Genomic DNA, 55,565 nt, shown 5'->3' with positions numbered 1-55,565 from the left:
GAGTCGGCGACTGAACCGCCTTGACGGGGTGTGATCTTCTTCTCCAAGAAAACACCCCGTATCCGGACATCTAGCCCTGGAACCGATACTCTTCGAGCAGCCTGCGACCGATGATCATTTTCTGGATCTCGGCGGTACCTTCACCGATCAGCAGCATCGGAGCCTCACGGTAGAGGCGCTCGATCTCGTACTCCTTGGAGAAGCCGTAGCCGCCGTGGATCCGGAAGGCGTCTTCCACGACCTCTTTGCAGTACTCGGAGGCGAGGTACTTCGCCATCCCTGCCTCAAGGTCGTTTCGCTCCCCGGAGTCCTTTTTGCGTGCCGCGTTGACCATCATCGCATGCGCGGCCTCGACCTTGGTAGCCATCTCGGCCAGCTTGAACTGAATCGCCTGGTGCTGAGCGATCGCCTTGCCGAAAGTGTGGCGCTGCTGGGCGTACCGGACGCCCAGTTCGAAGGCACGCTGAGCGACACCGCAGCCGCGTGCCGCCACATTGACGCGACCCACTTCCACGCCGTCCATCATTTGGTAAAAACCTCGGCCGGTGGCCCCGCCGAGCACACGATTGGCCGGAAGTCGCAGGCCATCCATGATCATCTCGGTGGTGTCGACACCCTTGTAGCCCATCTTGTCGATCTTCCCGGGGATGGTGAGGCCGGGACGGACCTCTCCGAAACCGGGCTCCTTCTCGATCAGGAAGGTCGTCATCGACTTGTGGGGTTTGGCGGCCGCTTCTTCGGGGGAGTGTCCTTCGTCACTTCGGACGAGAACGGCGACCAGAGTTGACGTACCGCCGTTCGTCAGCCACATCTTCTGACCGTTCAGGACGTACTCGTCGCCGTCCTTGACCGCCTTCGACGTGATGGCCGACACATCGGAACCGAGACCCGGCTCCGACATCGAGAAGGCGCCCCGGACGTCGCCGGCCGCCATCCGCGGCAGGAAGTGGTCCTTCTGCTCCTGCGTGCCGTGCTGCTTGAGCATGTACGCCACGATGAAGTGGGTGTTGATGATGCCGGAGACCGACATCCAGCCGCGGGCGATCTCCTCCACGCACAGCGCGTAGGTCAGGAGGGACTCGCCCAGACCGCCGTACTCCTCGGGGATCATCAGCCCGAACAGGCCCAACTCCTTGAGCCCGTCGACGATCTGCTGCGGGTACTCGTCGCGGTGCTCCAGCTCGGTCGCGACCGGGATGATCTCCTTGTCCACGAAGTCCCGGACGGTGGACAGGATCTCCTGCTGGACGTCCGTGAGGCCGTGGGTCTGGGCGAGGCGTGCCATGGGGTCAGCCCTCCTGAAGTTCCGGGCGGCCGGGCTGCTCGCCGCCGCGCTCCTTGATGTAGGTCTCGGTGGGCACCATGACCTTGCGGCGGAACACGCAGACCAGCGTGCCGTCCTGCTTGTAGCCCTTGGTCTCGACGTACACGATCCCGCGGTCGTTCTTCGACTTGGACGGCCACTTGTCGAGCACGGTCGTCTGGCCGTAGAGCGTGTCGCCGTGGAAGGTCGGCGCCACGTGCTTGAGCGACTCGATCTCCAGGTTGGCGATCGCCTTGCCGGAGACGTCCGGCACGGACATGCCGAGCAGCAGGGAGTAGATGTAGTTCCCGACCACGACGTTCTTGCCGAAGTCCGTCGTCTTCTCGGCGTAGTTGACGTCCATGTGGAGCGGGTGGTGGTTCATGGTGAGGAGGCAGAAGAGGTGGTCGTCGTACTCCGTGACCGTCTTCCCGGGCCAGTGCTTGTAGACCGCCCCGACCTCGAACTCCTCGTACGTGCGTCCGAACTGCATGCTCACGCCTCCGGGATCTCGAACTTCGACGTGCGCTGCATGCCGGCGGCCCGTCCCTTGCCGGAGATGACCAGCGCCATCTTGCGGCTGGCCTCGTCGATCATCTCGTCGCCGAGCATCGCCGAGCCCTTCCTGCCGCCCGCTTCGGACGTGTAGTAGTCGTACGCGTCCAGGATCAGCTCGGCGTGGTCGTAGTCCTCCTGGGAGGGCGAGAAGATCTCGTTGGACGCCTCGACCTGGCCCGGGTGCAGCACCCACTTGCCGTCGAAGCCGAGGGCCGCGGCACGCTGGGCGACCTCGCGGTAGCCGTCGATGTTGCGGATCTGCAGGTAGGGGCCGTCGATCGCCTGGAGGTTGTTGGCGCGGGCGGCCATCAGGATCTTCATCAGGATGTAGTGGTAGGCGTCCGCCGGGTAGCCGGGCGGCTGCTCGCCCACGACCAGCGACTTCATGTTGATCGAGGCCATGAAGTCGGCCGGGCCGAAGATGATCGTCTCGACGCGCTGGGACGCGGTCGCGATCTCGTTGACGTTGTTGAGGCCCTGCGCGTTCTCGATCTGCGCCTCGATGCCGATCTTGCCGACTTCGAAGCCCATCGTCTTCTCGATCTGGGTCAGCAGGAGGTCGAGGGCGGCGATCTGCTCGGCGCTCTGCACCTTCGGCAGCATGATGCAATCGAGGTTCTGGCCGGCCCCCTCGACGACCGTGACGACATCGCGGTACGTCCACTCGGTCGTCCAGTCGTTGACGCGCACGACCCTCGTCTTGCCCGTCCAGTCACCCTCGTTGAGGAACTTGACGATGGTGTGCCGCGCCTCGGGCTTGGCGAGCGGGGCGCACGCGTCCTCCAGGTCGAGGAAGACCTGGTCGGCGGGGAGGCCCTGCGCCTTCTCCAGGAAGCGGGGGTTGCTCCCGGGGACCGCGAGGCAGGAGCGTCGCGGACGCAGACGGTTGACGGGCGTGGTCATGCGGGGACCTCCAGGGGGTCGAGCTTGTTCGCTTTCCGGATCTCGTCGACGATGCGGCCGATGATTCCGGTGATGTCGAAGTCCTTCGGGGTGAAGACCGCGGCCACGCCGGCAGCCCTGAGCTGTTCGGCGTCTCCACTGGGGATGATCCCACCGGCGATGACCGGTACATCTGTGGCGCCTGCCACATGCAGCCGCTCCAGCACGTCCGGCACCAGTTGCGCGTGCGAGCCGGACAGGATGGACAGTCCGACCGCGTGCACGTCCTCGGCGAGGGCCGCGTCCACGATCTGCTCCGGGGTGAGCCGGATGCCCTGGTAGACCACCTCGAAGCCCGCGTCACGCGCACGCACGGCGATCTGCTCGGCCCCGTTGGAGTGCCCGTCCAGGCCCGGCTTGCCGACCAGGAAGCGCAGCTTGCCGACGCCGAGGTCCTTGGCGGTCACCTCGACCCGGCGGCGGACGTCGGCCATGGCCGAGCCCTCCTCCGCCGGCACCGCGACCGGCGCCGACGAGACGCCCGTGGGTGCCCGGAACTCGCCGAACACCTCCCGCAGGGCTCCCGCCCACTCCCCGGTCGTGACACCCGCGCGGGCGCACTCCAGGGTGGCCTCCATGAGGTTGTCGGTGCCCTTGGCGGCCTCCTTCAGCTTCTCCAGCGCCTTGCACGGGCGCGGGTGGTTGAAGGGCGGCTGGTAGCGGGTGTCGCGCCAGTGCTGGAGCGAGGCGATGACCCGGGCCTCTACGGCCGGATCGACCGTCTGGATGGCTGTGTCGAGATCCGCGGTCAGGGGATTGGGCTCGGTCGTGTTGAAGATGTTGACGCCGACGATCTTCTCTTGACCGGACTCGATACGGGCCCGCCGCTCGGCGTGCGAGGAGACGAGCTGCGACTTCAGGTAGCCCGACTCGACGGCCGCCATCGCGCCGCCCATCTCCTGGATCCGCTCGATCTCCGCGAGGGACTCCTCGACGAGCTTTTCCACCTTCGCCTCGACGACGTGCGAGCCCTCGAAGATGTCCTCATACTCCAGCAGGTCGCTCTCGTAGGCCAGCACCTGCTGCATCCGCAGCGACCACTGCTGGTCCCAGGGCCGGGGGAGCCCCAGGGCCTCGTTCCAGGCCGGCAGCTGGACGGCGCGCGCGCGTGCGTCCTTCGAAAGGGTCACCGCCAGCATCTCGAGGACGATCCGCTGAATGTTGTTCTCCGGCTGCGCCTCGGTCAGCCCGAGGGAGTTGACCTGGACGCCGTACCGGAAACGGCGGTGCTTGGGGTTCTCGATGCCGTAGCGCTCACGCGTGACCTTGTCCCAGATGCGGCCGAAGGCGCGCATCTTGCACATCTCCTCGACGAACCGGACACCCGCGTTGACGAAGAAGGAGATCCGGCCGACGACGTCGCCCATGCGCTCCTGCGGCACCTGCCCCGAGTCCCGGACGGCGTCCAGGACCGCGATCGCCGTCGACATCGCGTACGCGATCTCCTGGACCGGCGTGGCGCCCGCCTCCTGCAGGTGGTAGCTGCAGATGTTGATCGGGTTCCACTTCGGCATGTGGGAGACCGTGTACGCGATCATGTCGGTCGTCAGACGGAGGCTCGGCACCGGCGGGAAGACGTGCGTCCCGCGGGACAGGTACTCCTTGACGATGTCGTTCTGGGTCGTGCCCTGGAGCTGGGTGATGTCGGCGCCCTGCTCCTCGGCGACGACCTGGTAGAGCGCCAGCAGCCACATGGCGGTGGCGTTGATCGTCATCGAGGTGTTCATCTGCTCCAGGGGGATGTCCTGGAACAGCCGGCGCATGTCACCGAGGTGTGCGATCGGCACGCCGACCCGGCCGACCTCGCCGCGGGCGAGGATGTGGTCGGAGTCGTAGCCGGTCTGCGTCGGCAGGTCGAACGCGACCGACAGACCGGTCTGGCCCTTGGCGAGGTTGCGCCGGTACAGCTCGTTGGACGCCTCGGCCGTGGAGTGACCGGCGTAGGTCCGCATGAGCCACGGCCGGTCCTTCTCCCTTGCCCCGTCGGCGTTCTGACGCTCAGTCATCCAGCGCTCCTCAGATGTTCCGGAAGCGGTTGATGGCGTCGATGTGCTGGGCGCGCTTCTCCTGGTCGCGGACGCCCAGGCCCTCCTCGGGGGCCATGCACAGCACGCCGACCTTGCCCTGGTGGAGGTTGCGGTGCACGTCGTAGGCGGCCTGGCCGGTCTCCTCCAGGGAGTAGACCTTGGAGAGGGTGGGGTGGATCTTGCCCTTCGCGATGAGCCGGTTGGCCTCCCAGGCCTCGCGGTAGTTGGCGAAGTGCGAGCCGATGATCCGCTTCAGGGACATCCACAGGTAGCGGTTGTCGTACTCGTGCATGTAGCCCGAGGTCGAGGCGCAGGTGGTGATGGTGCCGCCCTTGCGGGTGACGAAGACACTCGCGCCGAAGGTCTCGCGGCCGGGGTGCTCGAAGACGATGTCGATGTCCTCGCCGCCGGTGAGTTCGCGGATGCGCTTGCCGAAGCGCTTCCACTCCTTGGGGTCCTGGGTGTTCTCGTCCTTCCAGAACTTGTAGCCCTCGGCGTTGCGGTCGATGATCGCCTCGGCGCCCATCGCCCGGCAGATGTCCGCCTTCTGCGGCGAGGAGACGACACAGATCGGGTTGGCGCCGCCGGCCAGCGCGAACTGCGTGGCGTAGGAGCCGAGTCCGCCGCTCGCGCCCCAGATCAGGACGTTGTCGCCCTGCTTCATGCCGGCGCCGTTGCGGGAGACCAGCTGGCGGTAGGCGGTGGAGTTCACCAGCCCCGGGGCGGCGGCCTCTTCCCAGCTCAGGTGATCCGGCTTCGGCATCAGCTGGTTCGACTTGACGAGCGCGATCTCTGCGAGACCGCCGAAGTTGGTCTCGAAGCCCCAGATGCGCTGCTCGGGGTCGAGCATGGTGTCGTTGTGGCCGTCGGAGGATTCCATCTCGACGGACAGGCAGTGCGCGACGACCTCGTCGCCGGGCTTCCAGGCGTTGACGCCGGGGCCGGTGCGCAGGACGACGCCCGCGAGGTCGGAGCCGATGATGTGGTACGGCAGGTCGTGCCGCTTGGCCAGCTCGTTGGTGCGGCCGTAGCGCTCCAGGAACCCGAAGGTCGACAGCGGCTCGAAGATCGAGGTCCACACCGAGTTGTAGTTGACACTCGATGCCATGACGGCGACCAGGGCCTCGCCCGGGCCGAGTTCGGGCAGCGGCACGTCGTCGAGGTGGATCGACTTGCGCGGGTCCTTGTCGCGGGTCTCCAGACCCGCGAACATCTCCGTCTCGTCCTTGTGCACGGTGATCGCGCGGTACGACTCGGGGAGCGGCATGGCGGCGAAGTCGGCCGGCGTCGAGTCCGGCGACTGGATCGCGTCCAGGATGTCCTTCACGGTCACGGTGTTGCCTCCGGCGAATGGCGTCTTGAGGGGAGACGCTGAGGGTTACGTCGGTGCCGTCGGTTCGGCGGTCATGCTGTTCGGCAGCGCTTTGTGGCGCGGGAGGTTGCCTGTGACGCAGGCGTCCGGGCGGGCAGGTCGATGACTTGCTGGGACAGCCGGCGTACGTATGGTCTCTGCACGCCGGCCGCCCGGACTTCCCTTAACGTAAGACACCGCGTGCCACCGTGCAAGGCACTGAGTGCCAGAACTTGCTCTCAGATGAAATCTTTACGTAACAAATGAGCGATGATCGATCAAAGCTACCGGTGAGTAGGGTGTTCGTCCCGTTTGGGTCATTCCGGCTGTGCCGTGAAGTCACGGAACAGGAACTCGGTGTTGTCGCCCCGGATGCCGACACCGCCGGGTTCGTACAGACCCCCCGGCGAGGCGTCGGTCACATCCAGCACCTGGTGGCCCGCGAGCTCCAACGTGATGCGTACCCGGCGGTCCGGGAGGTCGGTGGCGGTGGCCACGGCCTCGGTCCAGACGTCCGGCGGGAACGTGACCGACGCCGTGGCGAGGGTCACGTAGGTGCCCCCGTTGACCGGGCCACCGGGCGTCTTGCGCTTCACCACGACCTGCCCGTCCCGCCGCACCACGCTGACGGCGTAGCACTCCTGCTCGCTGTGGAACCGCAGCCACAGATGGACACCGTCGTACGGCTGTGCCGGGGTCCGCGGTGTCGTCACCAGGTCGGACAGACGCAGCCGCAGGGAGACCCGGGTGTCACCGAGGTCCCGGCGTCGCGAGGCCAGCCGGAAGACCGCCGAGTCCGTCGCCCGGGCGGACTCGGCGTCGGGACGCTCCCCGTCGGGGTGCCCCGACCAGCCCGCGCCGTCGACGCCGAACAGCGAGCCGCTGGTCATGGTCCAGTCGGGGGAGTGGTGCGCCCCGGGGGCGTCGGGGTGCCAGTACGCGAACTCGTTGGTGACCAGGCCCCGGTCGGGAAACTCGGGGCGGAACTCCGACGGCCGGCCGGTCCGGCCCACGGCGTGCAGCGTCAGTCCGCCCGCGAACGCCGACGCCAGCAGCACGGCGAGCAGGACCCCGGTGAGGAGCCCTGCCCGCCGACGCCGCACGAGCCGCCGGATCACGCCGTACGTCCGCCGGTGACCGCGCAGTCCTCGAACCCGGGCCACGGCTGGGCCGGCGACCGCCGGTAGACGCCGAGCGCGATGCCACCGGTGCCGCCCGCGGCGGGGACGGACGTGTGCACGAGCCCGGCACCGACGGTGACGTCCGTGCTCCGCGCTCCGACCGTCACCCGCACATCCCGTGCCGCGGCCTCCGGCAGCTTGCGGGAGAGCACGGTCCGCGGGTGGGCGCCGGGCCCGGAGAGCAGCGTGATCCAGCCGCGGGAGAGACGGACCGTGAGCTGCTCCGGGGCGCCTCGGCGCACCACGACCGAGCTGTGCAGCCCCTCCTCCGACAGACCCGTCAGCCGGGTGTCCAGCGTGTAGCCGGACCAGTGCGCGCTGCTGCCGGGCCGGTAGGCGGCGAAGGTCCAGCCGCGCGAGCCGATCGGCTGCACGGCACCGGCCCCGACCACCGCACGAGCCCGGTGGCCGTCCCCGTCGGCCCAGCCGGCAGGACCGTCGAACGGCCCGGCGGCGGCGGGCGGCCCGGGGAGCGGGGCTGTCTCCACGTGGCCGAACGCGGGCCAGGCGGTGTCCCCGCGGGACAGGGCCAGGGCGATCCCGCCGGTGCCGCGCACCCCGCTGCTGTTCGGCACGGTGAACCGGTGGCGGCCGTCCACCACCGCCTCGGTCCGGGCGCCGTCCACCGTCAGCCGGACCTCGTGGGACGGTCCGGGGATGAGCGCGTGCTCGGCCAGGACACGGTTCCGCGCCCGGCCACCGACCAGCTGGGCGGTGCCGTGGGAGACGCGCACCCCGACCGTGGCGTCCCCGCCGACCCGCACGAACACCGTGGCGCTGCCGCCTCCCGCGGGCAGGGCGGTCAGACCGGCGGTGACCGAGTAGTGATCCCAGTCGGCGGCGCCGTACGGGGCATAGGCGCCGTACACATAACGCCCGGCGCTCGGGCGGACGCCCTTGCCGGTCAGGGCGCCGGTGCCGCCGAGCGGCTTCCAGCTGATGCCCGTCCAGCGCTCCGGGAAGCGCAGCGGGTCACCCGACGGAGGCACCGGCGTACGGGCCGCCACCTGCGCGAGCAGGGCGTCGGGAGAGGTGTCCGCGAAGACCTCCAGACGCTGGTACTCCTGGTGGACCGCCGATCTGCGGGCCGCCGGCTCGGGACTGAACGTCTTGTCCGTCATGGCCGCGGCGAAGGTCCGCTCGATCAGGTCGCGCACGTACGACGTCTGCTGCGGGTCCGCCGACTCCGAGAAGGGGTAGGCGAACAGACTGGGCCGCGGCAGGCCGTGCCGTTCGAAGTCCGCCAGGGAGCTGGTGAAGTCCGCCCTGACCCTGCGCCGGTAGTGGTCCGTGCTCTCCAGGCGGCCGGTTGAGGCGAGGTACCTGCGGTGGGCGAGCAGTGACCCCAGCTCGCCGTGCGGGCCGATCCGGGTGCGGCTGTGCAGGTCATGGGTGTGGTCCTCGAAGTCCCAGCGGCCCGAGCGGGCCATCCGGTCGATCTCCTGCCAGGACAGGTAGTAGGGCCGGTGCCGGCCGACCCTGCCGGTGATGAGGAACGAGACGGCGTTCATGCGGTGCCGCGCGAGAACGCGGTCGCCGTAGGTCCACAGGCCGTGCGTGCCGTCGTCGAAGGTCAGCATCACCGAGCGTCGCGGCACCGGACCGCCGAGCAGGTAGGCGACGAACTCCTCGGTGGTGAGGGTGTGATAGCCCGCCGCCTGCAGGGCACTGAGCTGCCGTTCGAAGACGGCCGGGTCCACGATGTACCGACTGCCGCTGTGCGGCTTGAGGTCGTGGTACGTGAGGATCACCGGCGCCGCGCGCTCCGGGAGACCGGCTCCCACGGCCTTCCAGCGAGCGGTGGTCGCCGCATCGACGCGAGCGGCCGGCACGCTCACCTGGCGGGTGACGTTGCGCTGGTCGACGTAGACACGCCAGGCGACCACGAAGGGCACGGTGAGCGCCAGTGCGGTCAGGGCGGCCAGGGCGCCGCGCAGGGTGCCACGGCGCAGACGGGCGGTGAGGCGGGACCGCCTCCCGGTCACAGGACGGTCCACGGCTGCCAGCTCCCCCGGGTCAGCACCAGCAGATACAGGGCGATGACGACGGCCGCCGCCAGCAACGCGGCCAGACCCCGTCCGACGGCTCGTACGGCCTTCACGACAGCCTCCTCGACCAGACGCCGCGCCGGATGGTCAGCAGCGAGTACGGCAGCAGCCAGGACAGCACCAGCGACGACAGCAGGCTCATCAGCGGCCGGTACCGCCAGCGCGTGGAGCGGGGGTTGTCCGCCTTGAAGGCCAGGCCCCACACCACGCCCTTGAGGAGGACGCCCGCCAGATACAGCCCGGTCAGGAACCACAGCCCGTGGTACGGCGCCCAGACCAGGTGGCGTACGGCCATCAGCGGCGCACACAGCACCCACAGGACGTGCCCGTAGAAGAGCACCGCCGGACCGAGCCCGCGCCGCCACATGAAGGTGCCGGTGAAGAACAGATTGCGGATGAAGCTCTTCTTCCAGCGCACCTGCTGCCGCATGAAAGGCCGGAACCGAGCCGGAACGGTCGTCCAGACCTTCGCGGACTGCACATAGCCGATGCGCCACGGCAGTTCCGGATGATTCCGCTCGGTGACGAAAGGGGAATCGGCGTACTGCGCCTTGAGTTTGCGCCCCTTCCATTTCTGGCCCAGGACGTATCCGGTCAGCTGCCGGTCGGTGGCGAACCGGAATTCACCGCCGAGGAAGCGGTCGCCGGCCCAGGCGGGAAGGTAGTTGAGAATCGCGTCCCGGCGGAACACGGCGAGCGGCCCGGACACGCACGAGACGGACCCGAAGGTCGCCTCCGCGGCCTTGGCGACCCGGAACTGGCCCTCGTACCAGACGTCCTGCGCCTTGGACAGCACGCTCTCGTCGGCGTTCAGCGCCCGGGCGTGGCCGCTGACGGCGCCCAGCTCCCGGTGCCGCAGCAGCGCGGTCAGGCAGCGCCCGAGTGCGTCGGGGGCGAGGACGCAGTCGGAGTCGGTGAAGGCGATGACGTCCCCGTCCGCGAGCTCGGCGGCCCGGACCAGGGCGTGCTTCTTGCCGACGTTGCGGTCCAGGTACAGGACCCGCAGGGGCAGTTCGCGCGCCAGTCGCCGCAGCACCGCGCGGGTGCCGTCGGTGGAGGCGTCGTCGACCACCACGATCTGCAGGTTCGGGTAGTCGCTCCCGGCCATCGACCGCACACACGCCTCGATGCCGTCCTCCTCGTCCTTGACCGCCACCAGGAAGCTCACCCGAGGTCGCGCGGGCAGCTCGGGGAAACGGTCCAGGTGACGCGGGCGCCTGCGCAGCGTGCGCCGGGACGGGTCGTCGTAGCGGCTGTAGGCGATGAACAGCATGGAGATGGTCACCGTCAGGACCAGGAAGCCGTACCCGAGCACCAGGGGAGCCTGGACCAGCCGGGGCGCCTCGTGGGCCAGGATCAGCAGCAGCGGGAGCAGCACGATCACCACGAGCAGGCGGCGCGCGGCGTGCCGTACCCCCGGGTCCATGCGGTCGGTCAGCGCGGTGAGGCGGGCCCGGCCGGGCCGGGGTCCGCGCTGCCCGGGAACGAACGGGGAGGGCTCGGGCCCGCCGGGTGTGGCGGGCCGCTCGGCCTGGACGCTCATACCACCGCCCGGTGCTTGAAGTCCTGCAGCCGGTAGGTGGTGTCCAGGACCGAGATGTCGTCCCTGATCCACGACAGGTCCTGTCGCGGGTGCACGCCGTGCACCAGCACCAGGTCCCAGTCCCGCTCGCCGGGCTCCGCCTCGGACCGCAGCCGTCGCCCGCCCACGGCCACCGACGGGATGAGCGGATCGGTGTACGCCACGTCGGCGCCGGCCTCGCCGAGGGCGGCCATGATCTCCAGGGACGGCGACTCCCGCAGATCGGCCACCCCTGGTTTGTACGTCACCCCGACCACCAGCACCCGGGCCGCGCGCAGCGGCACACCCCGGTCGGCGAGGACGTCCCGGGCGCGCTGCACCACCACGTGCGGCCGGGTGGCGATCGCGGTCATCGCCGTGTCGATCAGCGGCGAGGCGACCCGCTTCTCGCGCAGCTGCCACAGCAGGTAGTGCGGGTCGCAGGGGATGCAGTGCCCGCCCACCCCGGGGCCGGGGAAGAACGGCATGAACCCGTACGGTTTGGTGGCCGCCGCCTGGATGACCTCCAGGGCCTCCAGGCCCAACTCCCCGCAGATGGTGGCGAACTCGTTGGCCAGGGCGATGTTGACCGCGCGGAAGGTGTTCTCCAGCAGCTTGGTCATCTCGGCGGCCTCGGGCGAGAGCACCTCGTGCACCTCGGCGCCGGTGCGCCGCAGTACGTCGGCGGCGCGCCGGGTGCACTCGGGACTCACTCCTCCGACCACCCGCGGAGTGGTGCTCTGGGTGTGTTCGGTGCTGCCCGGGTCGATGCGCTCCGGGGCGTAGGCGACGCTCAGGTCCTCGGGCACCCGCAGTCCGCGCTCGGCCAGCGGGCCCAGCAGCAGGTCCCGGGTGGTGCCGACGTAGCTGGTCGAGGTCAGCACGATGGTCTGCCCGGGGACCGCCTGGGCCGCGGCGGTGGCACAGGCGCCCGCCAGGGCCCGCAGGTCGGGCACGAGATGGTCGTCGACGGGGGTCGGGACGCAGATCAGCATCGCTTCGGCGGCGCGCAGGGCCGTGGGGTCCGTGGTCAGGACGAACCGGTCGGCGCCCGGGCCGTCCCCGGTGTGGACGCGCAGTCGGCGGTGGTCGTCGGGGACCAGATCGACGCGGCCTTCGCGGATGGCGTCCAGCCGGCCGGGGTCCACGTCGAGGCCTATGACGGTGAGACCCGATTCCAGCAGGGCGAGAGCCGTCGGCAGCCCGACATAGCCGAGTCCGATGATGCCGACGGCAGGCGGAGTGGAAAAGGACAAAGGAATCCCCCTGGAAAATGCCGCGCGCAGGCGGCAAAAAGGATGGTGAGGGCGCGTACCGGGCCTCATTCCCCTGTTCCCCCGAGGCCTTTTCCGGTGTCCACGCCAAGACCGCCGGCCTCCCCAGGCCGACGGATTTCTTTCCTACGGGCCGAAAGCCTGCCATGCCGTCGGACCGTGAGAGGGATCTTGGGTGCAGATCGCGGAGGAGCTGGATCAGCCTTGGCGAAGAGTTCGAAGAGAAACTTTTCTTCGAACGCGAAAAAGGACCGGTACCGGGCTGTCCCGGTACCGGTCCCTTGACATGTACGTCAGGAATGCTCCTTGAGCGCCTGCTCGATGGTGCGCATGACCTCGTCCAGCGGGGCGTCGGTGCGGGCGAGCGCGACCAGCACCTCGCCCTGGGTGGATACGGTCGCGGCGGCCGGCGGCTGAGAGGTCGTGGTGCGTCCCGCCCCGATCCCCGTCCCGAAGGTCTTGCGCACGATCGCGAAGGCGTGGTCCAGCTGTGCCTCGACATCCCCCTGCCCCCCGGCCCGGAGCCACCGCCGCAGCACATGGTTGTGCGCGGTGACCACGGCCGACGCGGCCACCTCCGCCAGCAGCGGATCGTCGTTCGCGTCGTCGTCGTGCGCGTGCTCGTCGAAGTGCCCGAGCAGATACCGCGTGAACAGCCGCTCATAGCGGGCCACCGAGGCGATCTCCGCCTCCCGCAGCGTCGGCACCTCGCGCGTCAGCTTGTAGCGGGCGACCGAGATCTCCGGCCGGCCCGCGTACATCTTCATGACTTCCTTGATGCCGCGGCACACCGTGTCGAGCGGGTGCTCGTGCGCGGGGGCCGCGTTCAGCACGGCCTCCGCCCGGACCAGGGTGTCGTCGTGGTCAGGGAAGATCGCCTCTTCCTTGGAGCGGAAGTGGCGGAAGAAGGTGCGGCGGGCGACCCCGGCCGCGGCCGCGATCTCGTCGACGGTCGTCGCCTCGTACCCCTTGGTGGAGAACAGCTCCATCGCGGCGGCGGCCAGTTCTCGGCGCATCTTGAGCCGCTGGGCGGCCGCGCGACTTCCTGCGGCACTCTCCGGCACGTCGGACGTGGCTGGTGTACGGGACGACTTGGCGGGCTGGGACATGACCCGAACGTACTGCATGTGCGCAGGTTGGTGCGCGTGTCCGGGGTTTGTCCCGCCCCGGACCGGAGAGGTGCCGCCGGGGCCGGGGGGCAGCGGCGGACTGCCCGGGTCGAGCAGTCCGCCCCAGTCCTCGCCGTCCGTGAACCAGTCGCCGACGTGCTCAGCGGCGGGCATATTCGCGGAAGCCACGGCCGGTCTTGCGGCCGAGGCAGCCCGCGGCCACCAGGTGCTCCAGGAGCGGGGCCGGAGCCAGGCCCGGGTCGCGGAACTCGCGGTGCAGGACCTTCTCGATCGCGAGCGAGACGTCCAGGCCGACGACGTCCAGGAGCTCGAAGGGGCCCATCGGGTAGCCGCCGCCCAGCTTCATCGCCGCGTCGATGTCGTCGAGGGACGCGTAGTGCTCCTGCACCATCTTGATCGCGTTGTTGAGGTACGGGAAGAGCAGGGCGTTCACGATGAAGCCCGCGCGGTCGCCGCAGTCGACCGCGTGCTTCCTGATCCTGCCGCAGACCTCGCGGACCGTCGCGTGGACGTCCTCGGCCGTGAGGACCGTGCGGACGACCTCGACCAGCTTCATCGCGGGCGCCGGGTTGAAGAAGTGCATGCCGATCACGTCCTGCGGACGCGAGGTGGCACGGGCACAGGCGACGACGGGCAGCGAGGAGGTCGTGGTGGCCAGGACAGCGCCCGGCTTGCAGACCTTGTCCAGCGCCTGGAACAGCTGCCGCTTGATCTCCAGGTCCTCGGCGACGGCCTCGACGGCCAGGTCGACGTCCGCGAACGCCTCGTAGGAGCCCGCCGCGGTGATCCGGTCCAGGGTCTGCGCGGCCGCCTCGGCGGTCATGCGGCCCTTGTCGACAGAGCGGGAAAGGGACTTGCCGATACGGGACTTCGCCGTCTGCGCCTTCTCCTCGCTGCGGGCGGCGAGCACGACCTCGTACCCGGCCTTGGCGAAGACCTCCGCGATCCCGGACGCCATGGTCCCGGAGCCCGCGACACCGACGGAGCGGACCTCACGGCCGGGGACCTGCGCGGAGCTCTCCGAGGGCGTGAGCACGTCCCGCACGACGGTCGCGCTGCCCGGAGCCTCGTAGGTGTAGAAGCCGCGTCCCGACTTGCGGCCCGTCAGGCCCGCCTCGCTGAGCTGCTTGAGGATCGGGGCGGGGGCGTGCAGCCGGTCGTGGGACTCGGCGTACATGGCCTCAAGGACCGTGCGCGCGGTGTCGACGCCGATCAGGTCGAGCAGGGCGAGCGGGCCCATGGGCAGGCCGCAGCCGAGCCGCATCGCCGCGTCGATGTCCTCGCGGGAGGCGTACTTCGCCTCGTACATCGCGGCCGCCTGGTTGAGGTAGCCGAACAGCAGCCCGTCGGCGACGAAGCCGGGCCGGTCGCCGACCGCGACGGGCTCCTTGCCGAGGTCGAGGGCGAGGTTGGTGACCGCGGTGACGGCCGTCGGCGCGGTGAGCACCGAGGAGACCACCTCGACCAGCTTCATGGCGGGAGCGGGGTTGAAGAAGTGCAGACCGATCACGCGCTCCGGGCGGGCCGAGTCGGCGGCCAGCCGCGTCACCGACAGGGCGTTGGTGCCGGTCGCCAGGATCGTCTCGGGCCGCACGATCCCGTCGAGTTCGCGGAAGATCTGGTGCTTGATCTCGTACGACTCCGGAGCCACCTCGATGACGAGGTCGGCGTCGGCCGCCGCGCGCAGGTCGGTGGAGGTGCGGATGCGGGCGAGGAGGTCGGCGCGCTCCTGCCCGGTGAGCCGGCCACGCTCGACGGCGCGGGCGGTCGCGGCCTCCAGGGCGGCGACGGCCTTGGCGGCCTGCGCCTCGCTGATGTCGATGCCGACGACCTCGCGGCCGGCCCTGGCGAGGACCTCGGCGATACCGGTGCCCATGGTGCCGAGGCCGACGACGGCGATCGTCCTGAGCGGGGACAGAGAGGGGTCGGACAGGGGAGTGGCCATCGCGGAACTCCAGGAATGAGGGTGACGACTGGGAGCGCGACCCGGTACGCCGAGGGGCGCACCGGGTGCGGGAAAAACTGCTGAATGCGGGTGTTACGGGCTGCGAGCGCACACGCCCGGGCCGTCGTCGCGGGCCCTGCACAGGCCCGGGAAACGGTGGATCCGACCGGCCCTGTCCCAGGCCGGGTCGTACTGGTGGTACCCGAGGTACCGAACCGACTGCTCTCGCGGCGGCTGCGTCACCAGGCCACCGCAAGGAGTTCCACGAGTGGGTAACTCGCTCGTCTGAGCTTAACCGGTGGGTAACGAGCGCGCCAGCCCCCGGATTTGTGATGTACGTCCCGCACCCCCGACGGGCCGCCTAACCTCGGGTTCATGGACGAAGAGTTGCGATCACTCACGGAGCGCTTACGGCAGGAGTCGGGAGCGTCGGCCGCCTTCGACCGTCTGGTGGCGACCGAGGACCCGGATGAGCTGGCCGGCGTCCTCACCGAGCCCGGACAGCCGTTGTGGGCCCGGGAGCTGGCCGCGTTCCGGCTGGGCCTCGCAGGGGACCGCCGGGCCTTCGAGTCCCTCGTCCTGCTGCTCAACCACCGCGATCCCCCGCGCTGCGCCGCCGCCGCGTACGCCCTCGCCCGGCTCGACGACCCGCGCACGGCCCGCGCGGCCGCCGCCCTCGCCACCAACGAACTGCGCATTGCCTACGCTCTGCACCCGGTCCGGCTGCTGGCCGAACTGCGTGCCCCCGAGTCCGTACCCGCCCTCATCACCACCCTGGAACGCCGGCTGCGCCCGCACGACCCCTACCGCCGCGTGGCGCTCGCCTGCGTGGAGGGCCTGGGCACCCTGGAAGACGCCCGCGCCAGACCCGTACTGAACGAGGCCCTCGCGCATCCGTCGCTGGCGGAGGCGGCGGTGCGGGCGCTGGCGCGCATCCCCAAGCAGCGGTGAGTCGACGGGCGGTGTGCGGGGGCTGTGGGGTGTCGGGCGCAAAGGAGGCGTGGCGGACGGCGAGCGAGCTGTCGGGCGTCGGGTTCGGCCGCCGGTCGGCGGGGACACGGACGGGCAGCTCACGGCGGGGGACTGAGCCGGGGCGCCGGAGGGACGTGCGCGGGCGAGGGTGCCGGAGATGTGGAGGCGGGCGAGGGCGTTCGTGCGGTCGCGCCCCGTCGGTCGGCCGCGCTCCATCGCGCGGGTGGCGGGCGGTCAGGTGTCGAGTGTTCGCGCGTACCGCACCTCCGGCACCAGGACGCCGTCCGCCTCGAAGGGCTCCTCGGTGCCGTCGGCCTCGAAGCCCGCGCGTTCGTAGAAGCGGCGGGCGCGGCTGTTGCCCTTGAGGACCCACAGGTACATGCGGTCGTGGCCCACGGCGGTGCGGTTCCGCAAGGCCTCCAGCAGCAGGGCGTGTCCGATGCCGGTGCCGTAGCGCCGCGGGTCCACGTACACGGCGTACAACTCGGCGTCGGCGGTGCGGACTTCGCCGTCCCGGTACGGACCGTGACAGGCCCAGCCCAGGACCTCGCCGTCCCACTCGGCCACGAGGTTCACCACGCTGCCGTCCCCCTGGCCGAAGCGGGTGCGGTGCCGCTCGGCGTCCCGCGCCACGCTCATGGCGTCGAGGTACGACTGCGGGATCAGGCCCCGGTAGGCGCTCTGCCAGCCGCGGACACGGATCTCGGCCACACGGTCGCAGTCGGCGAGGGCCATCGGGCGGATGAGGAGGCGGTCGTCGTCCATGGCGGCACCCTAGGCAGCCTCCATCCGCTCAGGCCTCCGAATTATCCGCCGGTCACCGCGAACGCCTCGATCTCCACCAGGAACTCCGGCCGCACCAGCGCCGCCACCTGCACGGCCGAGGCCGCCGGCAGCCGGTCGTCGGGCAGGTGCTCGGCGCGGGCCGCGCGGATCGCCGGCATGTGCGCCATGTCCGTGACGAAGTAGGTCAGTTTGACGACCTCGTCGAAGGTCGCTCCGGCGGCTGCCAGACAGCGGCGGAGGTTCTCGAAGACCTGGCGGGCCTGGGCGGCGGCGTCGCCGTCCCCGACGAGCTTGCCGTCCCCGTCCAGGGCGACCTGGCCCGAGATCGCCACGAAACGGCCGCGACCCAGCACCACGTGGGAGTACTGGGTCGCGGGGGCGACCCCGTCGGGGGCGGGAATCCTCGTCAGCTCACTCATGCGTCCATGGTGGACCACGGCACTGACAACGCCCGCCCCCACGGAGCGTCAGGCGCTCAGCCGCGGGTTCCGAGCAGTTTGTGCAGCGTCGCGCCGCGTGAGGACGTCGAAGCCGCCTTGGAGGCCAGCGGCTTCGGATCGGGCAGCGCCTCGCACACCGCGTCGGCCTCGCCGCCGCCCCGCGGCACCTTGCCGTCGGTCAGATACCCGGTCAGGTACTTGTCCAGACACGTGTTCCCGCTCAGCGTGATGCCGTGGTTCCCGCCGCCCCGCTCGACGACGAGACTGGAGCGGGCCAGCAGCCGGTGGACCGTGGCACCGCCCTCGTACGGGGTGGCCGCGTCGTTCGTCGCCTGGAAGAGCAGCGCAGGCGGCAGCTTGCCGTTGGCGATGTTCACCGGGCTCAGTGCATTCGTGGGCCAGAACGCGCAGGGCGCGTTGTACCAGGCGTTGTTCCATGTCATGAACGGCGCCTTCTCGTACACGTCCCAGTTGTCCTTCTGCCACTGGCGCCAGTCGCGCGGCCAGGAGGCGTCACGGCACTGCACCGAGGTGTAGACGCTGTAGCCGTTGTCACCGGAGGTGTCCACGGCACCGAAGTTCTCGTACGCCTCGACCAACGGGTCGGCGTTCTTGTCGTTCACGTACGCCGCGAACGCCTCGGCCAGGTAGGGCCAGTAGCCGTTGTAGTAGCCGCCCGGGATGAAGGTGTCCTCCAGTTCGGAGGAGCCGACCTTGCCGTCCGCGGGCTTCCTGGCGAGGGCCGCGCGCATCGCGTACCACTCGGCCTCGATCTTCTCCGGGTCGGTGCCGAGCTTGTACGTCGAGTCGTACGTGGCGATCCAGGCCATCAGTGCCCGGTGCCGGTCGTTGAAGGCGTAGTCCTGGGCGAGGTTGTCGTCGTACCAGACGCCGGTCGGATCCACGATCGAGTCCAGGACCAGTCGGCGCACCTGGTGCGGGAAGAGCTTCGCGTAGACGGCGCCCAGATAGGTGCCGTACGAGTAGCCGAAGTAGTTGATCCTCCTGGCTCCGAGGGCCTGGCGGATCGAGTCCATGTCCCGCACGGCACTGATGGTGTCGATGTACGGCAGCACGCTCGCGTACTTCCGGCCGCAGGCGGCGGCGAAGGACTGGGCACGCTTGAGGTCGGCCCTCTCGATCGCCGGTGTGCTCGGCACGGAGTCGGGGCGCACCGGCTTGAAGTGGCCCGGCTTGCAGTTCAGGGCGGGTTTGCTCGCGCCCACCCCGCGCGGGTCGAAGCCGATGACGTCGTACTGGGCCGCGACGGCCTTGGGCAGGCCGGAGGCGATGAACCCGGCGAACGTCAGACCGCTGCCGCCGGGACCGCCCGGGTTGACAAGGAGCGGGCCCTGGTACTTCTTCGCGGTGTGCGGGACACGGGACAGCGCGAGGGTGATCTGCTTCCCCCGCGGGTGCGCGTGATCGAGCGGCACCTTCAGGGACGCGCACTGAAGCGTGGGGTAGTCGGCGGTGCCGCACTTCTTCCAGGTGGGTTGCGCGGCTTGAACGGTCTGCGTGGCGTGCGTGGTCTGCGGGGCACTGGCGTCGGCGGGTACGGCGGTGAAAGTGCCCGCCACGACGACCGCGGTACCGCACAGCACGGCTGCGCGCTTCCTCATGGGTCCTCCCAGGACGGAGGTTCCGGACCGCGAGGGTCACGGCCCACGCCGCATCGTCCCGGAAACTACGCCCGGAAAAACGTGTTCTGACGATAGTTGACCCGATTGGTCAGTCCGATGCGCTCGAACGCTCTCAGATCAGCGTGAGTTGGGTCGGTTCGGACATCGGCTCCACCTCGGGCTCCGGCTCCCGGATGCGCCTGGGTGTCCCCGCGCCCGCTGGACCGATGCCGTACTCCTGGGCCAGCTCATGGACCTGACGGGTGATCCGGCGCTGGTACCACTTCGGAGCGTAGGCGCCGTCCGCGTAGAGCCGCTCGTAACGGCGTACCAGATACGGGTGCTCCCGGTTCAGCCAGGCCATGAACCACTCCCGGGCGCCCGGCCGCAGATGCAGCACCAGCGGGGTGACCGAGGTGGCCCCCGCGGCGGCGATCGCGCGCACGGTCGCCCGCAGCTGCGCGGGCCGGTCGCTCAGGAACGGGATCACCGGCGCCATCAGCACCCCGCACCCGATCCCGTGCTCGCCCAGCGTCCGTACGACGTCCAGGCGCCGCTCCGGAGCGGGCGTGCCCGGCTCCACCGTGCGCCACAGGTCCGCGTCGGTGAAGCCGACCGAGACCGAGACGCCGATGTCCGTCACCGCGGCGGCCTGCCGGAGCAGGTCGAGATCGCGCAGGATCAGCGTGCCCTTCGTCAGGATCGAGAAGGGGTTCGCGTGGTCGCGCAGGGCGGCGAGGATGCCCGGCATCAGGCGGTAGCGGCCCTCCGCGCGCTGGTAGCAGTCGACGTTGGTGCCCATCGCTATGTGGTCGCCGGTCCAGCGGCGCGAGCCCAGCTGGCGGCGCAACAGCTCGGGGGCGTTCACCTTGACCACGATCTGCGAGTCGAAGCCGAGACCGGTGTCCAGGTCGAGATAGCTGTGGGTCTTGCGGGCGAAGCAGTACACACACGCGTGAGAGCAGCCCCGGTAGGGGTTGACGGTCCACTCGAAGGGCATGCGGGAGGCGCCCGGCACCCGGTTGATGATCGAGCGGGCCCGGATCTCGTGGAACGTGATCCCGGCGAACTCGGGTGTGTCGAAGGTACGGCTGACCACCGCGTCGGCGCCGAAGAGGGCGGCGTCGGCCCGTCCGTGTTCGGCGGACTCGGTGAGGTTCTCCCAGCGCATGAGGCCTCCTCGGTAGCACTGCCCTTCGAGTGAAACACTTGTTCGAATTTCTGCGCAACCCCGATTTGGGTGGCCGTGGGCGGGGGTGGTTGGCTTGCTCCAAGCCCGAGAACTTGAAGTCCTGGAGGAAGTCGATGGCGCAGGTCGAGGCCACTACGGAGCGGATCGTCGCGGCGGACGCGGAGAAGGTGTTCGACGCCGTCGCCGACTACACCGGCACGCGCTCGAAGGTGCTGCCCGAGCAGTTCAGCGAGTACGAGGTGCGCGAGGGCGGCGACGGCGAGGGCACCCTCGTCCACTGGAAGCTCCAGGCCACCAGCAAGCGCGTGCGCGACTGCCTCCTGGAGGTCACCGAGCCCACCGACGGCGAGCTCGTCGAGAAGGACCGCAACTCCTCCATGGTCACCACCTGGCGGGTCACCCCGGCCGGCGAGGGCAAGTCCCGCGTCGTCGTGACCACCACCTGGCAGGGTGCCGGCGGCATCGGCGGCTTCTTCGAGAAGACCTTCGCCCCCAAGGGCCTCGGCCGGATCTACGACTCCCTCCTCGACCGGCTCGCCGCCGAGGTCGAGAAGTAAGTCCCCGGCACCCGGCGGATGTTGATCTCGGTCACCGGATCGAGTGGATCTCCGTACGGCCGCCCGGTGCGCCGTAACTCGTCGCGCTTGCTCGTAGTTGTCGCCTTATGCGGGAAATGCGTGGCAGGCGCGACGAGGGGAGCGGGACGTGGGTGTGACGACTGCGACGCACGAGGAACGGGTCGAGGCGCCACCGGAGGCCCCCGTCCCGACCGTCGAACTCGGCCCGCGCCGGGTGCGGTTGATCTTCCTCGGACTGATGCTCGCGCTGCTCCTCGCCGCGCTGGAGCAGATGATCGTCGCCACCGCGCTCCCGAAGATTGTCGGTGAGCTGCACGGCCTGGACCGGATGTCCTGGGCGATCACCGCCTACCTGCTCACCGCCACGATCGGCCTGCCGGTCTACGGCAAGCTCGGCGACCTGCTCGGCCGCAAGGGCGTCTTCCAGTTCGCGATCCTCGTCTTCGTCGCCGGCTCCGCGCTGGCCGGACGGGCCGCGACCATGGACCAGTTGATCGCCTTCCGCGCGGTGCAGGGCGTCGGCGCGGGCGGTCTCATGATCGGCGTGCAGGCGATCATCGCCGACATCGTGCCGCCCCGGCAGCGCGGCCGCTTCATGGGCCTGATCGGCGCCGCCTTCGGACTCGCCTCCGTCGCGGGCCCGCTGCTCGGCGGCTACTTCACCGACCACCTCTCCTGGCGGTGGTGCTTCTACATCAACGTGCCCTTCGGGCTGCTGACCCTGGCCGTCGTCACCGCCGTACTGAAGCTTCCGAAACCGCGGGTCAGGCCCCGGCTCGACGTGCTCGGCGCCCTGCTGCTCGCCGCGTCCTCCACCTGCCTGGTGCTGCTGACCAGTTGGGGCGGCACCGAGTACGCCTGGGACTCACGGGTGATCCTCGGCCTCGGGGCCGGGGCGGTGGCCTCCACCGTCCTGTTCCTCGTCGCCGAGCACTTCGCCGCCGAACCCCTCATCCCGCTGCGGCTGTTCAGGGACTCCGTCTTCACCATCACCGGCCTGGTGGGCCTGGTGATCGGCGTCGCGCTCTTCGGGGCCGCGAGCTATCTGCCGACCTTCCTCCAGATGGTCGACGGCGCGAGCGCCACCGAGTCCGGCCTGCTGATGCTGCCCATGATGGCCGGCATCGTCGGTGCCTCCGTCGTCGCCGGACAGCTCATCAGCCACACCGGCCGCTACCGGATCTGGCCGATCCTAGGCACTGCCCTGGCCGTCGTCGGCATGTGGCTGCTGTCCCGGCTCGAGGTCGACACACCCCGGCTGCACTACAGCCTCTGGATGGCCGTCCTCGGCGCCGGGATCGGCATGGTGATGCCGGTGCTGATCCTCGCCGTGCAGAACTCCGTCCGCCCGGCCGACCTCGGCACCGCCACCAGCGCCAACAACTACTTCCGGCAGATCGGCGGCAGCGTCGGAGCGGCGATCTTCGGCACGCTCTTCGCCGACCGGCTCGCGGACTCGCTGGAACAGCGGCTGCCCGTCGGGGAAGGGCTGCCCGACCCCGAGTCCCTCACCCCGCAGCTCGTCCACGCCCTGCCCCCGGCGCTCCGCGACGACTACATCCGGGCCTACGCCGACGCCATGCCGAGGATCTTCCTCTACCTCGTGCCGGTGCTCGCCCTCGGCCTGCTGATCGCCTTCTTCCTCAAGGAGAAACCGCTGGTGTCCCACCACAGCGCCGACCCGGAGGCCGCCCCGGTCCCGCCGGCCCGCGCGCAGCACACCGCGGGGATCCCCGTGTGCGGCACGGTGCAGCACACCGACGGGACCGTCGTGCCCCGGGCCGCCCTCACCCTCATCGACGCGGCCGGAGGGCAGATCGGGCGCGGTGCCAGCGGCGAGGACGGACGGTTCGCGCTGACGACGCCCGGACCGGGGGCGTACGTCCTCATCGCCGCCGCGAGCGGCCACCAGCCGCAGGCCGTCGCCGTGACGATCGGCGAGCGCCCCGTCGAACTGGACGTCGTCCTCGGCAGCGCCGGACGGCTCACGGGCCGTGTGCGAACCGCCGACGGCTCACCCGTACCGGACGCCACCGTCACGCTCACCGATGCGCACGGCGAGGTCGTGGCCACCACCCGCAGTTCGCACGAGGGCGCCTACGCCGTCACCGAACTGGTCGCGGGGGAGTACACCCTCGCCGTCGGCGCGCCCGCGTTCCGCCCCGCCGCGCTCCCCGTCACCGTCCGGGCCTCCCGGGAGACCCGCCAGGACGTCGAACTCGCGGGCGGCGCGGTGCTGCGCGGAACCGTGCGGGCCGGTGGCGGACGGTACGTCGAGGACGCGCGCGTGACGCTCCTGGACGTCGCCGGCAACGTGGTGGACTCCCTCACGACGGGCCCTGACGGCACCTTCCGCTTCGCCGACCTGTCCCGCGGCGAGTACACCGTCATCGCCGCCGGGTACCCGCCGGTCGCCACCGTCCTCCAGGTGGCCGGCGGCGGCCGGACGGAGCGGGATCTCCAGCTCCGCCACGAGGACTGACGGGGCGTCAGCGCGGGGGCGCGCGCCGGGGCTTTCCGGTCCGGGCCAATTACCGCATTGCCGCACACCGTGACCGACCGGCGCCGTACGGTGGAGCAGGCGGCACAGATCTTGCGGAGAGAGGGCCTGGGCCATGGACCGTGGCACCGAGAGGGGCGCACCTCCCAGCCGCGGAGCTGGGAACGGCGCGGCGGACGGACCCGCCGCGGCCGGACGTGTCCCGCTGGCCGTGGTCGTGGTGGACCGCGACGGCCTGGTCTCGCACTGGAGCCGGGGCGCGAGCCGTCTGTTCGGCGCCGACAAGGAGGAGGCCATCGGCCGCTCGGCGGCCGACCTGCTGCCCGTCTCCGGAGCCCTCCCCGCCGTGGAGGACACCCCGCCCCACGACGTGTACGCGGCCTACGACGGGCTCGGACCCGACCTCGAGTCCTCCCTCGACAGCGGGCTGTCCTACCCGGCCGCCGGTCGCGCCCGTCTCACCGTGCCCGGCGCGGACCGCGTCGACGTCCTGTGGTGGGCCTACCCGCTGGTGGGGCCCGGCCCGGAGCGTCTGCTGGTCCTGGCCGCCGACGCGGGCGGACTCCACCAGGACCTCCACCAGGACCTCCACCAGGATCTCGACCTGGCCGAGGGCGGCATCGGCGTCGAGCGGATCGCGCCCGCCTTCGCCCTGCACACCGACTTCCCGGGCGCCGACGAACTCGCCCGCAGGCTTCCCGAGATCCTGCCCAGCATGAGCGTCGGCGAGAGTGCCCGCATCGTCGCGCAGATCCTCGAACTGGGCTATCCGGTCCTGGAGTTCAGCCAGAACGACCGGGTGCCCGTCACGCCCGACTGGGGCGTGCCCCGGCGTGCCGAGCGCAAGGCCCGCCGTGAGCGGGCGGCCCGGGCGGTCGCGGCGGGCCTGCCGCTGCCGCAGGAGGAGCCGGACGAGGGCGAGGACCTCGAGTACGTCGCCGTACGCGAGCGTCTGGAGTTCCTCAACGAGGTCAGCGGAAAGATCGGCACCTCCCTCGACCTGTCCCGGACCATCGTCGAGGTCAGCAGGGCCGTCGTACCCCGCTTCACCGACGTCGCCGGCACCTATCTGCGCGAACAGGTCGTCGCCGGCGAGGGGTTCCCCGACGGTGTGCCGGACACCACGACCATGTGGCACCGGGTGGCCCTTGAGCACACCGACGAACCCGGCCGCTGGGACGACGTGGTGCCGGTCGGCGAGGCCATGCCGTTCCCCGCGCACACCCCGTTCTTCCAGTGCATGACCAGCGGTGAGCCCGTCCTCGTGCCGCGCATCAGCGAACAGCTGGGGCACGCGATCGCCTCGCAGTTCGAGAAGCGCGACATCAGGCCGCTGATCACCGGTCGCTCCATGCTCGTCGTTCCGCTGAAGGCCCGCAACGTCGTCCTCGGGTTCATGATCCTGCTGCGGCACCCCGAGCGCGTCGAGTTCAACGACATGGACCGCGTCACCGGCGCCGAACTCGCCGCCCGCGCGGGCCTGGTGCTGGACAACGCGCGCATGTACACCTTCCAGGAGTCCGTCGCCGAGACCCTCCAGGACAGCATGCTGCCGCACATCCCGCCGCGCATGGCGGGCTGCGACATCGCCACCCGCTATCTGCCGGGCACGCTCCTCGGACGCGTCGGCGGCGACTGGTTCGACTCCGTGAAGCTGCCCGGCGCGCGAACCGCCCTGGTCGTCGGGGACGTCATGGGGCACGGGCTCAACTCGGCCGCCATGATGGGCCAGTTGCGTACGGCCGTACAGACCATGGCCGCGCTCGACCTGCCGCCGGCCCAGCTGCTGCGCAACCTCGACGACCTCGCCCAGCGACTCGGCGACACCTACCTCGCGACCTGTCTCTACGCCGTCTACGACCCGATCGCGAGCGAACTCCACATCGCCAACGCCGGGCACATCCCGCCGGTGATCGTGCGGGCCGGGGACGGGCGCAGTGAGCTGCTCGACCTGCCCACCGGGGCGCCCATCGGCGTCGGCGGAGTGCCGTTCGAGGCGGTACGCGTGCGGGTGGAGCCCGGAGACCGGCTGCTGATGTGCACCGACGGGCTGGTGGAGGTGCGGGGCGAGGACATCGGGGTGGGTCTCGCGACGCTCACCGAGTCCGCCGCGCATCCGGCCGCCTCCATGGACGACGCCTGCGACGCGATCATCCGTGCGCTCAACCCGCGTGATGGCCGCAAGGACGACGTGGCGCTGCTCATGGCCCGGCTGAACGGCATCGAGCCGGACGACGTCGCCGAGTGGCGGATCTCCCTCGATCCGGTCGAGGTCGGGCGCGCCCGGGCGGTGGTGCGCGAGCAGCTCCACGACTGGGGGCTGGCGAAGCTGGCCGACGGCGCGGAGCTCATGGTGAGCGAGCTGGTGACCAACGCGGTGCGGCACTCCCACAGCCGTCCCGTCCAGCTGCGGCTGGTGCGCGGGGACACCTTGCTGTGCGAGGTGGACGACGACGACCATGATCTGCCGAACCTGCTGAGTGCGGGACCCACCGACGAGCGAGGACGGGGACTCAGGGTGGTCAGCACGCTCGCGCGGGAGTGGGGTGCGAGTCGTACGAAGGCCGGGAAGACCGTCTGGTTCGAACTGACCCTGCCGCGTCGCTGAGCGGCCCCTGCGACCGCCTGTTTCTCGAACTGGCAGTGAAGGAACGCGCCATGCGCTTGTCCGCGTGACCTTGGCGCGATACACCGTACTGGCCCGTCAAGTGTGGCGGGTTTGTGTCGCATCCTGGGGAGTTGGGCATGAGCGTGACTGATCGGTACCGGGAGTCCTGGGAGGGCTTCTGGCGGGAGGCCCCGGGGCGGCAGGGGGCCGTGTTCTGGGACGCGGAGCCGGTGTTGACCGCCGGAGTCCACCTTGCCCACTTCGAACCGCTCCTGGGGGACCCCGGGCTGCCCCTCGTGGACCTGGGCTGCGGGAACGGCACCCAGAGCCGTTTCCTCGCCGCGCACTTCACCCAGGTCATCGGCGTCGACCTGTCGCCCGCCGCCCTCGACCGCGCGCGCGACGCGGACCCCGACGGACAGGTGACGTACCGGCTGCTGGACGCCTCCGACAAGAGCGAGCCGGAGAACCTGCACGCCGAACTCGGGGACACCAACGTCTACATGCGGGGCGTGCTGCACCAGGCCGCGCCCGAGGACCGGCAGCAGTTGGTCGACGGGATCGCCACGCTCGTCGGGGAGCGCGGCCGGGCCTTCCTCGTCGAGCTGTCCGAAGCCGCCAAGTCCGTCCTGGTGGGTCTGGCGCAGAGCCCCGACGGACCGCCCGCCAAGCTGGCGCCCGTCTTCCGGCACGGCATCGCCCCCGGCGAGGTCGCCGACGAAGCGGTGCCCGTGTACCTCGGTGCGGCCGGTCTGACGATCGTGGCGAGCGGCGAACTGCCGCTCGTCACCACCGAGTACCGGTCCGACGGCACCCGGATCGAACTGCCGTCGAAGTGGTGGGTGGTGGGACGCACCGCCTGATCACCGGGCGGTGAAGGCGTCCTATCGGCGTACCTGGGAGGGCACCCCACCCGTGACGGGCGGGGTCTTCCGGAACGCCCACTCCATGCGCGGCTCCATCACACACCGGAAGACCCGCCGTACGGGAGCGGTGCACAGCGCGGTCACCACCGCGCGGCGACGAGCGTGACGGCGATCTCGCCGAGCGGGGTGTGCGGCCAGCGGCGGCCGGCCCAGTCGAAGAGGGCCAGTGTCATGAGCGGCCCGTACCAGGCGGGCACGCCGAAGTCCTCGGCGGCGCCGCGGTGGAAGAACCACGCGTAGTCCGTGCGCGGGACCGCCCAGTACGAGAACGCCGGCGCGGCCGCGAACACCGGCACCGCGAGCAGCCGCACCCGCCAGTGCCGTACCAGCGAGAAGTGCTCCGGGCGCAGACACAGGGCGAGCACGAAGCCGCCAGAGGAACAGGGCGGCCAGGAACCAGGTCAGGTACAGCGGTACCAGGAGGCTGATCGCACGGTCCGGGACCCGTCGGACCACCGGGTGAAACAGGTGTACGCCGTCTCGAAGGCGACGTAAGGGACGGCGACCCCGGTGACCAGCCGCTAGATCTTCGCCGGGCTCGCGTCGAAGGTGCGGGAGAAGTAGCCCGAGATGATGATGAACGCCGGCATGTGGAAGGCGTAGACGATCGTGTACAGCGCGGTGACGGCACGGCTGTCGGAGCGCAGCGGCTCCCAGGCGTGCCCCATGGCTACAGCTCGATCGCCAGGTACTTGGCGTTGTCGAAGAACGCGTCGCGCTGTTTCGGGCGTCCGGGAGGGTTCCCCGGCGCGGTCGTCGCCGTCGTCCGCCGTGCCTGCGACCGGACGGGTTGTGCGGTGTCGCTCACTCTTCTCCTTGGCCGTCTCCTGTGGAACCCGCGGGGGAGGGCACGCGTCTTCTGTGAGATGCCTGGGTGGCAGGGGTGAGCGGCATTCGGCTCGCCTCACCACGTGCGGGCGACGTAAACCTCCGCTACGCGTAACGTGGCGCACCATGAAGATCCTGATCAGCGCCGACATGGAGGGCGCCACCGGCGTGACCTGGCCGGCCGACGTGCTGCCGGGCACCCCGCAGTGGGAGCGGTGCCGGTCGATGTTCACCTCGGACGTGAACGCCGCCGTGCTCGGCTTCTTCGACGGGGGCGCCGACGAGGTACTCGTCAACGAGGCCCACTGGACCATGCGCAATCTGCTCCTGGAGCGGCTCGACGAGCGGGCGCAGCTGCTCACCGGCCGGCACAAGTCGCTGTCCATGGTCGAGGGTGTGCAGCACGGCGACGTCGACGGCATCGCGTTCCTCGGCTACCACGCGGGCGCGGGCCAGGAGGGCGTCCTCGCCCACACCTACCTCGCCAACTCCATCACCGGGGTGTGGCTGAACGACGTCCCCGCGAGCGAGGGACACCTCAACGCGCACGTGGTCGCGGAGTACGGCGTCCCCGTCGTCCTCGTCACCGGGGACGACGTGGCCTGCGAGGACGCGCTCGGCTACGCGCCCGAGGCGCTGAAGGTCGCCGTCAAGGACCATGTCTCGCGGTACGCGGCCGTGTGCCGTACGCCGGCCCGCACGGCCGCCGACATCCGGGCCGCCGCGAAGGAAGCCGCACAGCTGGCGGTCCGTCAGGAACCGGTACAGGCAGGGCCGTTCACGATCGCCGTCGAGTTCGACGCCGAGCACCTCGCGATGGCCGCCACCGTGGTGCCGGGCGTGGAACGGATCGGGGCGCGGAGGGTGGCGTACACGAACGAGACCATGTACGCCGGAATCCGTACCTTCAAGGCGGTCACCACCATCGTCTCGGCCGCCGTGGAGGAGCAGTATGGCTGACCAGCAGGCACTGGACGAGGTCGTCCGGTTCACCTCCGACCTCATCCGCATCGACACCACCAACCGGGGCGGCGGCGACTGCCAGGAGCGCCCCGCCGCCGAGTACGCGGCCGAACAGCTGGCCGGCGCGGGCCTCGAACCCCTGATGCTGGAGCGCACCAAGGGCCGGACGAACGTCATCGCCCGCATCGAGGGTTCCGACCCGTCGGCGGACGCCCTGCTCGTCCACGGTCATCTGGACGTGGTTCCCGCCGAGGCCGCCGACTGGAGCGTGCACCCCTTCTCCGGGGAGGTCCGCGACGGGGTCGTCTGGGGGCGCGGCGCGGTCGACATGAAGAACATGGACGCGATGATCCTCGCCGTCGTCCGGAACTGGGCGCGGCAGGGCGTACGGCCCCGGCGGGACCTCGTGATCGCGTTCACCGCGGACGAGGAGGCCAGCGCCGTGGACGGCTCGGGGTTCCTCGCCGACGAGCACCCCGAGCTCTTCGAGGGCTGCACGGAGGGGGTCAGCGAGTCGGGGGCGTTCACCTTCCACGACGGCGCCGGGCGGCAGATCTATCCGATCGCGGCGGGGGAGCGCGGCACGGGCTGGCTCAAGCTCACCGCGAAGGGCCGCGCCGGACACGGCTCCAAGGTCAACAAGGAGAACGCGGTGACGCGGCTCGCCGCCGCCGTGACCCGCATCGGCGAGCACGAGTGGCCGCTGCGGCTCACCCCGACGGTCAGCGCCGCCCTTACCGAACTCGCCGCCCTCTACGGCATCGAGACCGATCTCACCGACGTGGACGGGCTGCTGGAGAAGCTGGGCCCGGCGGCCAAGCTGGTCGAGGCGACCGTCCGCAACAGCGCCAACCCGACCATGCTGGAAGCCGGTTACAAGCTCAACGTGATCCCCGGGGAGGCCGTGGCCTACGTCGACGGCCGCTATCTGCCCGGCGGGGAGGACGAGTTCCGCGCGACCCTCGACCTGCTCACCGGCCCGGACGTGGACTGGGAGTTCAGCCATCGCGAGGTCGCCCTCCAGGCACCGGTCGACTCCCCGACGTACGCCACCATGCGCGCCGCCGTCGAGGAGTTCGCACCCGAGGGACACGTGGTGCCGTACTGCATGTCCGGCGGCACGGACGCCAAGCAGTTCTCCCGCCTGGGCGTCACCGGGTACGGGTTCGCGCCCCTGAAGCTTCCGGAGGGCTTCGACTACCAGGCCCTCTTCCACGGGGTCGACGAGCGCGTCCCCGTCGAGGCACTGCACTTCGGCGTGCGGGTACTCGACCGCTTCCTGCGAACGGCCTGAGCGAGTGGGGGAGAACGTGCAGACGTCGGCATACGGATCCTGGCCCTCGCCCATCGACGCGGCGCTCGCGGCCGCGCACGACGGACACCCCGAATGGCTGGGCTTCGTCGGGGACGAGGTGTGGTGGACCGAACCCCGGCCCACCGAGGGCGGCCGCCGCACCCTGGTGCGCAGACACGCCGACGGGACCGAGGAGTCGGTGCTGCCCGCGCCGTGGAACGTGCGCAGCCGGGTCATCGAGTACGGCGGCCACCCCTGGGCCGGGGCGGTCCAGGCCGGCGAACCGCTCGTCGTGTTCGTGCACTTCGCCGACCAGCGGCTCTACCGGTTCGAGCCGGGTGGCGAGCCGCGTCCCCTCACGCCCGTCTCCCCGGTGGGCGGCGGACTGCGCTGGGCGGAGCCGCAGTTGAGACCCGACCTCGGCGAAGTGTGGTGCGTGCTGGAGGAGTTCACCGGCGACGGCCCCACCGACGTGCGCCGGGTCCTCGCCGCCGTGCCGCTGGACGGCTCGGCCGCGCAGGACCGGGACGCGGTGCGTGAACTCACCGACGACCGCCACCGGTTCGTCACCGGGCCGCGCGTCTCTCCCGACGGCACGCGCGCCGCTTGGCTCGCCTGGGACCACCCGCGCATGCCCTGGGACGGCACGGAGCTGGTCGTCGCCGAGGTCCACGAGGGCACGCTCCGCGAGCCCCGCACGGTGGCCGGCGGCCCGGAGGAGTCCATCGCCCAGGCCGACTGGTCGCCCGACGGGCAGCTCCTGTACGCGAGCGACCGCACCGGCTGGTGGAACCTCTACCGCGACGGCGAGCAACTCTGCCCGCGCGAGGAGGAGTTCGGCGGCGCCCTCTGGAAGCTCGGCCACCGCTGGTTCGCCCCGCTGGACAGCGGACTGATCGCCGTCGTGCACGGCACCGGCTCGACCGCCCTCGGGATCCTGGACCCCGAGACAGGCGAACTCGTCGACGCGGCGGGCCCCTGGACCGAGTTCGCGCCCACCCTCGCGGTGCACGGCGAGCGGGTGGTCGCCGTCGGCGCCAGCCCGCGCACCGCCCACGAGGTCGTGGAGCTGGACACGCTCCCCCACGCTCGAACAACCTCGCGCGGGGGCGCCCCCATCGGACGGGCCCGGGTGATCGGCGCCGAGCACGACGACCCGGTCGACCCCGTGTACTACCCCGAGCCCCTGATCCGCGTCTTCACCGGACCGGACGGCCGGGACATCCACGCCCACGTCTACCCGCCGCACCACCCCGGCCACCGGGCACCGGGCGACGAACTGCCGCCGTACGTCGTCTGGGCGCACGGCGGACCCACCGGCCACGCACCCCTCGTCCTCGACCTCTCGATCGCCTACTTCACCTCGCGCGGCATCGGCGTCGCCGAGGTCAACTACGGCGGCTCGACCGGCTACGGCAGGGAGTACCGCAACCGGCTGCGCGAGCAGTGGGGCGTGGTCGACGTCGAGGACTGCGCGGCCGTCGCCCTCGCCCTCGCCGACGAGGGCACCGCCGACCGCGACCGGCTCGCCGTCCGCGGCGGCAGCGCGGGCGGCTGGACCGCGGCCGCCTCGCTCACCACGACCGACGTCTACGCCTGCGGCACGATCGTCTATCCGATCCTCGACCTGGCCGGCTGGGGCACGGGGGAGACCCACGACTTCGAGTCCCAGTACCTGGAGAGCCTGGTCGGACCGCTCGCCGAGGTCCCCGGACGGTACGCGGAACGCTCACCCGTCGAGCACGCCGACCGGGTCACCGTGCCCTTCCTGCTGCTCCAGGGCCTGGACGACGTGATCTGCCCGCCCGCGCAGTGCGAGCGGTTCCTCACCAGGATCGCCGACCGACGGGTGCCGCACGCCTACCTCGCCTTCGAGGGGGAGGGACACGGGTTCCGCCGGGCCGACACGATGATCCGCGCCCTGGAGGCCGAACTCTCCCTGTACGCCCAGGTGTTCGGGCTGAACCCGCCCGGCGTCCCGACATTGGAGCTCAGCAAGTGAAGGAACTCGTACGGCCGTCCAGGCTCGCGCCCGGAGCCCGCGTGGCCGTCGTCGCCCCCAGCGGACCGGTGCCGGAGGAGCGCCTCCAGGCGGGCCTGGACGTCCTGCGCGGCTGGGACCTGGATCCGGTCGTGGCGCCCCATGTCCTCGACCGGCACGGTGAGTTCACCTACCTGGCGGGCACGGACGCGGACCGGGCAGCCGATCTGCAGAACGCCTGGTGCGACCCCTCCGTGGACGCCGTGCTGTGCGCCCGCGGCGGATACGGCGTGCTGCGCATGGTCGAACTGCTCGACTGGGACGCCCTGCGCGCGGCCGGCCCGAAGGTGCTGGTCGGGTTCAGCGACGTCACCGCGCTGCACGAGGCGTTCGCCGCCCGCCTCGGCCTCGTCACGCTGTACGGCCCGATGGCCGCCGGCATCGACTTCATCAAGAACGCGCGCGCCCAGGAACACCTGAGGTCCACCTTGTTCGCGCCGGAGACGGTCCGCACGATCGCCTCCGGTGGCACGGCCCTCGTCCCCGGCCGGGCCCGCGGTGTCACCCTGGGCGGCTGTCTGTGCCTGCTCGCCTCCGAACTGGGCTCCGCGCACGCCCGGCCCGGTGCACGCGGCGGGCTGCTCTGTCTGGAGGACGTCGGCGAGGAGACGTACCGCCTCGACCGCTATCTGACCCAACTCCTGCGCGCCGACTGGCTCGACGGGGTGCGCGGGGTGCTCCTCGGGTCGTGGGAGCGGTGCGAACCGTACGAGAGGGTGCGCGCGCTGCTCCTGGACCGGCTCGGCGGCCTCGGCGTGCCCGTCGTCGAGGAGTTCGGATTCGGGCACTGCGAGGAGGCACTGACGATCCCGTTCGGGGTGGCCGCCGAACTCGACGCGGAGGCGGGCACCCTGACCCTCGACGAACCGGCGCTCCACTGACGAGAGAGCCGCCGGCCCGCGTCGTAGGGTGGTGGGATGCCGCACACCGCTTCCCGCCATCTCGCCGAAGGCCCCCGCGTGGGCATACGTCACTTCACCTACGAGGACGCCGCCGAGTTCACCGCCCGGGCCCGGGAGAGCAAGGAACTCCACCAGCCGTGGCTGTTCCCGCCGGACAGCGAGAGCGCGTATCTCGCGTATGCCGGCCGGCTGATCGAGGACCCGACCAAGGCGGGGTTCCTGGTCTGCGAGAAGGACGAGGAGCGGGGCGGCGGGGCCATCGCCGGGTTCATCAACATCAACAACATCGTCGAGGGCGGCTTCCGGTGCGGGGCCCTCGGCTACGGCGCCTTCGCGCACGCCGCCGGGCGCGGACTCATGCGCGAAGGGCTGAACCTCGTGGTCGACCACGCCTTCGGTCCGATGCGGCTGCACCGCCTGGAGATCAACGCGCAGCCCCTCAACACCGCCTCCCTGGCCCTCGCCCGCAGCTGCGGCTTCCGCCTTGAGGGATTCTCCCCGAAGATGATCCACATCGACGGGGAGTGGCGGGACCACGAGCGCTGGGCGATCACCGCCGAGATGCGGGCTTCCGGTTGATCTTCATGGTGTCGAGGTCGGTGACCGTCGACTTCAGGTCCCGGAAGCCGAAGCCGAGCTTGCGGAGTGCCGTCTCCGCGCGGTCCTCCGCGATCGCGCCCGCCATCTCGTCGCCGTCCGCCGCGTCCGACACCACCACGTACCGCATCGAGAAGTGCTTCAGCGGAGCCGGCTCGTACGACAGCGAGCCCTCCTCGGAGAACCGCATGCTCGCCGTGCCGTGGTCCGCCGCCTCGGCGAGCAGCCGGGCCCGGGCCTCGTCGGTGAGCCCCTCCCACGTGCCGCGGACGATCACCCGGTAGGTGTGCTGCTCACTCACTGTCGCTCCCTCGCGTATCTCCGTGGACGGCCGACTGTACGTCGGCGAGGATGATCCGCATGCGGAATATCGTCGTGCTGGACGCCCCCTCCAACCTCGGTCTGCGTCCGCCCGCCCCCGGTACCGTCCCCGGCTGCCACAAGCTGGCCGGGGCCCTGCGTGAGCAGCGGATCGTGCAGCGGTTGCACGCCCTGGAGGGCGGGGTGGTCGTACCGCCGCGCTACGACCGCGGGGACTGGCAGGAGGGCGACGGCGTCTTCAACGCCGCCGCCATCGCCTCGTACACCGTCAGGCTGGCCGACCGCATCGAACGCCATGTGCGCGCCGGGGACTTCCCCGTCGTCCTCGGCGGCGACTGCTCCATCCAGCTCGGCGCCTCGCTCGCCCTGCGCCGCATCGGGCGCTACGGACTGGCCGCGATCGACGCCTCGCCGGACTTCCGGCACCCCGGCAACTCCGACCGGATCGGCGCGGCGGGCGGCGAGGAGGTCGCGCTGGGCACCGGGCGGGGGCAGGAGGACCTGACGGACCTGGAGGGGCTGAAGCCCTACCTGCGCGACGAGGACGTGCGGTTCTTCGGGATCCGCGACGCGTTCGAGGAGGACCGGGCCGAGCTCGCCGCCCTAAAGATCCCCGTCGTGACCGTCGGCGACCTCCGGGAGTGGGGCGCGGACGCCCTTGCCCGGGCCACCGCCCAGGCCTTCGAGACCCCGGAGATCGACGGCTACTGGGTGCACCTGGACGCCGACTGTCTCGACCCGTCCGTCATGCCCGCCGTCGACAGCCCCGACCCGGACGGCCTCCTGCCCGCCGAACTCGTCGCGCTGCTCCGGCCGTTGCTCGCCTCCCCCTCCTGCGTCGGCCTCAACATCACCATCTACGACCCCGATCTCGACCCCGAGGGCACGGCGGGCGCGCTGCTCACCGACATCGTCGTGGACGCCTTCGCGCAATCCTGACCGGCAGCTCCCCTGGCCCGACACACCGCCGAGCGTTTCCCTGGTGATCGTGACGACGATCCGGCGAGACGTACTCACCCTGCCCGCCGTCGCCGACCAAGTTCCTAGGTGACGTTGCGGTCCACGTACTCGTAGACCACGCCGTCCGGGTGCATCGCGATCAGGTTGCGGCCCACCGGTGTCGGCACCGGGCCCGCGATGACCCGGGCGCCCAGTTCGCTGAGGAGCCGGTGGGCCTCGTCGACGTCCTTCACCGCGATGGTCGCCGCGACCTTGCGCAGCACCTCCAGCTCGGCCTCGGGGCCGCTCATCAGCAGGAAGCAGCCCACCGCGGCCACTTGGACGCCGCCGCGCTCGAAACGGAGAGCCGTGGCGCCCGCGAGCCGTTCGTAGAAGACGACCGCGGCCTCCAGGTCGTCGACACAGACACGCAGCGTGGTTCCCAGAATGTCCATGCGGACGAGCCTAATTGCGGCGGCCGGGCCGCGGAGATCGTTTCACGCGATCCTCCCGACCCTGCCGCCCGCACCGCACAGGTGGGCCTGGCGTTATGCGCACGCCCGTGCGGGTACCCGGCGGCCATGGAGCGCTTGGATCACCTGGAGCATCTGGACAGGCATCTGGTCGACGAGCTGGCGCAGGTGGCGCGCGAGACCGTACGGGACGAGCTGCGCGAGCAGACGCGCAAGCAGCGCCGTACGGCCATGCTGTACGGCGCGTCCGGCGCCGTCGCGCTGTACGCGGGAGCGGCCCTGGCCCTCGCCGTGGGCCTCGCCCTCGCCCTCGGGCTGCCCGACTGGGCCGCCGCGCTGATCACCGCCGCCATCCTGGCGGCCATCGCCTACGCCCTGCGCGGTGCGGCCAGGCCCTCCGCGTCCCGGCCGTCGGGCGCGCGGGAGGCGCAGGCGGCGGCCGGACAGGGCGGGGTCGCCGAGGCAGCGGCGCCGGTGGCCGCGCAGCCGAGCGGGCTCGGGACGCCGTATCCGCCCATGCCGCCGGTCGCCCCCGGAACACCGGGCACGCCGGAGTCCGGCGCGGCGCCGCGGCAGGACGACATCGACCCCGAGCAGCCGCACCACCGGGCGTGACGCGTGGTGCGCGACGGATGGAAGGACACGCGCGTGAAGCACGGCAAGGTCGTCGTGGTGACCGGGGCCAGCGGCGGCGTGGGACGGGCCACGGCCCGCGCCTTCGCCGAACGCGGCGCCCGGGTCGCCCTGCTGGCCCGGGGCCGGGAGGGCCTCGCGGCCGCCGCCGACGAGGTGCAGCGGGCAGGCGGTGAGGCGCTCGTCGTGAGCGTCGACATGTCCGACGCCAAGGCGGTCGACGACGCGGCCCAGCAGGTCGTCGACGCCTTCGGGCACATCGACGTCTGGGTCAACAACGCCTTCACCGGGGTCTTCGCACCGTTCACGGAGATCACCCCGGACGAGTTCCGGCGGGTGACCGAAGTGACGTACCTGGGCTATGTGTTCGGCAGCCGGGCCGCCCTCCACCACATGCTGCCGCGGGACCGCGGCACCATCGTGCAGGTGGGATCCGCGCTGGCCTACCGGGGCATTCCCCTGCAGTCCGCGTACTGCGGGGCCAAGCACGCCATCCAGGGCTTCAACGAGTCCCTGCGGTGCGAGCTGCTGCACTCGGGCACCGGCGTCCGTACGACGATGGTGCAGATGCCCGGTCTCAACACCCCGCAGTTCGACTGGGTGTTGAACCGGATGCCCGGGAAGGCCCGCCCGGTGGCCCCGGTGTACCAGCCGGAGGTCGCCGCGCGCGCGGTCGTCCACGCGGCCTCCCACGCGCGGCGGCGGGAGTACTGGGTCGGCGGGTCCACGGCGGCCACGCTCATCGCCAACGCCGTCGCACCCGGGGTGCTGGACCGTTACCTCGCCCGCACCAACTTCGAGGCACAGCAGGAAGAGGGGAAGCACGGCGGTCCCGGGAACCTGTGGGCTCCCATGGACGGGCCGCACGGGCGGGACTTCGGGGCGCACGGGCGGTTCGACGAGGAGGCCGTGTCCAGGAGTCCGCAGGACTGGCTGTCCCGGAACCGGGGACGCATGCTCATGGCCGCCGCGGCCGGTGGGCTGGGCGCCGCGGTGACCGCGGGGCTGCGCCGCCGGGGCTGAGCAGCGGCGGGGCGGGGGAGGGAGCAGCGGGGCACCGGGGTTCAGGCCACCCGGTACTCCTCCACCTCCTCCGTCCGCAACGTCAGCCCGTGACCCACCCCCGCCACCGGGCGGACCGTGCCTCCCGTCGGATCCAGTGCCCCGTCGAAGAACATGTCCTCGATGCGGACATGGTCGTGGAACCACTCCATGTGACGGATGTTGGGGATCGCGGCGGCCGCCGCGGCATGCGCGTGCGGGGCGCAGTGGGTGGAGATCTCCAGGCCGTGGGACTGGGCCAGCGCCGCCGCGCGGAGGAACTCCGTGATGCCTCCGCAGCGGGTCGCGTCCACCTGGAGGCAGTCCACGGCGCCGGCCGCGATCATGCGGGCGAAGTACGGGAGGTCGTAGCCGTACTCACCGGCCGTGACGTCACAGACGAGCGCGTCGCGGACCAGGCGCAGGCCCGTCAGGTCGTCCGAGGACACCGGTTCCTCGAACCAGCCGACGCCCTGCTCGACCAGGGCGCTGCCCACCCGGATCGCCTGCTTGCGGGTGTACGCGCCGTTCGCGTCGACGTACAACTCGGCGTCGGGGCCGATGACTTCACGGGCAGTGCGGACCCGGGACAGGTCGCGGGGGACCGCCCGCCCCCAGCTCTCGCCGATCTTCACCTTGACGCGGGGGATGCCCTGACCGTGCACCCAGCCGTTGAGCTGCGCGGCCAGATGCGTGTCGTGGTACGTCGTGAAGCCGCCGCTGCCGTAGACGGGAACGCGTTCGTGGGCGACGCCGAGCAGGCGCGCCAACGGGAGTTCCAGGATGCGGGCCTTGAGGTCCCACAGGGCGATGTCGAGCGCCGAGATCGCGCACGCCGCGATGCCCGGACGGCCCGCGTTGCGGACCGAACGGCACATCGCGTCGTGCAGCGCCGGGATGTCCAGCGGGCTGCGGCCCTCCACCAGCGGTCCGAACTGCTCGGTGAGGACGTCACCGATCGCGGCCGGGCCGTAGGTCCAGCCCGTGCCGGTCTCCTCGCCGGTCGTCACCTCGGCGATCACCATGGTCGTGGTGTCCCAGGCGAGCGTGCCGTCGGCCTCGGGAGCGTCGGTCGGCACCGTGTACACCGAGACGACCGGGCGGTGGAGTCTCATCGCTCACCCCTGCTGGAGCTGGGGCAGCACCTTCGTACGGTAGAAGTCGAAGAAGCCGCGCTGGTCGGGGCCGATCTGGTTGACGTAGACCCGGTCGAAGCCCGCGTCGGCGAACGCGCTCAGCGCGGAGACGTGCTCTTCGACGTCGTCCCCGCACACCGCCTTCTCGCGCACCATCTCCTCGGTGACCAGCGGCTCCAGCTGTTCGAAGTGGCGCGGCGAGGGCAGGATCTGGGCCATCTCGCCGGGCAGGAACTGGTTGAACCACAGCTTGCGGACCGTACGGACGCACTCGTCGCGGTCGAGGCCGTAGCAGACCTTCGTCCCGCCGATGACCGGCTTGCCGGCGCCGCCGCCCTTGCGGAACTGCTCCACCATCGACTCGTCGGGCATCATCGTGATGAAGCCGTCGCCGACCCGGGACGCGAGCGCCGTGGCCGCCGGGCCGAAGCCGGAGATGTCGATGGGGACGGGCTCGTCGGGGACCGTGTAGAGGCGGGCGTTCTCGACCGTGTAGTGCGTGCCGTGGTGGTTGACCTCCTCGCCCGTGAAGAGGCGGCGCATCACCTGGATCGACTCCTCCAGCATCTCCAGGCGGATGTGCGCGGGCGGCCAGACATGGCCGAGGACGTGCTCGTTGAGGGCCTCGCCGGAGCCGACGCCGAGGCGGAAACGGCCGTTCGTCATCACGGCCGAGGTCGCCGCGGCCTGCGCCACCACCGCCGGGTGGATCCGCACGGTCGGGCAGGTCACGGCCGTCTCGATCGGCAGGGACACCGCCTCCGACAGTGCGCCGATCACCGACCACACGAAGGGGCTCTGGCCCTGCGCGTCGTTCCACGGGTGGTAGTGATCGGAGATCCACAGCGAGCTGAAGCCCGCCTGCTCGGCCATGCGCGCCTGTTCGACGAGGTCGGCGGGACCGAACTCCTCGCACGACAGGAAATAGCCGTATTCGGGCATGGGGGGTACCTCCGGCGGTTCCGTGATGAGAGGGGCCTTGCCCGAGTACCCGGCGGCCCGTACGGAAACCGGCGTTTGGGCGCCCTGGCCAGGGGGACGCGGAAGGCTCCCGAGGTACGCGACAGCCCCGGAGGCGAACCGTGAGTCGACCCCGCATCGTGATCGTCGGTGCCGGCTTCGCCGGGTACCGGACGGCCAAGGAACTGTCCCGAAAAGCCCGCGGCAAGGCCGACATCACCCTGCTCAACCCGACCGACTACTTCCTGTACCTGCCCCTGCTGCCCCAGGTCGCCGCCGGGATCCTGGAACCCCGACGGGTGACCGTCTCCCTGTCCGACACCCTGCCCGAGGTGCGGCTGGTGCTCGGCGAGGCCGACGGCATCGACCTGGACGGACGCACCGTCCACTACACCGACCCCGAAGGCACCGGCGGCACAATCGGCTACGACCGGCTGGTACTGGCCGCCGGAAGCGTCAACAAACTGCTGCCCATCCCCGGCGTCGCCGAGCACGCGCACGGCTTCCGGGGCCTGCCCGAGGCGCTGTACCTGCGGGACCACGTGACCCGGCAGGTGGAGCTCGCCGCGGCCGCCGACGATCCCGCGACCTGCGCCGCCCGGTGCACCTTCGTCGTGGTCGGCGCGGGCTACACGGGCACCGAGGTCGCCGCGCACGGGCAGCTGTTCACCGACGCGCAGGTGCGCAAGCACCCGCTGCGCAAGGGGATGCGGCCGCGCTGGCTCCTCCTCGACGTCGCGGAGCGGGTCCTGCCCGAGCTCGACCCGCATCTGTCCCGCACCGCCGACCGCACGCTCCGGGAACGGGGCGTGGAGGTGCGGATGGGCACCTCCGTGAAGGAGGCCACCCGGGACGGAGTGCTGCTGACCGACGGCGAGTTCGTCGAGACGCGGTCACTGGTGTGGTGCGTGGGCGTACGGCCCGATCCGCTCGCCGAATCGCTCGGACTGCCCATGGAGCGGGGCCGGCTGCTCGTCGACCCGAACCTGCAAGTACCGGGACGGCCCGAGGTGTTCGCGTGCGGTGACGCGGCAGCGGTGCCCGATCTGGAGAACCCCGGGCAGTACACGCCGATGACGGCGCAGCACGCCTGGCGGCAGGGCCGTACGGCGGCCCTCAACGTCGCCGCCTCGCTGGGAGCCGGTGTGCGCCGCCCCTACGAACACCGGGACCTGGGGTTCGTCGTGGACCTCGGCGGAGCGAAGGCCGCGGCCAACCCGTTGGGCGTCCCGCTGTCCGGCCTCGCGGCCGGTGCCGTCACCCGCGGCTACCACCTCGCGGCGATGCCGGGCAACCGCGTCCGGGTCGCCGCCGACTGGCTGCTGGACGCCGTACTCCCGCGCCAGGCCGTCCAGTTGGGCCTCGTACGGTCCTGGTCGGTACCCCTGGACACGGCTTCACCGGAACTGGCGCGGTTCCCCGGGCGGCCCCAGGCCCGCCAGGACGCCGACGCGCGCTCAGGGCCCGGGGCGGCGACTGAGGAGGACACCGGGCCGGGGCGGGGGGCGAGCGGGCGTGGGGAACGGGACGACTCGCCTGAACCGGGCGAGCCGGCCGCCGTGGCGAGTGCGGGTGAGGCGGTGATCGCCGAGGCGAAGGCGCGCGAGGCGGCCTCGCCCGGGCAGGACTCGCCTGCGCCGGAGTCGTCCGAGTTCCAGACGCCGGAGCAGAGGAGGCAACCCCCTTCCGAGCCCGTCAGGAACCGACCCGGCGGTGAACCCGCCAGGAACCAACCGGGCGGTGAGCCGGGACGAACCCCCGGCCCCGTCAAGCGCACCGACGCGGACCCAGGAGAAGGAGACTCATGAACACCGGTGAACTCGTCGAACTCGCCCAGCAGTTGCGTGTGGACAGTGTGCGCGCCTCGGCCGCCGCGGGCTCCGGGCACCCGACCTCCTCGATGTCCGCCGCTGACCTGATGGCCGTACTCCTCGCGAACCACTTCCGCTACGACGTCGACCGCCCCGCGCACCCCGGCAACGACCGCTTCGTGCTGTCCAAGGGCCACGCCTCGCCGCTGCTGTACTCCGCGTACAAGGCGGCCGGTGTCGTGGACGACGAGGAGCTGCTGACCTTCCGCAAGCTCGGCAGCCGTCTCGAAGGACACCCGACGCCGCGCAAGCTGCCCTGGGTCGAGACGGCGACCGGATCGCTGGGCCAGGGGCTGCCCGTGGGCGTCGGCATCGCGCTGTCCGGGAAGCGGCTGGAGCGCATCGGCTACCGCGTGTGGGTGCTGTGCGGCGACAGCGAGCTCGCCGAGGGCTCGATCTGGGAGGCCGCCGAGCACGCGGGCCACGAGCACCTCGACAACCTCACCGCGATCGTGGACGTCAACCGGCTCGGCCAGCGCGGCCCCACCCGGCACGGCCACGACCTCGACGCCTACGCCCGCCGCTTCCAGGCCTTCGGCTGGCACACCGTCGAGGTCGACGGGCACGACGTGGACGCCATCGACCGCGCGTACGGCGAGGCCGAGTCCACCAAGGGCCAGCCCACCGCGATCCTCGCCCGCACCCTCAAGGGCAAGGGCGTCGCCGACATCGAGGACCGCGAGGGACTGCACGGCAAGCCGCTCAAGAACGCCGACGACGCCATCGAGGAGCTCGGCGGCGTACGCGACCTCCGGGTCCAGGTGCAGGAGCCGCCGGCCGCCCGCATCCTGCACGCCGTCCGTGCCGGGCACCTCGAACTGCCCCGCTGGGACACCGGTGCGGAAGTGGCCACCCGCGACGCTTACGGGCAGGCCCTCGCCGCCCTCGGCAGCGGACGCGCTGACGTCGTCGCCCTGGACGGAGAGGTCGGCGACTCGACCCGTACCGAGTTCTTCGCCAAGGAACACGCCGACCGCTACTTCGAGTGCTACATCGCCGAGCAGCAGATGGTCGCGGCCGCCGTGGGACTCGCCGCGCGCGGCTGGGTGCCGTACGCCGGAACCTTCGCGGCCTTCCTCACCCGTGCCCACGACTTCGTGCGGATGGCCTCCATCAGCGGGGCCGGCCTCAACCTCGTCGGCTCGCACGCGGGCGTCGCCATCGGGCAGGACGGGCCCAGCCAGATGGGCCTGGAGGACCTGGCGATGATGCGGGCGATCCACGGCTCGACCGTGCTGTACCCGTGCGACGCCAACCAGACCGCCCGCCTGGTCGCCGAGATGGCCGGCCTGGAGGGCATCCGCTATCTGCGCACGGGCCGCGGCGAGAGCCCGGTGATCTACGGCCCCGACGAGGAGTTCCCGATCGGCGGCAGCAAGCTGCTGCGCTTCTCCCAGAGCGACCGGATGACGATCGTCGCCGCGGGTGTCACCGTGCACGAGGCGCTCAAGGCCGCCGAAGCGCTGGACCGGGAGGGCATCCGGGTCAGGGTCCTCGACCTGTACTCGGTCAAGCCCGTCGACCGGGACACCCTGCGCCAGGCCGCCGAGGACACCGGCTGCCTGCTGACCGTGGAGGACCACCGTGAGGAGGGCGGGCTCGGCGACGCCGTCCTCGACGCCTTCACCGACGGCCGGCCCGTACCGCGCCTGGTGCGCCTCGCCGTCCGTACGATGCCGGGCTCGGCCTCGCCCGAGGAGTCGCTGCACGCCGCGGGCATCGACGCCGAGTCGATCGCGGCCGCCGGACGGCTGCTGGTGGAGCAGGCGATCGTGCCGTGACCGGGGACGACGTACGGACCGTACGCGCGGGCAAGCGCACCGTAGAGGTGCACCGGCCGGACAAGGTGCTCTTCCCCGGCGGCGACGGCGCCAAGGAGTACACCAAGGGCGATCTCGTCGACTACTACCGGTCCGTCGCGCCCTTCATGCTGCCGCACCTGAGGGGCCGTCCCCTGATGCTGGAACGGCATCCGGACGGTGTCACCGGCCCCCGGTTCATGCAGAAGAACACCCCGGACTCCTACCCGGAGTGGATCAGCCGGGTCGAGGTGCCGAAGGAGGGCGGCACCGTCCGCCACACCGTCTGTGACGACACCGCCACCCTCCTGTACCTCGCCGACCAGGCCTCGATCACCGTGCACCGCTGGCTGTCCCGGGCCGGGAGCGTCGAGCGGCCCGACCGGATGGTCTTCGACCTCGACCCGGCAGGTGACGACGAGTTCGCGGCGGTGCACGAGGCGGCCTGGCTGCTCGGGGAACTGCTCGACGAGCTGAAACTGCCCTCGGCGCTGATGACCACCGGCTCACGCGGGCTGCATGTGATCGTGCCCCTCAACGGCCGACACGACTTCGACGAGGTCCGCCAGTTCGCCAGGGACGTCGCCGACACCCTGGTCGCCGGCCACCCCGACCGGCTCACCACCGCGGCCCGCAAGAAGGACCGCGGCGACCGCCTCTACCTCGACGTACAGCGCAACGGCTACGCGCAGACCGCCGTCGCCCCCTTCACCGTACGTGCGAAACCCGGGGCTCCCGTGGCCACCCCGATGGCCTGGACCCAGCTCGACGATCCGGGCCTGGACGCCCGCCGCTGGACCATCGCCGACGCGGTCGAACAGGCCCGCACCAATCCCTGGGCCGGGGTCATGGCCAAGGGGCGCGCCCTCGGTCCCGCCCGGCGCAGGTTGAACGCCTTGATGCCCTCTTGAAGGTTTGGCGAAGGAACGAGCGGCCACCCGAGGTGAGAGGTGCCATGTCGAACACAAATAACTCATCCGAATCACCGAATTCACGGAACTCCCGCAAAGGGACAGAAGAGGACACGGAAGAGAACGTGGCGGAGAACCGGCGGCCGAAGCCCATGGAGGTGCTGCGCAACGCGCGCACCCAGCTTGCCGAGCTGACCGGCATGGACGCCGAGAACGTGTCGTCCTTCGAACAGACGGAGGACGGCTGGTCGCTCGAGATCGAGGTCCTCGAGCTGTCCCGCGTGCCCGACACGATGAGCCTGATGGCGAGCTACCAGGTCGAACTCGACCCGGAAGGCCAGCTCACCGGCTATCGGCGCGTTCGCCGTTACGAACGCGGGCGCTCGGACGCACAAAGGCAGGGCGGCCGGTAGACCGTCCCGCCGCACAGACATTCGTTCCCCAGCACACAGAGAAGGAGGCGCGGTCGACATGACCGTTGTCCCGGCACAACAGGGCGGTGGCGGAGGCGGCTCCAGCGGCCTCTACGACGTTCTGGAACTGGTCCTCGACAGGGGTCTCGTCATCGACGCGTTCGTACGGGTCTCCCTGGTCGGCATCGAAATCCTGAAGATCGACGTACGGGTCGTGGTGGCCAGCGTCGATACGTATCTGCGCTTCGCCGAAGCGTGCAACCGGCTGGACCTGGAGGCCGGCCCGCGCAAGAACCCCGGCCTGCCCGATCTGGTCGGCGAGATGACCGAGTCCGGTGCCCGCGGCAAGTCCAAGGGCGCGTTGTCCGGCGCCGCGGAGACCATCTCCGACGCCTTCAAGCAGGCGCGTGAGGGCGACGGACAGAGCGAGTCCCGGCCGCGTGCCCGCAAGTCCACGGCATCGCGCAGGAAGGAGGAACAGGAGTGAGCACGTACGTGTACGGCATCACCGCCGCCTCCCACCCCACGCTGCCCGAGGAGCTGGTAGGTGTCGGCGAGCCCCCCATGCCGGTGCGGGTGCTGACGGAGGGCGACCTGGCGGCCATCGTCAGTGACGCCCCCGAAGGGCTGCGGCCCAAGCGCCGTGACCTCCTCGCCCACCAGAACGTGCTGAGCGAGGCGGGCGCGGACGGCTGCATCCTGCCCATGCGGTTCGGCAGCGTGGCCCCCGACGACGGCACCGTCACCGGGGTGCTCGCGGAACGCTCCGACCACTACAAGGAGCGCCTGCAAACCCTCGACGGCAAGGTCGAGTACAACGTCAAGGCCACGCACGACGAAGAGGCCGTACTGCACCGGGTGATGTCCGACAACCCGGAGGTCCGCGCCATGACCGAGGCCAACCGGCAGGCGGGCGGCGGCAGTTACGACGACCGCCTCAGGCTCGGTGAGATGGTCGTGGCCGCGGTCAAGGCCCGCGAGGCCGAGGACGCCGGCGAGGTGCAGCGCGCCCTGGAACCGGTCGCCGACGCGATCAGCGTGGGCCCGGAGTCCTCGGGCTGGCTGGCCAACGTGTCCTTCCTCGTGGAGCGCGACTCGGCAGCGTCCTTCCTGGAGGCGGTGGACGAGCTCCGCAGGGCCCATCCGCACCTCGACCTGCGGGTCAACGGCCCGCTGCCGCCGTACAGCTTCGTCGACCCGGGCCCGGCCGAACCCGCGGGCACCACGGTCGGCATCGATCACGCGGAGGAGTGAGGCGGTCGTGGGTCTCATCGGAGAGGTGCTGCTGCTGCCGTTCGCCCCGGTGCGCGGCAGCGGTTGGGTGATCAGACAGGTGCTGCACGAAGCCGAGCGCCTCTACTACGACCCGGCGACGGTCCGGGCCGAACTCGCCCGGCTCGAGGAGCGGCTCGAGGCGGGCGAGATCGATGAGGAGGAATTCGACCGACAGGAGGACGAGCTCCTCGAACGACTGGAGATCGGCCTGCGCGGCGGCGCGGGGACTGGCGACGGGACGACACGATGAACCGAACAGGACTGGGCCTCGCCGTAGGGGCCGGATATCTCCTAGGACGTACGAAGAAGCTGAAAATGGCGTTCGCCGTCGGCACGCTCGTGGCCGGCAAGCGGATGCACCTCAGCCCGAAGGCGCTGGCCGACCTGGTCTCCCAGCAACTGCTGAAGAACCCGCAGTTCAAGGAGATAGGCGACACGCTCCGCGAGGACCTGCGAGGCGTCGGCAAGGCGGCCTCCGGTGCCATGGTGGAGCGGCAGATCGACGCGATCGCCGACCGGCTGCACGGCCGTACCGCCCAGGTCCGCGACCAGCTCTCGGGCGTGGCCCCGGAGGTGCCGGGGCTCTCCGACGACGAGGACGACGAGCCCGAAGGGGACGAGGAGTCCGAGGAAGAGGGGACTGGGACCCCGGAGGCCGAGGCCGACGAGGAGCCCTCGGACGAGGACGAGGAAGAGGACGCCGAGGCTTCGGACGAGGAAGAGGGCGACGACGCCGAGGCCTCGGAAGAGGACGACGAGGACGAGGACGAGCAGGACGAGGCTCCGGCCGCGGCGAAGAAGACCGCGAAGAAGGCCCCGGCCAAGAAGACGGCCGCGAAGAAGGAGCCGGGCCGGAAACCGCCCGCCAAGAAGGCGGCGCAGAGCCAGGGCCGCACGGCCGGCAAGAAGACCGCGGCCAAGAAGACCACGGCGAGGAAGACGGCCGCCAAGAAGGCGACCGCGGCCAGGGGCGCCGGCCGGAGCACCCGCGCCCGGCAGCCGAAGGGAGGCGGTGAGTGATGACCGAGACGCTCGGATCCGCCACCGACAAGGCGAAGAAGAACCCGCTCACCGACGTGGCCCACAGCGAGGCCGCCGACCGGCTCAAGGAGGAGCTGCAGGAGTACGTCTCCGCACAGGCCCAGCGCATGCTGGTCGGCGTCGGCCGCAAGCTGGGCGAGACCACCGGCAAGCTGAACGACATCGCCGAGGGCAACAGCCCGGGCTTCGCCAAGCTCGCCCTCGACGGCGGCAAGAAGCTCGCCGAGGGCAAGGGGCCGCTGCGCAGTGCGCTGGAGCTCGGAGCGGGCAAGGCCAAGGACAGCGTGGTCGGCGCCTTCAAGAACCTCGGCGGCGGCAAGGGCAAGAAGAAGGGCGGCGTAGGCCAGAAGCCCACGGTGATCATCGAGTTCATCGATGTCGGAGTGGATCTGCGCACGGCCTACGACCAGTGGACGCAGTACCAGGACTTCTCCACCTTCGCGAAGGGCGTCAAGAGCGCGAACCGCGCCGACGACACCCACAGCGACTGGCAGGCGAAGATCTTCTGGTCCAACCGCGGCTGGAAGGCGACCACCACAGAACAGGTCCCGGACGAACGGATCCAGTGGACGTCGGAGGGCGCCAAGGGCACGACCAAGGGCGTCGTCTCCTTCCACAAGCTCGCCGACAAGCTCACCCGTGTCCTGCTGGTGATCGAGTACTACCCCCAGGGCCTGTTCGAGAAGACCGGCAACATCTGGCGCGCCCAGGGCCGCCGGGCCCGGCTGGACCTCAAGCACTTCGCCCGCTTCATCACGCTCAAGGGCGAGGCGGAGGACGGCTGGCGCGGCGAGATCCAGGACGGCGAGGTCGTCAAGAGCCACGAGGACGCGGTGGCGGAGGAGGAAGAGGCCGAGGGGTCCGAGGACAACGAGGACGCCGAGGACGCCGAGGAAGAGGACGAGCAGGACGGTCCGTACGCCGAGGACGAGACCGAGGAGGAGCCCGAGGAAGAGGGCGAGCCCGAGGACGAGTACGAGGAGTACGACGAGGAGGAGCCCGAGGAGGAAGCCGAGGACGAGGCTTCCGAGGACGAGGCACCCGCGGACGAGGAAGACGAGCCTGAGGAAGAGGAAGAGGAATACGAGCCCGCCGAGGGCGGGAGCCGACGATGAGCATGCCCAGCCGGCTTCCGGATCCCTACGGTCAGGGGAGCGGAGCCAACCTGGCCGACATCCTGGAGCGTGTGCTGGACAAAGGCATCGTCATCGCGGGAGACATCCGCATCAATCTTCTCGACATCGAGCTGCTCACCATCAAACTGCGGCTCATCGTCGCCTCGGTCGACAAGGCCAAGGAGATGGGGATCGACTGGTGGGAGGACGACCCGGCGTTGTCCTCCCGCGCCCGCCGTGACGAACTCGCCCGGGAGAACAACGAGTTGCGTGAGCGGCTCGCGCGGCTGGAGGAGCTGGAGCCCAGCCGCCGTGCCGAGGAGGAGAGTTCATGACCGGACTGCGGTACGTGTACGCCGTCTGCCGCCCCTTCGGCACCCCGTTGCAGGCCCAACTGGCCGGGGTGGCCGGTGACCCGCCCAGACTGCTGCACCACCACGGTCTGGTGGCCGTCGTCAGCCATGTGCCGGAGCGGGACTTCGCCGAAGAGCCGCTCCGCAGGCATCTGGAGGACCTGGAGTGGCTGACCGGGACGGTGCGCGCGCACCAGAGTGTCATCGACGCGCTCACCGTGGTCACCACCCCGCTGCCGCTGCGGCTCGGCACCGTCTTCCGGGACGACAGCGGGGTCCGGGTGATGATCGAGGAACGCGAGGAAGGCTTCCGACGCACCCTCGACCGGCTTCAGGACCGGGTGGAGTGGGGCGTCAAGGTGTACGCCGAGACCGCGGCCCCGGCCCCCGCGGAGCCCGCCGAGGCGCCGGAGAAGCCGGTCTCGGGCCGGGACTATCTGCGGCAGCGGCGCCAGCGGGTACGTTCCCGCGAGGAGATGTGGCAGCAGGCGGAGGCCTTCGCGACCCGGCTGCACGAAACGCTTTCCGGATACGCCGAGGACGCGCGGCTGCACGCCCCGCAGAACCCCACGCTTTCCGGCGCCTCCGGGCAGAACATTCTGAATGCCGCCTATCTGGTGCCGCGCGGTGATTCCGAGGAATTCGTGGAAATGGTGGACCGCACCAAGGATGACGTCCCGGGAATGCGAGTGGAACTCACAGGGCCCTGGGCGGCCTATTCCTTCGCGGGGGAGGAACAACAGCCGTGACCGTCATCGAACGCCGCGAGGTGGCCCTCGTCGACCTGCTCGACCGGCTGCTGGCCGGCGGGGTCGTCATCACGGGGGACATCACCCTGCGCATCGCGGACGTCGACCTCGTCCGCATCGACCTGAACGCGCTGATCAGCTCGGTCAACGCGCAAGTTCCCTCACCTTTCGAGGAGTTGCTGTGACGGCCCGACGCAAACGGCTGGACCTGGAGCCCGACACGGTCGAGCGCGACCTGGTCAAGCTCGTCCTGACCGTCGTGGAGCTGCTGCGGCAGCTCATGGAGCGCCAGGCGCTGCGCCGGTTCGACGAGGGTGACCTGAACGAGGAGCAGGAGGAGCGGATCGGGCTCACCCTCATGCTCCTCGACGACCGCATGACCGAACTGCGCGAGCGGTACGGACTGCGGCCCGAGGACCTGAACCTGGACCTCGGGCCGCTCGGACCGCTGCTTCCCCGGGAGTGACGTCCCCCCGGGGCGACGTCAGAGGAACTCACCACCTGTACCAACGACCCCTGCTTCCGCCCGCTGTCGTTCCGCGCACCAGGAACCCCAGGAGCCATAGCACCAGCACGGCCAGTGCGATCCACCAGAGAATCTTCACCGCGAATCCGGCGCCGAACAGAATCAACACCAGAAGCAGTACCAGCAGAAGGGCAACCATGATCTGAACCTCCTGCTGTTCGAGTGTCCCGAAAATGAAGATTCAGGCGCCTTTTCGGCACAGAATTTCTCCGTGCAGCACACAGAACCACCCGTCGTCCTGTCTGCCCCACTCCCGCCAGGCTTCTGAGACGTCCCGCAGCCCCTCCACGGTGGAGTGGCCGCCCTCGGTGGCCCGCTCCGCGTACGCCGAGGCCAGCGTGCGGTCCGCCCACAGCCCGCTCCACCACTCCCGCTCCTCGGCGGTGGAATAGGTCCAGGTGCCGGAGGTCGCGGTGATGTCCGTCAGGCCCGCCCGCAGCGCCCAGGACTTCAGCCGCCGGCCGGCGTCCGGCTCACCGCCGTTGGCCCGGGCCACCCGGCGGTACAGGTCCAGCCAGTCGTCCAGCCCGGCGGACGCCGGGTACCAGGTCATGGCCGCGTAGTCCGAGTCGCGCACCGCGATGAAGCCGCCCGGTCTGGTGACCCGCCTCATCTCGCGCAGTGCCTGCACCGGGTCTCCGACGTGCTGGAGCACCTGGTGGGCGTGGACCACGCAGAAGGTGTCGTCCGGGAAGTCGAGCGCGTGCACGTCGGCGACCGCGAAGTCGACGTTGGTCAGGCCGCGTGCGGCGGCCGTGGCGCGGGCCTGGTCCAGGATGCCGGGCGCGTGGTCGACGCCGGTGACCTGGCCGTCCGGGACCAGGGCCGCGAGGTCGGCGGTGATGGTGCCCGGCCCGCAGCCGATGTCCAGGATTTTCATGTGGGGCTTCAGTGAACCGAGCAGGTACGCCGCCGAGTTGGCGGCGGTGCGCCAGGTGTGCGAGCGCAGCACGGACTCGTGGTGGCCGTGCGTGTAGACGGCGGTCTCCTGCGGCTTCTCCCGCGGTGTCCCCTGCGATGTCGACATGACTGGGCTCCCCTTTTCGACACGTCCCTCGGTACGCAGAACCGTACGCCCGCATGTCGCATGGTGAGACCCCCGTATTGCCATGTGGACTGACGGGTGATCAGTAATGGACCTGCGGGCCGTACCCATGGTTTGTCGCGCAGGTCCCCGCGCCGCAGGGGGCGATATGCGTTTGCCCAGGTCCTGCTCTCCCGTCGACAATGCGCCCCATGGGACATCTGGAAGCCGCACATCTCGAGTACTACCTCCCCGACGGGAGGGCGCTGCTCGGCGATGTGTCGTTCCGGGTGGGGGAAGGGGCCGTCGTGGCCCTGGTCGGGCCCAACGGGGCCGGGAAGACGACCCTGCTGCGGCTGATCTCCGGTGAGCTGAAACCGCACGGCGGGACGGTCACGGTGAGTGGCGGCCTGGGCGTGATGCGCCAGTTCGTGGGGTCCGTACGGGACGAGACGACCGTACGGGATCTGCTCGTGTCGGTCGCGCCGCCCCGGATCCGGGAGGCGGCGGAGGCCGTCGACAAGGCCGAGCACCTGATCATGACCGTCGACAACGAGGCCGCCCAGCTGAAGTACGCGCAGGCCCTGTCCGACTGGGCCGAGGTGCGCGGGTACGAGTCCGAGACGCTCTGGGACATGTGCACCATGGCCGCGCTCGGGGTGCCGTACGACAAGGCGCAGTTCCGGCAGGTGCGGACCCTGTCCGGCGGCGAGCAGAAGCGGCTCGTGCTGGAGGCGCTGCTGCGCGGCACGGACGAGGTGCTGCTGCTCGACGAGCCGGACAACTACCTCGACGTGCCCGGCAAGCGCTGGCTGGAGGAGCGGCTGAAGGAGACCCGCAAGACGGTTCTCTTCGTCTCCCACGACCGGGAACTGCTCTCGCGGGCCGCCGAGAGGATCGTCTCCGTGGAACCCTCGCCCGCCGGAGCGGACGCCTGGGTGCACGGCGGCGGTTTCGCCACCTACCACGAGGCGCGGCGCGAACGCTTCGCGCGTTTCGAGGAGTTGCGCCGACGCTGGGACGAGAAGCACGCGCAGCTCAAGAAGCTGGTGCTGAACCTCCGGCAGGCGGCCAGCATCAGCCATGAGCTGGCGTCCCGCTACCAGGCCGCCCAGACCCGCCTGCGCAAGTTCGAGGAGGCCGGGCCGCCGCCCGAGCCGCCGCGCGAGCAGGACATCACCATGCGGCTCAAGGGCGGCCGCACCGGCGTAAGGGCCGTCACCTGCACGCAACTCGAGCTGACCGGCCTGATGAAGCCCTTCGACCTGGAGGTCTTCTACGGCGAACGCGTCGCCGTCCTCGGCTCCAACGGCTCCGGCAAGTCCCACTTCCTGCGGCTGCTCGCGGGGGACGCCACCGTGGCGCACACGGGGCAGTGGAAGCTCGGGGCGCGGGTCGTGCCCGGCCACTTCGCGCAGACGCACGCCCACCCCGAACTCTTCGGCCGCACCCTTCTCGACATCCTCTGGAAGGAGCACGCCCAGGACCGGGGCGCCGCGATGTCCCGGCTGCGCCGCTACGAACTGACCGGTCCGGCCGAGCAGGGCTTCGACCGGCTCTCCGGCGGCCAGCAGGCCCGCTTCCAGATCCTCCTGCTGGAGCTCCAGGGCGTCACCGCGCTGCTTCTGGACGAGCCCACGGACAACCTCGACCTGGAGAGCGCGGAGGCCCTCCAGGAGGGGCTGGAGGCCTTCGACGGCACGGTCCTCGCGGTCACCCACGACCGCTGGTTCGCGCGGTCCTTCGACCGGTTCCTGGTCTTCGGCTCGGACGGGCGGGTGCGCGAGACGCCGGAGCCGGTGTGGGACGAACGACGCGTGGAACGGGCCCGGTGACCGCCGGTCACCGGGCCCGTCCGAAGCCTCTCAGGCCCAGCGCAGCAGGGCGCCCAGGCCGCCCACCGGGGCCTCCTCGGCCGCCGCTGTCACCGAGAGCGCCGGAGCGCCGGTCGCCACCACCGACCTGATCAGCGCGTCGTCCGCCCGGACCGACCAGGAGTTCTGTTCACCGAGGATCTTCAGATCCGTGCGGCGGACCGCCAGCTGGTCCGGGTCCTCGCCGACCCACACGACGCGGTGCGCGTCCGGCCCGTCCGGGCGGATCAGAAGTTCGTCGATACGGTGCTCGCGCGCGGCCTCGACCAGCGCGGGAACGCCTTCCACGGCCCCCGGACGGCCGTCGTCGCCCGGCGCGCGGGCCGCGAGGAACCGTTCCAGCTCCTGCTCCGCGCGTTGGCGTACGTGCTCGCCGCGGGCCCGCTCCACGTCCTCGTCGAGCAGCCGGCTCCCGGCGCCGTGCTCGGCCTCCACGACCCGCCCGTACAGCCGCTTGGGCAGCCGCTCGTGCACCGACCGCTTCTCCCGGTCGTCACCGACCAGGATCAGCAGGTCGGCGCCGGTCTCCTCCTGGCAGACGGCGAGCGCGTCGGCGATCTCCGCCGCGTTGTGCTCCCAGGTGTTCTCCACCCGCAGCTGGAAGTGCCGCTCCGACCAGTCCGCGCTGCTGGTCCGGTGGACGGGCCACTGCCTGCCGGTGACCGACCCGGCGCCCTTGCGGCCCAGCGCCCCGCGCAGCTCGAAGTCGGCGCCCTTGCGGTCGACGTACGCCACCACGCACACCGGGTCATCGCCGGCCAGCTCAAGGAGGGGCGCGGTGTGCGGCAGCGGGGCCCAGCGGACCAGACTGCCCTCGGGGGACCTGGTCAGTGCCGGGTCCAGGACGACCTCGCCGGCCCGTGCGAAGACGGCCCGGCCGTGCGGTTCGGACGATTGCCGCAGTTCCTCCAGCGCCTCCCGCACAGCCACACAGGTCTCCTCGTCGGCCCCCTGCGTGGACAGCTCGCGGGCGACCGCGACCGCCGCGAGATGCCGCTCGTGGGACGTGTCCTCCGTGGGGCGAGGGGCGTCGACGTACACGGAGGCCCAGGGGCCCGGATGTTCGTAGAGTGGATGCAGGAAAGCGAGATCCATGGTTCCCTCCCGGATGCCGCTCGGGGGCAGTGCGGTAATGCTTGCGGGGCGGGTACCCGAAGCACATGAACGAACACGACGAGCGGGACACCACCATGACCGGAGTCGACCCCAGCCAGTTGGACGACCACCAGCTCATGAAAGAGCTGGAGACGATCCATCGCACCCGGCACGAAACGCTGCTCCACGGCTCGAACGACGCCCTCAGTGCCCACAACGAGCGCATGGCCCGGCTCGAGGGCGAGTATCTGCGCCGCAACCCGCGCCGGACGGTGGCCGCGGGCCGCACACGTGAGGGCGCGCGTGACCGCAAGCCGGGGGAGTCGGCCACCCCGTCGCTGGACTGACCGGGGGGAACCCATGTACCGCAGCAGACGGTGACCTGCCGATCACACGATCAGCAGGCCACCGGTGACGTGCCCGGGGCCGCCTAAGCGGCTTCCTTCGCGAACACGTCTAGGAACGTCTCGCAGAACGCCTTGAGGTCGTCCGGCTTGCGGCTGGTGACCAGCTTGTTGTTCCCGTGGTCGCAGACCTTCACCTGCTCGTCCACCCAGGTGCCGCCCGCGTTGCGGATGTCCGTCTCAAGGCTCGGCCAGGAGGTGAGCACCCGGCCCCGCACCACGTCCGCCTCCACGAGCGTCCACGGCGCGTGGCAGATCGCGGCCACCGGGCGCCCCTGGGTGAAGAAGTCCCGTACGAACGCCACCGCCTTCTCGTCCATCCGCAGGAAGTCCGGGTTGGCCACTCCGCCGGGCAGCACCAGGGCGCCGAAGGAGTCCGCGGACGTCTCGCCCACGACCTCCTGCACGGGGAAGGTGTCCGCCTTGTCGAGATGGTTGAACGCCTGGATCTTGCCGGGCTCCGTCGAGACGAGCACGGGCTCGTGCCCCGCGTCCACCGCCGCCTGCCACGGATCGGTGAGCTCGATCTGCTCGACGCCCTCGGGCGCGGTCAGAAACGCGATGCGCATGATGATTCAACGTCCTTTCCTGGAAAACTTCCTGCCGGTGCGTCCCGGTGCCGGGGATCCCGGCTCATATCAGGTCGTGTCCGTCGCTCGCGGGCTCCACATCGGGTTCCGCGCGGCTGATGTCGGCGAGCGCCGACCCCGGATCCCGGGCCTCGGCTATGTCCCCGAGGCTCACCATGCCGACGGGCAGGCCGTCCTCGACGACCGGCAGCCGCCGTACGGCATGGGCCCGCATCAGCGCGACCGCCTGCGTCACCGGGTCGCCGGGGGCCACCGTCAGCGGATCCGGCGTGCACACCGACTGGGCGCTCACCGTCAGCGGATCGGCCCCGTCGGCGACGGCCCGGACCGTGATGTCCCGGTCGGTGAGCAGCCCCACCACGCGCTGACCGTCGGCCACGACGACATCGCCGATGTCCTGCGCGCGCATCAGCCGCGCCGCCTCGACCAGCGAGGCGTCCGGGCGGACGGCCACCACACCGGGCGTCATCACGTCCCGCACGAGGTCCGCCGTCACGGGGTGCCCTCCGTCCGGGTCAGCGCCCGCGCGAGCTCCTGGACGTTGGCGTAGGTGTCCTTGCGCGGCAGTCGCTCCACCGCCTCGGTGAGGGCGTCGGGGCCGTTCTTGCGGCGCAGCACCCGCACCAGCTCCACGGGAGTGGCGGGGAACGAGCTGCGGCCCAGGAGGCGGGCCAGCTCCAGTCGGACGGTCTCCAGCGACGCCCCGTCGCTGCCCGGCGTCACGGGTCCGCCCCAGACCTGCGGATCGTCGTCGGCGGTCGGCTCCGGGTCGTTCCACTCCTCGCTCCGGGTGGGATGCCCGGAGCGGAGCAGACCCTGGAGTTCGTGCTTCATCTCGTCGTCGCGGTGGCGGCTCAGCCGGTCGCTGCCTCGCTGCATTTCTCGCTCCAGATCTTCGGGTCCGCACCGCGTACCCGTGCGCCGGAGGCCGACACGGGGTTTGCCGGACCGAAGTCGGGAGACCCGGTCCGCACCCCCCGCGCACCTCCCTTGGGAAGGACATGGCGATGGTCGTCCTCGCCGCGCTCATACCGATCCTCATGCTCGGCGCGGTGCTCGCGCTCGGCCGGTACGAGGAACTGCTGCTCCCCGGGCCGAAGGGCGACCGGCACGAACCGGCCGCCCTCCCGGCGGCTACTTCTCCCGCCCCGGCAGGAACTCCTGCACCTTCGCCTTGAAACCCTGCTTCACCATGGACGCCGCGTCCGCGTCGCCCTTGAGGACGGACGCGGCCGTCGCCTCCATCTGCTCCCAGGTGGCGTGCGGCGGGATCGGCGGTACGGCGGGGTCGGTGAGGAACTCCAGGACCGCCGGCCCGTCCGCCTGAAGACCGGCCCGCCAGGCCGCCTCGACGTCCTCCGGCTTCTCCACCCGGATCCCGGTCAGACCGAGGGAGCGGGCGAACGCGGCGTACTGCACGTCCGGCAGCTGCTGCGAGGGCAGGAAGGACGGG

General features: G+C 70.9%; 54 protein-coding genes and 1 pseudogene (1 of these 55 only partly in view). 28 read left to right on the top strand and 27 right to left on the bottom strand.

What is annotated here, in order from left to right; genetic code table 11:
- Positions 1–70: 70 nt before the first annotated feature.
- From ABZT02_RS28755 to ABZT02_RS28705, 11 genes are all read right to left on the bottom strand, one after another.
- On the bottom strand, positions 71–1,285 hold the full coding sequence (locus ABZT02_RS28755; RefSeq protein ID WP_356022334.1) for an acyl-CoA dehydrogenase family protein: 1,215 nt from the start codon (positions 1,283–1,285) through the stop codon (positions 71–73).
- Between the two features lie 4 nt (positions 1,286–1,289).
- On the bottom strand, positions 1,290–1,796 hold the full coding sequence (locus ABZT02_RS28750; protein ID WP_356022331.1) for a MaoC family dehydratase: 507 nt from the start codon (positions 1,794–1,796) through the stop codon (positions 1,290–1,292).
- Positions 1,797–1,798: 2 nt separating this feature from the next.
- Complete coding sequence (locus ABZT02_RS28745; RefSeq protein WP_356022329.1) at positions 1,799–2,764, bottom strand: CoA ester lyase; 966 nt, start codon at positions 2,762–2,764, stop codon at positions 1,799–1,801.
- Positions 2,761–4,809: a protein meaA gene (locus ABZT02_RS28740; RefSeq protein WP_356022327.1), complete on the bottom strand. Its 2,049-nt coding sequence runs from the start codon at positions 4,807–4,809 to the stop codon at positions 2,761–2,763. Before ABZT02_RS28740 ends, ABZT02_RS28745 begins: the two co-directional genes overlap by 4 nt.
- A 10-nt stretch (positions 4,810–4,819) precedes the next feature.
- Entirely contained in the window at positions 4,820–6,157 is a 1,338-nt protein-coding gene (ccrA, locus tag ABZT02_RS28735; protein WP_356022533.1) for a crotonyl-CoA carboxylase/reductase, read from the bottom strand.
- 341 nt (positions 6,158–6,498) lie between these two features.
- Entirely contained in the window at positions 6,499–7,299 is an 801-nt protein-coding gene (locus ABZT02_RS28730) for a hypothetical protein (protein WP_356022325.1), read from the bottom strand.
- On the bottom strand, positions 7,296–9,359 hold the full coding sequence (locus tag ABZT02_RS28725) for a polysaccharide deacetylase family protein (protein WP_356022322.1): 2,064 nt from the start codon (positions 9,357–9,359) through the stop codon (positions 7,296–7,298). Before ABZT02_RS28725 ends, ABZT02_RS28730 begins: the two co-directional genes overlap by 4 nt.
- A 100-nt stretch (positions 9,360–9,459) precedes the next feature.
- Positions 9,460–10,953 carry a glycosyltransferase gene (locus tag ABZT02_RS28720; protein ID WP_356022320.1) on the bottom strand — a complete coding sequence of 498 codons (1,494 nt, stop codon included), beginning with the start codon at positions 10,951–10,953 and terminating at the stop codon, positions 9,460–9,462.
- Complete coding sequence (locus ABZT02_RS28715) at positions 10,950–12,227, bottom strand: nucleotide sugar dehydrogenase (protein ID WP_356022317.1); 1,278 nt, start codon at positions 12,225–12,227, stop codon at positions 10,950–10,952. Before ABZT02_RS28715 ends, ABZT02_RS28720 begins: the two co-directional genes overlap by 4 nt.
- A gap of 311 nt (positions 12,228–12,538) precedes the next feature.
- Positions 12,539–13,372, bottom strand: a complete 834-nt coding sequence (locus tag ABZT02_RS28710; RefSeq protein ID WP_356022315.1) for a TetR family transcriptional regulator — start codon at positions 13,370–13,372, stop codon at positions 12,539–12,541.
- A 142-nt stretch (positions 13,373–13,514) separates the two neighbouring features.
- Entirely contained in the window at positions 13,515–15,320 is a 1,806-nt protein-coding gene (locus ABZT02_RS28705; RefSeq protein WP_356022313.1) for a 3-hydroxybutyryl-CoA dehydrogenase, read from the bottom strand.
- A gap of 375 nt (positions 15,321–15,695) precedes the next feature.
- Between ABZT02_RS28705 and ABZT02_RS28700 the strand changes: the two genes are divergently transcribed.
- Positions 15,696–16,271, top strand: coding sequence for an adenylosuccinate lyase (locus ABZT02_RS28700; protein ID WP_356022310.1), 576 nt, complete (start codon positions 15,696–15,698; stop codon positions 16,269–16,271).
- 255 nt (positions 16,272–16,526) lie between these two features.
- On the opposite strand, the gene ABZT02_RS28695 is transcribed toward ABZT02_RS28700, so the two are convergent.
- From ABZT02_RS28695 to ABZT02_RS28680, 4 genes are all read right to left on the bottom strand, one after another.
- Positions 16,527–17,057, bottom strand: coding sequence for a GNAT family N-acetyltransferase (locus ABZT02_RS28695; RefSeq protein ID WP_356022308.1), 531 nt, complete (start codon positions 17,055–17,057; stop codon positions 16,527–16,529).
- A gap of 41 nt (positions 17,058–17,098) precedes the next feature.
- Positions 17,099–17,497 (bottom strand): RidA family protein, encoded by a 399-nt coding sequence (locus ABZT02_RS28690; protein ID WP_356022305.1) that lies wholly within the window; start codon positions 17,495–17,497, stop codon positions 17,099–17,101.
- A 56-nt stretch (positions 17,498–17,553) separates the two neighbouring features.
- Complete coding sequence (locus ABZT02_RS28685; RefSeq protein WP_356022303.1) at positions 17,554–19,140, bottom strand: alpha/beta hydrolase; 1,587 nt, start codon at positions 19,138–19,140, stop codon at positions 17,554–17,556.
- 133 nt (positions 19,141–19,273) lie between these two features.
- Complete coding sequence (locus tag ABZT02_RS28680) at positions 19,274–20,311, bottom strand: Rv2578c family radical SAM protein (RefSeq protein WP_356022300.1); 1,038 nt, start codon at positions 20,309–20,311, stop codon at positions 19,274–19,276.
- Between the two features lie 134 nt (positions 20,312–20,445).
- Here ABZT02_RS28680 and ABZT02_RS28675 point away from each other — a divergent pair, with 134 nt between their 5' ends.
- The 4 genes from ABZT02_RS28675 (at position 20,446) to ABZT02_RS28660 (ending at position 26,881) form a co-directional block, all read left to right on the top strand.
- Positions 20,446–20,889, top strand: coding sequence for an SRPBCC family protein (locus ABZT02_RS28675; protein WP_356022298.1), 444 nt, complete (start codon positions 20,446–20,448; stop codon positions 20,887–20,889).
- A 148-nt stretch (positions 20,890–21,037) separates the two neighbouring features.
- Positions 21,038–23,392 carry an MFS transporter gene (locus ABZT02_RS28670; protein ID WP_356022296.1) on the top strand — a complete coding sequence of 785 codons (2,355 nt, stop codon included), beginning with the start codon at positions 21,038–21,040 and terminating at the stop codon, positions 23,390–23,392.
- Between the two features lie 133 nt (positions 23,393–23,525).
- Complete coding sequence (locus ABZT02_RS28665) at positions 23,526–26,018, top strand: SpoIIE family protein phosphatase (protein ID WP_356022293.1); 2,493 nt, start codon at positions 23,526–23,528, stop codon at positions 26,016–26,018.
- Positions 26,019–26,155: 137 nt separating this feature from the next.
- Positions 26,156–26,881, top strand: a complete 726-nt coding sequence (locus ABZT02_RS28660) for a class I SAM-dependent methyltransferase (RefSeq protein ID WP_356022291.1) — start codon at positions 26,156–26,158, stop codon at positions 26,879–26,881.
- Positions 26,882–26,902: 21 nt separating this feature from the next.
- On the opposite strand, the pseudogene ABZT02_RS28655 reads toward ABZT02_RS28660, so the two are convergent.
- Positions 26,903–27,632: pseudogene (locus tag ABZT02_RS28655) on the bottom strand (hypothetical protein).
- 266 nt (positions 27,633–27,898) lie between these two features.
- Here ABZT02_RS28655 and ABZT02_RS28650 point away from each other — a divergent pair.
- The 5 genes from ABZT02_RS28650 to ABZT02_RS28630 are packed head-to-tail and all read left to right on the top strand — an operon-like array spanning position 27,899 to position 33,551.
- Complete coding sequence (locus tag ABZT02_RS28650; RefSeq protein ID WP_356022289.1) at positions 27,899–28,732, top strand: M55 family metallopeptidase; 834 nt, start codon at positions 27,899–27,901, stop codon at positions 28,730–28,732.
- On the top strand, positions 28,725–30,029 hold the full coding sequence (locus ABZT02_RS28645; protein WP_356022287.1) for a M20/M25/M40 family metallo-hydrolase: 1,305 nt from the start codon (positions 28,725–28,727) through the stop codon (positions 30,027–30,029). The genes ABZT02_RS28650 and ABZT02_RS28645 overlap by 8 nt, the downstream gene beginning before the upstream one ends.
- Positions 30,030–30,045: 16 nt before the next feature.
- Positions 30,046–32,031 (top strand): LpqB family beta-propeller domain-containing protein, encoded by a 1,986-nt coding sequence (locus ABZT02_RS28640; RefSeq protein WP_356022284.1) that lies wholly within the window; start codon positions 30,046–30,048, stop codon positions 32,029–32,031.
- Positions 32,028–32,951: an LD-carboxypeptidase gene (locus ABZT02_RS28635; RefSeq protein ID WP_356022282.1), complete on the top strand. Its 924-nt coding sequence runs from the start codon at positions 32,028–32,030 to the stop codon at positions 32,949–32,951. The genes ABZT02_RS28640 and ABZT02_RS28635 overlap by 4 nt, the downstream gene beginning before the upstream one ends.
- 36 nt (positions 32,952–32,987) lie before the next feature.
- Positions 32,988–33,551, top strand: a complete 564-nt coding sequence (locus ABZT02_RS28630) for a GNAT family protein (protein WP_356022280.1) — start codon at positions 32,988–32,990, stop codon at positions 33,549–33,551.
- On the opposite strand, the gene ABZT02_RS28625 is transcribed toward ABZT02_RS28630, so the two are convergent.
- A complete protein-coding gene (locus ABZT02_RS28625; RefSeq protein ID WP_356022277.1) occupies positions 33,523–33,870 on the bottom strand; it encodes a DUF6204 family protein in 348 nt (115 codons plus the stop codon). The genes ABZT02_RS28630 and ABZT02_RS28625 overlap by 29 nt on opposite strands.
- A gap of 59 nt (positions 33,871–33,929) precedes the next feature.
- On the opposite strand from ABZT02_RS28625, the gene ABZT02_RS28620 reads away from it, so the two are divergent.
- On the top strand, positions 33,930–34,829 hold the full coding sequence (locus tag ABZT02_RS28620; protein WP_356022275.1) for an arginase family protein: 900 nt from the start codon (positions 33,930–33,932) through the stop codon (positions 34,827–34,829).
- Between the two features lie 104 nt (positions 34,830–34,933).
- On the opposite strand, the gene ABZT02_RS28615 is transcribed toward ABZT02_RS28620, so the two are convergent.
- Entirely contained in the window at positions 34,934–35,284 is a 351-nt protein-coding gene (locus ABZT02_RS28615; protein ID WP_356022273.1) for a VOC family protein, read from the bottom strand.
- Between the two features lie 126 nt (positions 35,285–35,410).
- Here ABZT02_RS28615 and ABZT02_RS28610 point away from each other — a divergent pair, with 126 nt between their 5' ends.
- Positions 35,411–35,917: a phage holin family protein gene (locus ABZT02_RS28610; protein ID WP_356022270.1), complete on the top strand. Its 507-nt coding sequence runs from the start codon at positions 35,411–35,413 to the stop codon at positions 35,915–35,917.
- A 33-nt stretch (positions 35,918–35,950) separates the two neighbouring features.
- Positions 35,951–36,958: an SDR family oxidoreductase gene (locus ABZT02_RS28605; protein ID WP_356022268.1), complete on the top strand. Its 1,008-nt coding sequence runs from the start codon at positions 35,951–35,953 to the stop codon at positions 36,956–36,958.
- Between the two features lie 41 nt (positions 36,959–36,999).
- Here the strand turns inward: ABZT02_RS28605 and ABZT02_RS28600 are convergent, their stop codons facing one another.
- Positions 37,000–38,091 (bottom strand): enolase C-terminal domain-like protein, encoded by a 1,092-nt coding sequence (locus tag ABZT02_RS28600; protein ID WP_356022265.1) that lies wholly within the window; start codon positions 38,089–38,091, stop codon positions 37,000–37,002.
- Positions 38,092–38,094: 3 nt separating this feature from the next.
- Positions 38,095–39,054, bottom strand: coding sequence for an LLM class F420-dependent oxidoreductase (locus tag ABZT02_RS28595; protein ID WP_356022263.1), 960 nt, complete (start codon positions 39,052–39,054; stop codon positions 38,095–38,097).
- A gap of 140 nt (positions 39,055–39,194) precedes the next feature.
- Here ABZT02_RS28595 and ABZT02_RS28590 point away from each other — a divergent pair, with 140 nt between their 5' ends.
- Genes ABZT02_RS28590 through ABZT02_RS28530 form a run of 13 tightly spaced genes read left to right on the top strand, consistent with a single transcriptional unit; the run spans position 39,195 to position 49,065 of the window.
- Positions 39,195–40,880 carry an FAD-dependent oxidoreductase gene (locus ABZT02_RS28590; RefSeq protein WP_356022260.1) on the top strand — a complete coding sequence of 562 codons (1,686 nt, stop codon included), beginning with the start codon at positions 39,195–39,197 and terminating at the stop codon, positions 40,878–40,880.
- Positions 40,877–42,724: a transketolase gene (locus tag ABZT02_RS28585; protein ID WP_356022257.1), complete on the top strand. Its 1,848-nt coding sequence runs from the start codon at positions 40,877–40,879 to the stop codon at positions 42,722–42,724. Before ABZT02_RS28590 ends, ABZT02_RS28585 begins: the two co-directional genes overlap by 4 nt.
- Positions 42,721–43,653 (top strand): non-homologous end-joining DNA ligase, encoded by a 933-nt coding sequence (gene ligD, locus ABZT02_RS28580; RefSeq protein WP_356022255.1) that lies wholly within the window; start codon positions 42,721–42,723, stop codon positions 43,651–43,653. The genes ABZT02_RS28585 and ligD overlap by 4 nt, the downstream gene beginning before the upstream one ends.
- A 44-nt stretch (positions 43,654–43,697) precedes the next feature.
- Entirely contained in the window at positions 43,698–44,066 is a 369-nt protein-coding gene (locus ABZT02_RS28575) for a gas vesicle protein (protein WP_356022253.1), read from the top strand.
- A 58-nt stretch (positions 44,067–44,124) separates the two neighbouring features.
- The gene (locus tag ABZT02_RS28570; protein ID WP_356022251.1) at positions 44,125–44,553 is read left to right on the top strand and encodes a gas vesicle structural protein GvpA; all 429 of its coding nucleotides are present in this window, start codon (positions 44,125–44,127) and stop codon (positions 44,551–44,553) included.
- The gene (locus ABZT02_RS28565) at positions 44,550–45,320 is read left to right on the top strand and encodes a GvpL/GvpF family gas vesicle protein (protein ID WP_356022249.1); all 771 of its coding nucleotides are present in this window, start codon (positions 44,550–44,552) and stop codon (positions 45,318–45,320) included. The genes ABZT02_RS28570 and ABZT02_RS28565 overlap by 4 nt, the downstream gene beginning before the upstream one ends.
- A 7-nt stretch (positions 45,321–45,327) precedes the next feature.
- Positions 45,328–45,591, top strand: coding sequence for a gas vesicle protein GvpG (locus ABZT02_RS28560; protein WP_356022247.1), 264 nt, complete (start codon positions 45,328–45,330; stop codon positions 45,589–45,591).
- Positions 45,588–46,361: a DNA primase gene (locus ABZT02_RS28555; RefSeq protein ID WP_356022245.1), complete on the top strand. Its 774-nt coding sequence runs from the start codon at positions 45,588–45,590 to the stop codon at positions 46,359–46,361. Before ABZT02_RS28560 ends, ABZT02_RS28555 begins: the two co-directional genes overlap by 4 nt.
- The gene (locus tag ABZT02_RS28550) at positions 46,361–47,497 is read left to right on the top strand and encodes an SRPBCC family protein (RefSeq protein WP_356022242.1); all 1,137 of its coding nucleotides are present in this window, start codon (positions 46,361–46,363) and stop codon (positions 47,495–47,497) included. Before ABZT02_RS28555 ends, ABZT02_RS28550 begins: the two co-directional genes overlap by 1 nt.
- Entirely contained in the window at positions 47,494–47,832 is a 339-nt protein-coding gene (locus ABZT02_RS28545; RefSeq protein WP_356022240.1) for a gas vesicle protein, read from the top strand. Before ABZT02_RS28550 ends, ABZT02_RS28545 begins: the two co-directional genes overlap by 4 nt.
- Positions 47,829–48,599, top strand: coding sequence for a GvpL/GvpF family gas vesicle protein (locus tag ABZT02_RS28540; protein ID WP_356022238.1), 771 nt, complete (start codon positions 47,829–47,831; stop codon positions 48,597–48,599). Before ABZT02_RS28545 ends, ABZT02_RS28540 begins: the two co-directional genes overlap by 4 nt.
- Entirely contained in the window at positions 48,596–48,784 is a 189-nt protein-coding gene (locus tag ABZT02_RS28535; protein WP_037706474.1) for a gas vesicle protein, read from the top strand. Before ABZT02_RS28540 ends, ABZT02_RS28535 begins: the two co-directional genes overlap by 4 nt.
- Complete coding sequence (locus ABZT02_RS28530) at positions 48,781–49,065, top strand: gas vesicle protein K (protein WP_356022236.1); 285 nt, start codon at positions 48,781–48,783, stop codon at positions 49,063–49,065. Before ABZT02_RS28535 ends, ABZT02_RS28530 begins: the two co-directional genes overlap by 4 nt.
- A gap of 28 nt (positions 49,066–49,093) precedes the next feature.
- Here ABZT02_RS28530 and ABZT02_RS28525 read toward each other — a convergent pair whose 3' ends face one another.
- Positions 49,094–49,264, bottom strand: coding sequence for a hydrophobic protein (locus ABZT02_RS28525; RefSeq protein WP_356022232.1), 171 nt, complete (start codon positions 49,262–49,264; stop codon positions 49,094–49,096).
- Positions 49,265–49,306: 42 nt separating this feature from the next.
- Positions 49,307–50,152: a class I SAM-dependent methyltransferase gene (locus ABZT02_RS28520; protein ID WP_356022230.1), complete on the bottom strand. Its 846-nt coding sequence runs from the start codon at positions 50,150–50,152 to the stop codon at positions 49,307–49,309.
- Between the two features lie 209 nt (positions 50,153–50,361).
- Between ABZT02_RS28520 and ABZT02_RS28515 the strand changes: the two genes are divergently transcribed.
- Positions 50,362–51,984 carry an ATP-binding cassette domain-containing protein gene (locus ABZT02_RS28515; RefSeq protein ID WP_356022228.1) on the top strand — a complete coding sequence of 541 codons (1,623 nt, stop codon included), beginning with the start codon at positions 50,362–50,364 and terminating at the stop codon, positions 51,982–51,984.
- Between the two features lie 30 nt (positions 51,985–52,014).
- Here the strand turns inward: ABZT02_RS28515 and ABZT02_RS28510 are convergent, their stop codons facing one another.
- Positions 52,015–53,118 (bottom strand): Vms1/Ankzf1 family peptidyl-tRNA hydrolase, encoded by a 1,104-nt coding sequence (locus ABZT02_RS28510; protein WP_356022225.1) that lies wholly within the window; start codon positions 53,116–53,118, stop codon positions 52,015–52,017.
- Between the two features lie 65 nt (positions 53,119–53,183).
- Between ABZT02_RS28510 and ABZT02_RS28505 the strand changes: the two genes are divergently transcribed.
- Complete coding sequence (locus ABZT02_RS28505; protein WP_356022223.1) at positions 53,184–53,465, top strand: DUF6158 family protein; 282 nt, start codon at positions 53,184–53,186, stop codon at positions 53,463–53,465.
- An 83-nt stretch (positions 53,466–53,548) separates the two neighbouring features.
- Here the strand turns inward: ABZT02_RS28505 and ABZT02_RS28500 are convergent, their stop codons facing one another.
- The 4 genes from ABZT02_RS28500 to ABZT02_RS28485 form a co-directional block, all read right to left on the bottom strand.
- Positions 53,549–54,091, bottom strand: coding sequence for a type 1 glutamine amidotransferase domain-containing protein (locus ABZT02_RS28500; protein WP_356022220.1), 543 nt, complete (start codon positions 54,089–54,091; stop codon positions 53,549–53,551).
- A 64-nt stretch (positions 54,092–54,155) separates the two neighbouring features.
- Complete coding sequence (locus ABZT02_RS28495; protein WP_356022218.1) at positions 54,156–54,608, bottom strand: CBS domain-containing protein; 453 nt, start codon at positions 54,606–54,608, stop codon at positions 54,156–54,158.
- Complete coding sequence (locus ABZT02_RS28490; RefSeq protein ID WP_356022216.1) at positions 54,605–54,991, bottom strand: DUF2795 domain-containing protein; 387 nt, start codon at positions 54,989–54,991, stop codon at positions 54,605–54,607. The genes ABZT02_RS28495 and ABZT02_RS28490 overlap by 4 nt, the downstream gene beginning before the upstream one ends.
- A 255-nt stretch (positions 54,992–55,246) precedes the next feature.
- A protein-coding gene (locus ABZT02_RS28485) for a thiamine pyrophosphate-requiring protein (protein WP_356022213.1) crosses the window boundary here: on the bottom strand, positions 55,247–55,565 show its final stretch. 1,475 nt of this gene lie beyond the right edge of the window; only the last 319 of its 1,794 coding nucleotides appear in the window; its start codon lies off the right edge, out of view; the stop codon is at positions 55,247–55,249.

It is taken from the genome of Streptomyces sp. NPDC005402 (assembly GCF_040606575.1).
GTDB lineage: Bacteria > Actinomycetota > Actinomycetes > Streptomycetales > Streptomycetaceae > Streptomyces.
Note: the sequence above shows the minus strand (reverse complement) of the source record. Positions and strands in the feature narration are given on the sequence as shown.

What these genes read in the sequence shown, in the direction of transcription:
- ABZT02_RS28665 (WP_356022293.1), top strand. Translation starts at nt 23,526, where the DNA reads ATGGACCGTGGCACCGAGAGGGGCGCACCTCCCAGCCGCGGAGCTGGG.
- ABZT02_RS28710 (WP_356022315.1), bottom strand. Translation starts at nt 13,372, where the DNA reads ATGCAGTACGTTCGGGTCATGTCCCAGCCCGCCAAGTCGTCCCGTACA.
- ABZT02_RS28585 (WP_356022257.1), top strand. Translation starts at nt 40,877, where the DNA reads ATGAACACCGGTGAACTCGTCGAACTCGCCCAGCAGTTGCGTGTGGAC.
- ABZT02_RS28675 (WP_356022298.1), top strand. Translation starts at nt 20,446, where the DNA reads ATGGCGCAGGTCGAGGCCACTACGGAGCGGATCGTCGCGGCGGACGCG.
- ABZT02_RS28610 (WP_356022270.1), top strand. Translation starts at nt 35,411, where the DNA reads ATGGAGCGCTTGGATCACCTGGAGCATCTGGACAGGCATCTGGTCGAC.
- ABZT02_RS28575 (WP_356022253.1), top strand. Translation starts at nt 43,698, where the DNA reads ATGTCGAACACAAATAACTCATCCGAATCACCGAATTCACGGAACTCC.
- ABZT02_RS28705 (WP_356022313.1), bottom strand. Translation starts at nt 15,320, where the DNA reads ATGGCCACTCCCCTGTCCGACCCCTCTCTGTCCCCGCTCAGGACGATC.
- ABZT02_RS28510 (WP_356022225.1), bottom strand. Translation starts at nt 53,118, where the DNA reads ATGGATCTCGCTTTCCTGCATCCACTCTACGAACATCCGGGCCCCTGG.
- ABZT02_RS28755 (WP_356022334.1), bottom strand. Translation starts at nt 1,285, where the DNA reads ATGGCACGCCTCGCCCAGACCCACGGCCTCACGGACGTCCAGCAGGAG.
- ABZT02_RS28545 (WP_356022240.1), top strand. Translation starts at nt 47,494, where the DNA reads ATGAGCATGCCCAGCCGGCTTCCGGATCCCTACGGTCAGGGGAGCGGA.
- ABZT02_RS28660 (WP_356022291.1), top strand. Translation starts at nt 26,156, where the DNA reads ATGAGCGTGACTGATCGGTACCGGGAGTCCTGGGAGGGCTTCTGGCGG.
- ABZT02_RS28630 (WP_356022280.1), top strand. Translation starts at nt 32,988, where the DNA reads ATGCCGCACACCGCTTCCCGCCATCTCGCCGAAGGCCCCCGCGTGGGC.
- ABZT02_RS28720 (WP_356022320.1), bottom strand. Translation starts at nt 10,953, where the DNA reads ATGAGCGTCCAGGCCGAGCGGCCCGCCACACCCGGCGGGCCCGAGCCC.
- ABZT02_RS28490 (WP_356022216.1), bottom strand. Translation starts at nt 54,991, where the DNA reads ATGCAGCGAGGCAGCGACCGGCTGAGCCGCCACCGCGACGACGAGATG.
- ABZT02_RS28620 (WP_356022275.1), top strand. Translation starts at nt 33,930, where the DNA reads ATGCGGAATATCGTCGTGCTGGACGCCCCCTCCAACCTCGGTCTGCGT.
- ABZT02_RS28685 (WP_356022303.1), bottom strand. Translation starts at nt 19,140, where the DNA reads ATGAGGAAGCGCGCAGCCGTGCTGTGCGGTACCGCGGTCGTCGTGGCG.
- ABZT02_RS28740 (WP_356022327.1), bottom strand. Translation starts at nt 4,809, where the DNA reads ATGACTGAGCGTCAGAACGCCGACGGGGCAAGGGAGAAGGACCGGCCG.
- ABZT02_RS28505 (WP_356022223.1), top strand. Translation starts at nt 53,184, where the DNA reads ATGAACGAACACGACGAGCGGGACACCACCATGACCGGAGTCGACCCC.
- ABZT02_RS28525 (WP_356022232.1), bottom strand. Translation starts at nt 49,264, where the DNA reads ATGGTTGCCCTTCTGCTGGTACTGCTTCTGGTGTTGATTCTGTTCGGC.
- ABZT02_RS28555 (WP_356022245.1), top strand. Translation starts at nt 45,588, where the DNA reads ATGAACCGAACAGGACTGGGCCTCGCCGTAGGGGCCGGATATCTCCTA.
- ABZT02_RS28515 (WP_356022228.1), top strand. Translation starts at nt 50,362, where the DNA reads ATGGGACATCTGGAAGCCGCACATCTCGAGTACTACCTCCCCGACGGG.
- ABZT02_RS28500 (WP_356022220.1), bottom strand. Translation starts at nt 54,091, where the DNA reads ATGCGCATCGCGTTTCTGACCGCGCCCGAGGGCGTCGAGCAGATCGAG.
- ABZT02_RS28690 (WP_356022305.1), bottom strand. Translation starts at nt 17,497, where the DNA reads ATGAGTGAGCTGACGAGGATTCCCGCCCCCGACGGGGTCGCCCCCGCG.
- ABZT02_RS28595 (WP_356022263.1), bottom strand. Translation starts at nt 39,054, where the DNA reads ATGCCCGAATACGGCTATTTCCTGTCGTGCGAGGAGTTCGGTCCCGCC.
- ABZT02_RS28600 (WP_356022265.1), bottom strand. Translation starts at nt 38,091, where the DNA reads ATGAGACTCCACCGCCCGGTCGTCTCGGTGTACACGGTGCCGACCGAC.
- ABZT02_RS28570 (WP_356022251.1), top strand. Translation starts at nt 44,125, where the DNA reads ATGACCGTTGTCCCGGCACAACAGGGCGGTGGCGGAGGCGGCTCCAGC.
- ABZT02_RS28650 (WP_356022289.1), top strand. Translation starts at nt 27,899, where the DNA reads ATGAAGATCCTGATCAGCGCCGACATGGAGGGCGCCACCGGCGTGACC.
- ABZT02_RS28700 (WP_356022310.1), top strand. Translation starts at nt 15,696, where the DNA reads ATGGACGAAGAGTTGCGATCACTCACGGAGCGCTTACGGCAGGAGTCG.
- ABZT02_RS28520 (WP_356022230.1), bottom strand. Translation starts at nt 50,152, where the DNA reads ATGTCGACATCGCAGGGGACACCGCGGGAGAAGCCGCAGGAGACCGCC.
- ABZT02_RS28695 (WP_356022308.1), bottom strand. Translation starts at nt 17,057, where the DNA reads ATGGACGACGACCGCCTCCTCATCCGCCCGATGGCCCTCGCCGACTGC.
- ABZT02_RS28615 (WP_356022273.1), bottom strand. Translation starts at nt 35,284, where the DNA reads ATGGACATTCTGGGAACCACGCTGCGTGTCTGTGTCGACGACCTGGAG.
- ABZT02_RS28540 (WP_356022238.1), top strand. Translation starts at nt 47,829, where the DNA reads ATGACCGGACTGCGGTACGTGTACGCCGTCTGCCGCCCCTTCGGCACC.
- ABZT02_RS28645 (WP_356022287.1), top strand. Translation starts at nt 28,725, where the DNA reads ATGGCTGACCAGCAGGCACTGGACGAGGTCGTCCGGTTCACCTCCGAC.
- ABZT02_RS28680 (WP_356022300.1), bottom strand. Translation starts at nt 20,311, where the DNA reads ATGCGCTGGGAGAACCTCACCGAGTCCGCCGAACACGGACGGGCCGAC.
- ABZT02_RS28745 (WP_356022329.1), bottom strand. Translation starts at nt 2,764, where the DNA reads ATGACCACGCCCGTCAACCGTCTGCGTCCGCGACGCTCCTGCCTCGCG.
- ABZT02_RS28550 (WP_356022242.1), top strand. Translation starts at nt 46,361, where the DNA reads ATGACCGAGACGCTCGGATCCGCCACCGACAAGGCGAAGAAGAACCCG.
- ABZT02_RS28750 (WP_356022331.1), bottom strand. Translation starts at nt 1,796, where the DNA reads ATGCAGTTCGGACGCACGTACGAGGAGTTCGAGGTCGGGGCGGTCTAC.